Source organism: Gluconobacter sp. P5H9_a (genome assembly GCF_018812085.1).
In the GTDB taxonomy this organism is placed as follows: Bacteria; Pseudomonadota; Alphaproteobacteria; order Acetobacterales; family Acetobacteraceae; genus Gluconobacter.
The window spans coordinates 1-57,671 of record NZ_JACRVW010000002.1; the positions used below are offsets into that span (position 1 = coordinate 1).

The window sequence follows — 57,671 nt, forward strand, 5'->3', positions numbered from 1 at the left end:
CTGCGCCAGCGCCCATGGTCATGGCACCGATGACCTGGTTTCGGGCGGTTTTGGGGTTTAGAATGCGGCCTGCGGAGCAGACGGCCAGCATCCGGCGGATACGGACTTCGCCGGTAAATCCATTGACACCGACTTCGACGAAATGGCTCGCAAAGGTGGACTGCTGGTATCGTTTGTCTACGTCCGCATATTCAATGGTGTCCTCGGCAACCAGTTCACTCTCATGTGCAGCCTGTCCAAGAGGGAAAACACTGTTACCGACATGGACATTTCCGCCTGAGAACTGCGCTTCGGCTGGTGGTAATCCCAGTTTCTSCGCAACATTTTCCCGCAGTTTGACGCATGCGGCATATACGCCCGCAGCYGAATTGTTGGCCCCCCACTGGCCTCCGGATCCTGCCGATACAGGGAAATCCGAATTACCAAGAATGACCCGGACCTGATCGATGGAAACTCCCATCATTTCCGCTGCTGTCTGGGCAAGAATGGTGTAGGTGCCTGTGCCAATATCGGTCATGTCGGTCTCGACCGTCACGATTCCCTGTGAATCAAGGCGCACGCGTGCCCCGGATTTTGCCAGGAGATTGTTGCGGAAGCCTGCCGCGACGCCCATGCCGATGAGCCATTCTCCCTCCCGCACGGATGCGGGGCGGGGGTTCCGACGGCTCCAGCCAAATTTCTCGGCTCCATGTTCCAGGCACTCGACGAGATGCCGCTGAGAAAACGGCCGTCCTGGTTTTTCAGGATCGACCTGCGTGTCATTCAGAATTCGGAAACGCACGGGATCCATGCGCAGTCGCTCAGCCATCTCGTCCATGGCAATTTCAAGTGCCATCAGGCCTGACGCTTCGCCAGGCGCGCGCATTGCATTTCCTTCAGGCAGATCCAGAACAGCCAGTCGCATCGCCGTCAGTCGATTGGCGCCCGCATACAGCAGCTTGGTTTGATCTATCGCGGCTTCCGGACGCCCGTGTAGAAGGTTGCCCGACGTGCTTTCATGGGCAATAGCCGTGATCCTGCCGTCACGATCCGTACCGATCCGAATGCGCTGGATCGTCGCAGACCGATGCGTTGTATTGTTCATGATAAAGGGGCGGGTGAGCGCGACCTTGACGGGGCGTCCTGCGGCTTTGGCGCCGAGAGCCGCCAGTACGGCGTCAGAGCGCAAAAACAGCTTCCCGCCGAAACCGCCCCCGATATAAGGGGAATCAACCCGGACATTTTCCTTCGACAGGCCAAGGGCGGTCGCAATATCGCGCCGGTTCCAGGCAATCATCTGGTTTGACGTCCAGAGCGTCAGTTTTTCGCCTTCCCATGCGGCAAGTGTTGCATGGGGCTCCATCATGGCATGCGTCTGATCGGGGGTGGTGTACGTCTCATCCAAGCGCGTTGCAGAAGCCGAAAACGCCCTTTCAAAGTCTCCAGCACGGTCCGCACGAGATCCATTGGCACCCTCCACCGGGCGAGCGGCATGTTGCGCCTGTTTCAAATCGAACTGACCCTCATCGCGGTCATATTCTGTTTCGATCAGAGCTGCTGCCGCGCGGGCCTGTTCAAAGGTTTCGGCCACCACGATCGCAGTGGCCTGATGGTAATGTGTTATGTCGGGTCCACCAAAGAGCTTTGCCGTATTCATGGGGCCATTTTTCAAGGCCGGCATGTCAAGCGTTGTGACAATCGCCAGAACGCCCGGTGCAGCTTTCGCACGGGCGACATCCATGCGGGTGATCCGCCCTTTGGCGACAGCGCTCCCGATAATATAGCCGTAGGCCTGATGAGGGACGACGTCATGCCGTTCATAGGCATAAGGCGCGGTGCCTGTTGTCTTGAAACGTCCGTCGATGCGATCCAGAGGATGGCCAACGACATGTAACTGATCAATGGGGTTTTGACCTGCGGCTCTATCGAACTTCATGATGCCTTGGCCTCCTGAATGACGGCTGCCAGAGTGCGCTCCACCAGCGAAACCTTGAACGCATTCTCCGCAGTGGGGGAGGCACCTGCCAGAAGCTTTGCTGCAACAGCCTCCGACCCCTTTGGTATTTCTGAATCCGCAGCCTCGATACGCCACGGTTTCGGCGCGATGCCGCCGACAGCGACCCTGCCTGTACCATCTTCTTGAATGATGGCTGCAACCGAGACGAGGGCAAAAGCATATGAAGCCCGGTCACGGACTTTGCGGTAGAACTGACGTCCTCCCACTGGGGGCGGGAGGGTTACGGAGGTGATCAGTTCATCCCGGTTCAGAGATGTTTCGATATGCGGACTTTTTCCCGGCAGGCGGTGAAAATCGACAATGGGAATACGACGGGATTGCCCACGGACATTTATGGTCTCAACAGTGGCATCAAGAAGACGCATGGCAACGGCCATGTCACTGGGATGTGTCGCAATACAGGCCTCGCTTGTCCCGATAATACCCAGCTGTCGGCTGACGCCCCCAATGGCCGCGCATCCTGCTCCAGGCTGGCGTTTGTTACAGGGCTGGTTCGGATCATAAAAATAGGAGCACCGTGTGCGCTGTAGCAGGTTGCCGGATGTCGTTGCCTTGTTCCGTAGCTGTCCTGAAGCACCTGCAACAAGGGCACGGCTCAAGACGCCGTAATGGCGGCGAACCCGCAGGTCTGCGGCAAGATCCGTATTACGGACCAGCGCGCCAATACGGAGCCCTCCGTCTGAGGTGTCATCAATAGTGTCCAGACCAATCCGGCCGATATCGATCAGGTGTTCCGGCGTTTCGATCTGCAGTTTCATCAGATCAAGGAGGTTGGTTCCTCCGGCAATGAAACGCGCTCCTGGTCTCCGGGCGAGGGCAGTGACCGCTTCGTGGGGTGTCCGGGCACGCTCATAAGTAAATGCTTTCATGGTTGCGCTCCCGCGACTTCAGCCATGGCTTCAGCGATGTTCGAATACGCACCACAACGACAGAGATTGCCACTCATCCGCTCCCGCATTTCCAGACCGCTATGCTCCATCGGCGCGAGCAGATCCTTCGTCACATGGCTGGGAATGCCGCTTCGGATTTCATCAAGAACCGCAACGGCGGAGCATATCTGGCCGGGGGTGCAGTATCCGCACTGATAACCGTCATGCTGAATGAAAGCGGCCTGCATCGGATTAAGATGCTCCGGGCCCCCGAGACCCTCGATCGTTGTAATGCTGTCTCCCTCGTGCATGACGGCAAGGCTCAGGCAGGAATTGATGCGCCGACCGTCCACAATAACCGTGCAGGCCCCGCATTGCCCATGATCGCATCCCTTTTTGGTGCCGGTCAGAAGCAGGTGTTCACGCAGGGCATCCAGAAGTGTGGTTCTCGGATCCAGGCGAAGGCTGTGAGCGCGTCCGTTGACTTCGAATGTAACGTCCATGCCTTCGCTCACCTGTGTTTGAGCCTCAGCAAATGGTACGCCAGAGGCCATGATGGTTGCAGTGCTGCCTGCCAGAACCGTGCGACGAGGAAAGCGCGCTCCCTTAATCGTCTGAGAGGTCATGATCGGGTTCCTCGCTCGCCATTCAAAGCAGGTGGCACCAGCGTCATTCAGTGCTGACTTGGTGATTGGGTCATTCTATCGCCTGCTAAGCTAACGTATCCAGACCGCAGAGGTTCTGTTCAGATTGTTCGTTCATTCCGCATAAGCTTATAGACTTTATTCATTAATCATTCTTGATTGTGGGCATTGCCTGTGAGGCGTTTCCAATAATCGTCGGCACGTTTTTCAAACGTTGCGGCATCGCGCGCCTCACTTTGATAAAATGTCCCTTTAGGTATTGGAGAATAAACCTGCTCTACCCAGCCTCTGGGGTCGTCATGTGGTAGGCGATACCCGATATGGCCGAGTGCTGCGGCTCCCTTGTAATGGGCGTCGCGTAAATGCAGGGGGACTGCCGCCGGAGGCTGGGTTGAGACATACTGTAGAGCACTTGAAATGCCTCGGCATGCCGACATTGATTTCGGGGCCCGTGCGATATGTAACGCCGCATGGGCCAGAACAATCTGCGCTTCTGGATAACCGATTTTCTCAACGGCTTGCGCTGCGGCAATCGCGGTTTGCAGAGCGGTGTTATCGGCAAGTCCAACATCTTCAGAGGCATGGATCATGATCCGTCGTGCAATATAGCGTGGATCCTCGCCTCCGTGGATCAGGCGTGCCAGCCAGTAAAGCGTCGCGTCCGGGTCTGAACCTCGCATGGATTTAATGAAGGCCGAGACAATGTCATAATGCGCGTCTCCCGAACGGTCATGGTTGATGGGAGCCGCGGCATAGACTTCCTCAAGCATGGCATCAGTAACAGTCACTACCGTTTGGGTATGTCCTACTGCAAGGCTTTCAAGTGTTGTCAGAGCACGTCGCGCATCGCCGCCGGAACGTCCGGCGATCAGTCGGATCTGATGAGGGGTTAGCGCAATCTTTACACTGTTGTTTTGCAGATGGGTTATTCCGCGTTGGATAACCAGTTCCATCTCCTCAATGTTCAGAGGCTCCAGTTTCAGAATTGTTGAACGAGAGACGAGAGCAGGGGTAAGGACGTGGTAGGGGTTGCCAGTTGTTGCGCCGATAAAATCCGCCGTGCCTTCTTCACAGATGGCGAGAAGGTCATCGGTTTGGGTTGCTGAAAATCTCTGGACTTCGTCAACGAAGATCAGAAGGGGAACCATACGGGCTTCATCAGCCAGCTTGCGGATATCCGAGACCCCGGCACGTGTAGCGTTAAGGGCCCGGAAATTCTTGCCAAGCATGTTTCCGACAGTGCGTGCGATTGAGGTTTTCCCAATCCCCGGTGGCCCATAAAGAATGACACTTCCCAAAGCCCCTGCGGCAATGCGTCGCCGCAGGATCGAATTCGGCGCTACCACGCTGGACTGTCCGATCACATCATCCAGTGTCTTGGGACGGAGTTGTGCAGCAAGTGGCAATTGGCCTAGCGGTGTTCCAGCATCAAAAAGATCGGTCATGTTTTCTGTAAGGCCAAAACAAATTTCAGGTTTGTGGAATCAATATATCTATCATTTTCTCGATTCCAGCATACTTGAAGCCGCAATTTTTTCACTGAGTGGTCGAACCGTAGGATAATATCCTAACCAATGACAGAGATGTCGCAACTCATGGCTGCATCGATATTTTCATCAGAGGGCTGATTTCTGAATAAGTGAGGATCTGACCGGAATGGCAGTATCCGCATTCTAGCCCTTTATCTGTATCCGTCTTGAACAAATCTTTCGATTGATGTTTCGGCTACCGCCTCGATGGCTATAACCGGGGCACCGACAGTCACGACCGGCAGGGCGCAGGCATGGTGGCTGCTCTGCGGAGAGCTATACTAAACCGAATTTTGTACCCGTAAGACCGATTTCGTCACGTAAGTATCAGAGCAGGGACGTGTCAGAATTACCGTTCAGGTTCGGGTACCAGCTAAGGGTACCCGGGCAGGATTACCACTGTCTTTTGTGAAAAAGTGGCCTTTTTACAGGCCGGTCATTTTTAGGACGGCTTCAGGCAGCCGGTCGCCCTGCACGATGATCCGTGCGGTTGCCGCGTCGATTTCCTGAAGATCAGATGGAGTAAGCACAAGATCGACGGCGCCAAGGTTCTCTTCCAAGCGTGACAGCTTTGTCGTTCCGGGAATAGGGGCAATCCATGGTTTCTGAACCAGAAGCCAGGCCAGTGCGACCTGAGCTGGCGTTGCTCCTTTACGCTTGGCCACATCTTTTACAATACTCACAAGGGCCAAGTTGGCCTTACGTGCTTCTGGAGAGAAGCGCGGCACCAGATTGCGAAAGTCACCCGGCGGGAATTTGGTGTCCATGGTGATCTGGCCCGTCAGAAAGCCTGCACCGAGTGGACTGAAGGGCACGAAACCGATCCCAAGTTCCTCAAGGGCGGGGAGGAGTTCTTTTTCTGGTGCACGCCAAAACAGGGAGTATTCGCTCTGTACAGCCGTGACGGGTTGTACAGCATGAGCCTTGCGAATTGTTTTTACACTGGCTTCAGAGAGGCCGAAATGCTTGACCTTGCCCTCCCAGATTAGTTCTTTAACAGTATCAGCGACCTCTTCGATCGGCACGTCGGGATCGACACGGTGCTGATAGAACAGATCAATCCGGTCGGTCTTCAGGCGCATTAGAGCTGCTTCCGCTACAGCTCGGATATGCTCGGGGCGACTATTAACGCCACCAGAGCGCTGACCGGTTTTCAGGTTAATATCGAAGCCAAATTTGGTGGCGATAACCACCTTGTCCCGAAGAGGGACAAGGGCTTCGCCTACCAACTCCTCGTTGACAAACGGTCCATAGGCTTCGGCGGTATCAAAGAACGTGACGCCATGTTCGAACGCATTGTGGATCAGTTTGATCATAGAGGCACGGTCAGTGGCTTCGCCATAAACCCCCGTCATCCCCATGCAGCCGAGGCCAAGTGCGGAGACTTTGAGATCCTTGCCCAATGTACGATATTTCATAGTAATCTGTCTCAATTGCTACTTAGGGAATACAAAGCCTAATTACGCAAAATCCGTGCTTGTGCTGACGGCTTTCCAATCATCGATTTCCTGAAGCTCGGTTTTGATGGCTTCCATGGCCCAGGTCACGGCATCGCTTCCAAGAAGAAGGCTGTCAGGTAGCTTTTCTTTCATGACGACATCCATGAGAACATGAACGGCCTTGGCCGGGTCTCCCAATTCCTTACCGCTGGTTGTATCAGCGGCTTTGCGCCGGGGACCAACAGTTTCATCATAATCGGCAATGGTGTTTGCTGAGCCCTGCAGGGAACGACCCGCAAAATTCGTACGAAAGGCTCCGGGTTGCACAACCATAACCTTGAGGCCCAGAGGTGCTATTTCCTTGCGCAGAGTTGCAGAAATCCCTTCGAGCGCCAGTTTCGTGGCGGAGTAATAACCCGATCCAGGACTAGCGATGCGAGGTGCTACCGATGAGACGTTTACAATTATTCCGGACCGGCGTTTACGCATACCCGGGAGGGCAGCTTTTATGACGGAAACCGGCCCGAAGACATTAGTGGCAAATAGAGCCGTTACGTCCGCTTCCTCACCTTCTTCGATCGCTGCGCGATAACCGTATCCCGCATTGTTGACCAGCACATCTATGCTGCCGAACCGCCTCTCGGCAGCCTGTACGGCTTGTGCAATCTGGTCTCGGTTTCTCACGTCAAGCGCCTGAGCCAGAGCATTGTCAGGATAGGCCTCAACGAGCTCTTTCAGGCTATCGGGGTGTCGGGCGGTGATGACGGCGTTATGACCGCGTTCCAGCACAGCCTGTGCCAGATCGCGCCCTAATCCGCTGGAACATCCTGTAATGAGCCATGTGGCCATTATATTTCTCCATCAAGCTCGAGCGTATCAGGGCGCTTGTGCTCTGTTTATTTGCTGTTAGGGCTGGACTACGAGAGCGAGAGATGCCTGTTCTTTCGTAGTGTGAGTTCATGCCCTACGGGGTATGGCAGATAAATTATCCCGCATTATGTTTTGTGATTAGGTGCCATAAAGCGGATAATATTATTAGTGTGTCTAATTAATAGCGTATAAAAATTTTAATGATCTGACTCTGCGGATAAAATCTGTGCCTATAAAAATCTCTTGTTCTTTCTGGGCGGAGAGAGGCGATAATTCGGGTTTTGGTTCTTCCTGTGTCGGGAACAATCAGTGAAAGATACTTGGGCACGCATTTTAGAAGTCAATTGCCGCGTCGGATAACAGGCGCTGTAGGTGTCGGTTTCGATGAGTTTACGACCGCCCTTGAGATTACAATTCAGGTCAAGGTTCTTGCGAAGAGGGGAGGCATAGCGGGCATCTATGCAACCCATAACTGGGCTGCTGTGGTTCAGATCGCTAACCGCGCGTTGCTTTCAAAGATACAGCTTTCTGGGAAGGTCTCGAAGATCCAGCTCCAGACAGCCAGTAAGGTCGCAGGATCGAAACGAGACGCCCTGCTGGACGTGCGTAATCTGGTGATAGGGTAGAGTCGGTCTACAAGGGTGGGTCGGCGGGGGAAGTGATTATCAGTCATGCCAGCTTTAGCGTTTTCAAAGGAGGCGTGCTGGGTATGAATGGAAAGTTAAGGCGTAGGGAAAGTACGCTTGTTTGTGCATCGTGAAGCTTCAGCCTTGGGTCGCAAGGGAGATTCTTAATGGAGCGTTGTTGTCCGGGAATCTTGGAGCGCGCATGCCAGAACGGCAGTGTTACTGACAGCTTGTCGTTCACGATGCGCACAGCGTCTGAGTTCTTCGAAGTTGACTGAGAAAACCCTTGAATGGGTTGTCCGTTTTTATGGCGGTTAGCAGGGCGAGGCTGTGATGTGGCGTTTGACTGAATTTTTGAGTCTGCCGCGGCTTTGGCTCATTTGCGGATCCCGATTGCCCTCGGAGTTTCTTCTTGGTCAGAAAAAGGAGATTAGCTTGGCTTTCGCGCGAAGTACAGATCCAGGGCTCTGCTGCTTTCTTGAGCGGTGTCCTGATCGTGTGAGCGGCCTCTGCGACAGGGTTCCTCCTCCTGTTCGCTCTGTTCCAGCAGGTCCCAGAGTTCTTTGTCATTTGCCTGCGTCAATCTGTTCGGAGTTTTCGACATGACATTTTCCCTGAATGATCCAGATATTTTCCGTCAGACCGCCTTTCTCGGAGGGGACTGGAGAGCATCCGCGAGCGGCAAGACCCTGACCGTCGATAACCCTTCAACAGGTGAGATCATCGGGAGTATTCCAGCCTGCACGGCTGAAGAAACCCGCGCTGCCATTGAAAGCGCGCGGATTGCGCAGGGCAAATGGCGTCGGAGCTCAGCCGCAGAGCGCGCGGGTCTGCTGATGGCATGGTACCAGCTGATGCTGGACCACGCTGATGATCTGGCCAAGATCATGACACTCGAGCAAGGCAAGCCTCTGGCAGAGGCCAAGGGAGAGGTTGCTTATGCTGCATCGTTCCTTAAATGGTTCGCAGCTGAAGCCGAGCACGTACAGGGCAGTGCACTAGTGCCGACAGCCGACCGCCGGGTCATTATCCTGAAAGAGCCAGTGGGAGTGACAGCGGCCATTACGCCCTGGAATTTCCCTCTTGCCATGATTACCCGCAAATGTGCACCGGCTCTTGCCGCAGGGTGCAGCATGGTGATCAAACCCTCAGAACTCACACCATATTCTGCTTTGGCTTTAGCCGTTTTGGCAGAGCGTGCAGGCCTTCCAAAAGGACTCCTGTCTGTTGTGACGGGCTATGCGCAGGAGATTGGCCCGGAACTGACCTCAAGTCCCATTGTACGCAAACTGTCTTTCACGGGCTCTACGAAAGTCGGGTCGCTGCTGATGCGTCAGTCCGCGGACACGATCAAAAAACTCAGTCTTGAACTAGGCGGAAACGCTCCTCTCATTGTCTTTGATGACGCCGATCTTTCTGTTGCGGTGTCCGGAACAATTCTGAGTAAATTCCGGAACGCCGGGCAGACCTGTGTCTGTGCAAACCGCGTTTACGTTCAATCCGGAATTCATGATGCGTTTCTGGAAAAACTCGCAGCAGAGGTGATGACTTTGAAGACCGGCGATGGATTTGATCCACAAACGCAGATTGGACCGCTGATTAACGAAGCTGCCGTCGCCAAGGTGAAGGAACATGTAGAAGACGCTTTGGCTAAGGGCGCTCGCATTGTGGGTAAACCACTGGACATTAAAGGGCAGTTTGCATCTCCCGTGCTGCTGGCGGATGTGACGTCCGAGATGCGGATTGCACAGGAAGAAACGTTTGGTCCGATCCTGCCCGTGTTCCGCTTCGATAACGAGCAGGATGCCGTGCAGCAGGCCAACGCTACTCCCTTCGGTCTGGCAAGCTATTTCTTCACGAATGACATCGCGAGAGGTTGGCGGGTTGGCGAGGCTCTCGATTTTGGCATGGTAGGACTGAACACCGGCTCTATCTCCCTTGTGTCAGCACCTTTCGGGGGCGTGAAGCAGTCCGGGCTCGGGCGGGAAGGGGGCGCACTGGGCCTCGAAGAATTCCTGGAAGTGAAAAGCTTTCACATTGGACTGCCGACTGCACAATGACCGTCGTTGAAGAGCGAGTGGCCTGACTTATGGCAATCGCGCCCAAGCTTGATCGTATTGATCTTAAAATCCTTGCTCAGCTACAGAAGAATGGCCGACTTACTAATGTGGAACTGGTAAACCGCGTTGGTCTGTCTGCCAGTCCATGTCTCATTCGCGTCAAGCGGCTGGAAGCAGCCGGTTACATTGTGGGATATGGGGCGCTGATTGCCCTGCAAAAAATCTCAAGCGTCATGACTGTTTTTACAGAGGTCACACGATCAGATCACAGACGGGATGACTTTTTTCGCTTTGAGACTGCAATGCAGAAAGTGGAATCTCTGGTGGAGGCGCATCTTATCAGTGGTGGGTACGATTACCTTCTGAAATTCATGGTCAGAAACATTGATCATTATCAGGAAACAATCGAAGCTCTTCTGGATCAGAATATCGGTATCGAGAAGTACTTTAGTTATATTGTTATCAAATCCCCATTCTGAAGCCTGCATTTCTGATCGAAAGTCTTACCAAAAACACGGAGCGTTCGTTATGAGCCTGAAAAATGCGAATGTACGTAAACAGACAGCCATTAACCTCCGGAGTATGACCGAGGAAGATCTGGGGGCGGCATCGGGTCTTTCAAAGGTATTGGGGTGGCCACACCGTCTCGAAGACTGGGATTTTATGCTGCGTCTTGGTCGTGGGTTAGTCGCCACGTTGGAGAGTGGAGAAATTATTGGCACCATTATGTGGTGGTCCTTTGGGGAGCGTCACGCCACAGTCGGGCTCATTATTGTCAACGGGGCGTGGCAAGGGCATGGTATCGGCACAAACATGCTGACAACGGTGCGCAGGCTTCTGCCGGGCCGCTCAATATCCCTTAATGCGACGCCAGCTGGCCAGCCGCTCTATGAAAAACTGGGTTTTGTTCCGACGGGAATTGTGGAGCAGCATCAGGGTAATGGTGTGTCTTCTCCCATCATCGCTCTGGATGAGGGCCAGCGGCTGCGGCCAGTTGTTCAGTATGATCTTCAGGATCTCATAGCGTTCGACAGGGCTGCTACTGGGATGGATCGATCGGCGCTTGTTGAAGATCTGGTGCAGAACGCCAAAGGTGTGGTGATCGATACGGAAGAGGGGATCAGGGGATACTCGTTCTGCCGTCGGTTCGGGTGGGGATGGCTGATTGGTCCTGTCGCAGCGGAAACGACAGAGCAGGCAAAGGCGCTCATTTCGCATTGGATTGGTACGTATGGTGGAGAATTTATCAGAATTGATACGCCGACTTCATCTGGTCTCTCAGGCTGGCTGGATGAAATGGGGCTGATCCGCGTGGACGTCGTCAACACAATGTCGACCGAGCCTGTGGTGATCTCTGAAAATGCTCCGCAATATTTTGCTCTGACCAGTCAGGCTCTCGGTTAAGGATTATTGAAATGTCTTTTGTGCTGAAATCCACTGAAGAGCGTGCACGTCTGTGGAAGCCAATGTTCGCTAGCGAACTGCCTGAGCTTGCGTTTCATGTTTGGCCTGAGACCGGCGATCTGCAGAAAGTTCGCTATCTGGCTGCGTGGCAGCCACCGGAAAATCTGGCAGAAAATTTTCCCAATCTGGAAGTGCTCTTTTCTGTTGGTGCAGGTGTGGATCAACTGGATGATTTTCGGGCGGACACAGATGTTTTTGCGTGCCTATTCCGGCAGAGAGGGGCGGTGTCTCATATAGAATCTGAACGCTGGATGTAGGGCAACTGAGCCAGGCTCTTTTTGGATGTGACAGCCTTTGCTCTCGACTTGGGGTACATTCTTCTATCGTATCGGACAATTTTTTTGAGATCAGCGTTGTGTTATGAGATCCGAATTAAAAAATAGCGAAAATGATCTATAAATTCCTCCGGTAGTTTCCAATTGCCATGGCGAGCGTCATGATCATCACAACTGAAGCAGCATTGGAGCGGAATCCATGGAAATCGGCTTCAGTTACTTGAATCCATACTCCTGATTTCGGTATAATCGGGCTATTTTTATTGTCAGTCATAGAAACGATAGGCACTTTTCGCTCTTCGAATTTGGTGAACAGCTCTACTGTTTTTTGGGCATACGCTGCGTAGCTGATAATAAGTGCTGCATCTGACGGTGTTGCGGAAAGAAGTGCCTCGTCTTCCATGCCACTCTCCGTGCCAATAACCTGATGGGAAATGCCCATTTTTGTCAGTAGATAAGCGAAGTAGCGCGCGACTGGCATAGAGCGTCTGAGGCCAAGAATATGAATGCATCGGGCATTCGCCAGAATATCGACTGCCTTATCAAGAAGGGCTGGGTTTGTCTTTTCCTGGAGGCTATTTAGGGAGGTAACTGCTGCGCGGTGGAAGCCGGTTAACAAATTAATTGTGGAATGTGCAGTATTGTCAGGGCTCTGCAGTGCCTGCAGGCGCTCAGGGTAGGATGAAGCTAATCCGCGAAGCCTTTCCCTAAAAATTGCCTGGAAATCTGAATACCCTTGAAAACCGAAAGCTCTCGAGAAGCGGACGACCGTAGAAGGCTGAACATTGGCGTGATGCGCAAGAATGCTGACGGTCCAGTGTGCAATGTCGTCAGGATTGCTGGAAACCACATCAGCAAGCTGTTTTAGGCGCGGGGGGAGCGAAGTATAGCGTTTTCCCAGTTCATCGGAGAAAGTTTGATACCGGTCAGTCATGGTCATTCAGTCAAGCCTTCCCTGCCATCTTATGTGCATTGTTAAGGCGATGGTTTTCGCTGGGATATCTTAGACGAAAGCTACGAAAACGTCTGCTCTTCCAAAGGGAACATATATTCCAGACTTACTGAAGAGTGGGCTCTCAACCTCACAAAAAGACGGAACAATGAGATATATAACACAATACGTATGATATATATCATCATAAAGTGATATATTTAACTGAGAATCAGATTGCAGGCTCATCACAGGGTGTGAGAATAGAATAAATATTCCGCATATCGGGGAATGTTCAGACACGATGAAGGTGGATCCTGCGATGTCTACAGATCTTGATGTTATCACCATTGGTCGCGCGTCCGTGGACCTTTACGGACAGCAGATAGGTAGTCGGCTTGAAGACATGGCCAGTTTTAGCAAGGCGGTCGGGGGGTGTCCGGCCAATATTGCAATCGGAACGGCGCGTCTTGGATTAAAATCCGGCATCATTACCCGCGTCGGGAACGAGCATTTTGGACGATTTATTCAGGAGCAGATGAAGCGTGAAGGTGTGGCGATTGAAGGAATTCGCACAGATCCGGACCGGTTTACTGCTTTAGCAATTCTGGGCGTCAAAAATAGGGAAAGTTTTCCGCTACTATTCTATCGGACAGATTGCGCAGATGCTGCATTGAATGAAGACGATATTGATCCGGCCTTTATCCAGCGCGCGCGGGCAATTGTCGTAACCGGAACACATTTTGCCCAATCTGGGTCTGCCGCAGCACAACATAAGGCGATGCGTCTGATCCGAAAGGCCGGTGGTCGTATTGCTTTCGATGTGGATTATCGGCCGAACCTCTGGGGACTGGCTGGGATCGGGGACGGCGAGGCCCGCTATGTTCGTTCTGAGAATGTGACATCTCATTTGCAGGACATTCTTCCGGATTGCGATCTGATTGTTGGCACGGAAGAAGAGCTTCATATTGCGGGTGGTAGCGAAGAGACGTTGGAGGCCATCCGGAATATCCGCTCGGTGTCAGATGCCACGATTGTTTGCAAGCGTGGGCCCATGGGATGTGTCGTCTTTGACGGCGAAATACCTGACAGTCTTGAGGAAGGTATCAGCGGCCCTGGTTTTCCTGTGGAAGTCTATAATACGCTTGGCGCAGGGGACGCCTTCATGTCCGGCTTCCTACGTGGCTGGCTGAAGGATGAGCCCCTATCGGAATGCTGCCGATATGCAAATGCCTGCGGTGCTTTTGCTGTTTCGCGTCTGCTCTGCTCGTCTGAAATCCCAAGCTGGAAAGAGCTCGAGTATTTCCTTTCACACGGATCGACTTACAGGGCCCTGAGATATGATGAAGCTCTGAACCATCTTCATTGGGTTACAACCCGCACAGAGCAAGCCTTTCCGGTTATGGCGTTGGCCTGTGACCATAGGGTTCAGCTTGAAGAGATGGCCACCGCAGCCGGAGCACCATCCAGTAGGATTGCCCGTTTCAAGATCCTGGCTGTCGAAGCTGCGGCGAAGGTCGCGAAAGGGCGGGAAGGTTTCGGGGTCTTCATGGACGGTCGGTATGGTCAGGATGCTTTGTTTCAAGCGGCGGAAAATGGCCTCTGGACAGCACGTCCTATTGAAAAAACCGGCTCAAGGCCGCTGGATTTTGAAGGGCAGGGCAGCTTGGGTACGTCGCTCATCGAATGGCCGAAGGATCAGATCATCAAATGTCTCTGTTTTTACCATCCGGACGACAGCGACGATCTGAAACTCCGGCAGGAACGTGAACTCCGTCGCGCTTATGAGGCATGTCGTTTGCAAGGGCGGGAGTTGTTGCTGGAAATTATTGCTGGAAGGCACGGTGAACTCAAGACGGATACTGTCTCTCGCGTGCTTGAACGGCTCTATGACATCGGCATTCAGCCAGACTGGTGGAAACTGGAGTCACAGCCCTCCGAAGCTGCGTGGAAAAAAATCGGTGAGATTATTGAACAGCGTGATCCGTTCTGCCGGGGTATTTTGCTTCTCGGGCTGGACGCCCCGGTCTCGGAACTTGAAGAGGCATTCCACAAGACGACAGCAACACCCTGGGTCAAGGGTTTTGCAATCGGGCGGACCATTTTCAGTGACACGGCCCGGGCGTGGTTGGCTGGCCAAATGTCGGACAATGAGGCCCGTGACGAGTTGGCGCGTCGTTTCGAGCATTTTGTAGTGGCTTGGCAAAGCAGGGGGCGTCCTCTGCCTCATCAGAGTGCAGCCTGAGCGAATGCCCGGAAGGATATCCCCATGAAAACGATACGCCTGACTATGGCTCAGGCATTAGTGCGCGCCATGGCCGCGCAGAAGACCGAAATAGATGGCCGAATAGAGCCCTTTTTTGCCGGAGTATGGGCAATTTTCGGACATGGCAATGTAGCGGGTCTCGGAGAGGCACTATATGAAGCCAAGAATGATCTGGTTACCTGGCGTGCCCATAATGAGCAGGGTATGACGCATATTGCGACGGCCTTTGCCAAAGCATCCCGTCGGCGCCGTGCGATGGTCTGCACGAGTTCTATCGGGCCTGGTGCGTTGAATATGGTGACGGGGGCGGCTGTGGCCCATGTCAATCGCTTGCCGCTGCTGCTTTTACCAGGCGACGTGTTTGCCAATCGTATTCCGGATCCTGTGCTTCAGCAGATCGAGGATTTTGGCGATGGTACAGTCAGTGCAAATGATGCGTTCCGGTCAGTGTCGCGCTATTTTGACCGTATAGCACGGCCAGAGCAGATCATCCCGGCGTTCAATCGTGCCATGACGGTTCTGACGGATCCTGCCGAGTGCGGTCCAGTCACACTATCTCTTTGTCAGGATGTTCAGGCAGAAGCATTCGATTATCCGGAAAGCTTCTTCGTCGAGCGTATTCATCGTATTCGTCGGGCTCAACCTGATGAACGTGAGTTGATGGAAGCGGCGGAGCTCATCCGTGCATCCAGCAAACCGCTTGTGATTGCAGGTGGGGGAACCCTTTATTCTGGTGCGGAGCAGGCGTTAGCGGAGTTCTGTACCCGACATGGGGTTCCGTCTGGCGAAACGCAGGCGGGGAAGTCCTCTCTGTCTCCTGATCATCCGTTGAATATGGGAGGTCTTGGTGTGGCTGGTACATCTGCAGCCAACGACCTTGCGGAAGAAGCGGATCTTATTATTGCCGTCGGGACCCGTCTTCAGGATTTTACTACGGGGTCCTGGGGGATGTTCCGTAATCCATCCGTAAAGATCGTAACTCTGAACGTGCAGGTAGCCGATGCGACCAAGCATCTCGCAACCCCACTTGTGGCGGATGCCCGCGTAGGATTGCGGGCGCTGGAAAGTTATCTTGCAGAATGGAAAGCTGACCCTGACTGGACGCAGAAGGCCAGAAACGCTCTTGCAACATGGTCTGAGAGCTCTCTGGGCTATCAGGCCGAGCCCTCTGTCAGGCAGGAAACCCTACCCAGTGATGCACAAGTGGTGGGGGCGGTGCAGCGTATGGCCCAGCCGAGCGATATTGTTGTGTGTGCCGCCGGAGGATTGCCAGCGGAGCTCCAGAAGCATTGGCGTCCCGGGATGCCTGGCGGATATCACATGGAATACGGCTTTTCCTGCATGGGGTATGAGCTGGCAGGTGCGATTGGCGTGAAGATGGCAGAGCCTGACAGACATGTGACTGTTATGCTCGGTGACGGTTCCTACCTCATGCTGAATTCCGAAATCGCAACTTCTGTGATGCTGGGCCAGAAGCTGACGGTCGTTCTCCTTAATAATCAGGGTTATGGCTGTATCAATCGGCTACAGCAGGCAGTCGGCGGTGCGCCGTTCAATAACCTTCTGGAAAATTGTACACAGGTCGTGACGCCGGAAATTGATTTTATCCAACTGGCGCAGGGGCTTGGTGCCCGCGCAGAAAAAGTCTCGGGGACTGCGGAGCTTTCGGAAGCCGTGCAGCGGGCAAGAACGGCAGATCGTACAACAGTGATCGTTATTGATACTGACCCCAAAGCAATCACTGATGACGGTGGAACATGGTGGGACGTTGCGGTCCCGGAAGTGTCATCGCGTGAATCGGTTCGGGATGCGCGCGCAACCTATGAACGCTTGCGCATGGGACAGCGCATCGGAAACTAAAACTGCACAGGATGTGTGGCCTTCAGGGAAGGCCGGGAGTCTTCAATGTCTGTTAGAATTGGTGCCAATCCGATCATCTGGAGTAACGACGACATGCCGTTTCTGGGTGGAAAAATTTCTCTGGAAACCTGTCTTTCCGAAGCGCGCGAGGCAGGTATTGAAGGAATGGAACTAGGGAACAAGTTTCCCAGAACGGCGTCTGAACTGGAGACAGTGCTCACGTCCTATGGCTTGAAGCTGGTTTCCGGATGGTATTCGACGGAGCTTCTGATCCGGAGTGCCGAAGAAGAAATTGAGCGCATGCAGCCGCATCTTCAGCTTCTCAAAGCGTTGGGTGCTCCCGTTTTTATCGCCGCGGAAACCTCTAATGCCATTCACTCGGATGTCAGCATCCCGCTTTCCCATCGGCCTGTTCTGGAAAAAGAGGCGTGGCTGGAATTCGGACACCGCATGACGCTCATGGCGGATGCTGTCGCTGCTGAAGGCCTGGATTTCGTTTATCATCATCACATGGGCACTGTTGTGCAGTCCCGGCAGGATATCGATGACTTGATGCGTTTGACAGGGCCGTCCGTAAAATTGCTTCTTGATACCGGGCACGCTCTGTGGGGAGGTTCAGATCCTGCAGAACTGGCGAAAGTTTATCGTAATCGTATCCGGCACGTGCATGTGAAGGATCTGCGACCAGAAAAGCGAGCCAGGGCGAATAGGGAAGACTGGAGTTTTCTGCAGGCTGTCATGGGAGACGTTTTTACCGTTCCCGGAGATGGTTGTATCGACTACGCCAAGGTATTTTCGGAAATCCCTGAATATTACGGCTGGGTCGTTCTTGAGGCCGAACAGTATTCGGAAGAAATCAGCCCTCTGACTTACGCTCGGATGGGCCGGAATCATCTGGTGAATATCCTCTCACAGACGGGGCACATGTCATGTCTTCGCGCCTCCTGATTCACGCTCACCCTCGCGATGAAAACTGCCGGATCATCAATCTGACGCCGGAGAAAGCGGGGTGGGACTACATTGGGTTTGAAGTGATGTCACTCAAGGCCGGTGAAACGGTTTCTGAAGCTACGGATCGTACTGAGGTCTGTCTTGTTATCGTGAGTGGTCGTGCACGTATCGAAGGTGTGGAGCAGGATTTCGGTTTGATTGGAGAACGGATGAGTCCATTTGATGGGCTTCCATGGTCCGTATATCTTCCTCCGGGGACAATCTGGCGGGCGGAAGCCGAGACGGATGTTGAATTGGCAGTTTGCCGCTCACCCGCGTCCGGCAAATACCCTGCACGGCTTATTCCTCCCGATGAGGCTGGCGAAGTTGCTCGCGGAACCGGGACAAACGAGCGGTTTATCCGGAATATCCTGCCGGATACTGCACCAGCGGAAACGCTTCTGGTCGTAGAGGTAATTACCCCTGGTGGCCACTGGTCCAGCTATCCACCACACAAGCATGATACAGACGATTTCCCCAATGAGACCTATCTTGAGGAAACGTATTATCATCGCTTGAAACGGGGAAGTGGCTTCGCTTTACAGCGTGTTTATACCAAAGATGGATCGCTGGATGAGGCCATGGCCATATCCAATCGCGATACGGTTATGGTTCCGAAAGGGTATCATCCTGTCGGGGCGCCGCATGGTTTTGACCTTTACTATCTCAATGTGATGGCCGGCCCGCGTCGGGCATGGAAATTCTCCATGGATCCAGACCAGGCACACCTTCCATATTGAGCGATAAAGAAAGCCTGCAAGGCAGGTTTTTCAACCAGGAACGATAAAGCCAACCAGTCACCAAGAGAGAAATGCTTCTTAGTGATGGAGTAGAAATCATGGCAAGTATCAAGGATGTCGTGTTCGTTCAGTCTGAGCGGCATGACGTGAAATATGTGCTTCGTATCTGTGCCGTTGCAGCGCTTGGGGGTATCCTCTTCGGATATGATACTTCCGTCATATCCGGCGCCATCGACTCACTTCGCGACTATTTCCATCTGTCTCCGGCAGAGACAGGGTGGGCGGTCTCGAATGTGGTTGTTGGATGCATCATCGGTGCAGCCCTGTCCGGCTGGATGGCGCACAGGCTGGGTCGGCGCGTAACGCTTTTTGTGTGCGCCATTCTGTTTACGATTTCGGCTCTGGGTGCCGCGCTCGTTGATAGCTTCATGTGGTTTGTTATTTACCGCATGATTGGTGGCATTGCAGTGGGTGTGGCTTCGGCAGTTTCTCCGATGTACATGTCGGAAGTCTCACCGAAAGACATGCGCGGTCGTGCTCTGACAATGGAGCAGTTCGCTATTGTTTTCGGGCAGGTTGTAGTCTTCATCGTGAACTATCTGATTGCGAGAAGTGCGTCGACCGAGTGGTTGAGAGACGTTGGCTGGCGCTGGATGATCGCCTCGGAAATCGTGCCCTGTGTTATTTTCTGCGCCACGATTTTTCTGATCCCGGAATCTCCCCGCTGGCATGTTCTGCGTGGCCGTGACGAAGAGGCACTTAAGACCCTGAAGCGGATTTCCAATGAGCAGCATGCTCAGTCTCTGCTGGGTGAAATTCGTGAATCCGTTGCCAATATCGAAATGGATGCCCGAAATAGCGTCTCTGTATTGAAACGCGACGGAGCTAAGTGGATCATTTTCGTAGGCGCCATGATTGCTCTGCTGCAGCAGCTCACAGGTGTTAATGTCATCATGTATTATGCTCCTATGGTTTTGAAGACAACCAGCGGTGGCATTCAGGCAGCACTTTTCCAGACGATCTGGATTGGTGTGGTCTCAGTCTGCGGTGCGATACTTGGCGCGTGGATTATCGACCGAAAAGGGCGTCTACCCTTGATCCGTGTAGGATCAGTTGTCATGTGCCTCGGCCTGCTGACAGTTTCCTGGGCTCTCTATACCCAGACGACAGGGTTGCTGGCGCTTGTTGGTATGCTGGTTTTCATGTTTGCTTTCGGCATGTCCTGGGGGCCGGTAACATGGGTTTTGGTCGCCGAAATTTTCCCAAATGCTATTCGCTCCATCGGTATGAGTATTGCCGTTTCATGCCAATGGACCATGAATTTTGTTGTCAGCCAGACGTTTCCGATGCTGAGTGAAAACAAGTTCCTGAACGAGCATTTTCATGGAGCATTCTCCATGTGGCTCTTCGCCGGATTGTGTCTCGTATGCATGTGGTTCGTGCTTAAATTTGTTCCGGAAACTAAAGGCGTTTCTCTGGAAAAAATTGAAGCTGTCATGCTTAGTCGTCGTCCGGGTGGTGCGCCAGTAGCTGTGCCGGTAAGTACGCCGATTGCTCCTGCCGTATCTGGTCAGGAGTAAAGGTTATGAATACATTGAGGATTGGCCTGATTGGTACGGGTTTCATGGGAAAAGCCCATGCCCTTGCTTATCAGGCGGCTGGAAACGTTTTTGACGACATTTCTCGGCCCGTTCTTCATAAGATCGCCGATATTGATGGAGAACGCGCACGCCTTTTCCAGCGTCAGTTCGGTTTTGCGTCCTATACCCAGGATTGGCAGGAGCTCATTGATGATCCATTGATTGACATCATCTCCATTACGACTCCGACACTTTTGCATCGTCAGATGGCACTGTCTGCTATTGCTGCGGGCAAACACGTTCACTGCGAAAAGCCATTGTCTCCTACTGCGTCAGAGGCATCGGAGATTGTTCAGGCGGCTGAAAAAGCAGGTGTGAGGACACAGAGTGGTTTTAATTATCTTAAAAATCCGCTGCTGAGATACGCACGTGATTTCATCAAGTCAGGAGAGTTGGGAGAAATTTACGCTTTTAATGGCATCCACGCAGAAGATTTCATGTCGGATCCCTTGTCCCCCTATAGCTGGCGATGCGATCCTGCGGGAGGGACGGGGGCGCTGGCAGACGTGGGAAGTCACATTATTTCCGTTGCACGGTTTCTGTTAGGGCCCATAACGTCCGTCTTTGCCCAGTTGGACACGGTAGTGAAGAAACGGCCTGCCTTTGCCGAGGCGTCAGAGCTCAGAGACATTAATATTGATGACGTGGCTAGAATGATTGTCACGTTTGAGCGTGGATGTTCCGGAACTCTTCAGGCCAACTGGCTTGCGACAGGACGGAAAATGCAGCTGGAATTTGAAATTTCCGGCAGTAAGGGAGCATTGTCATTCACTCAGGAACGCATGAATGAACTGCTCTATTATAAGGCTGGTGACGATAGCCGGACAAACGGTTTCCGGCTGATCGAAACTGGCCCGCAACATCCGCCTTATGGCTCATTCTGCGTCGCGCAAGGCCACCACCTTGGTTTCAACGATATCAAGACGATCGAAATGGCAGAATTTATTCGCGCCATTGATCGTGGCGAACCCAGCACTCCTGATTTCCGGGAGGCATGGGAAATTCAGAAGATCATAGATGCTGCTGTTTGCTCACATCAGCAAAGGCAGTGGCAGACGATTTCCTGATCCGTTTCAATTAAAACTGGAGAAATACCATGCCATTACTTCACTTTCATATGCTTGAAGGCCGCACGGATGCGGAGATCAAGACGCTTCTGGATGCTGCCCATGAAGCGATGCTGGAAGCCTTTGAAGTCCCGCGTGGAGACCGCTATCAATTGGTTTCTGAGTACAAGCCTTCACGCATGATCGTGGAAGATACGGATCTTGGAATTCCGCGGACTGAAAAAGTTGTGGTTGTTCAGATGTTCAGCCGGCCACGCGGCGAAGAAAAGACGGCATTATTCTACAAACTGCTAACAGAACATCTTGAGCGGACGTGCGGAATTGCTTCGTCGGACGTTATGGTGTCCGTGGTTGAAAATCAGGATGCGCACTGGTCCTTTGGGCTGGGAAGAGCACAGTTTCTGACGGGGGAACTTGGAGGAAAATAGTCTTCTCCTCCCATAGCTGTAACCAAACCTAGATCAGAGGACAGGCTGCATCAGTGTTGAGACATATTCTGTGCAGTCTGTCTCTTCTGAACGTGGTTCATAGATGTCGAAAAAAGTACAGTATAAGTGACAGAGCTTATATGCTTTCAGGCGTGTCGAACCTTGAGAAATTTTCCAGCTCCTGGCATGGCGGCGAGCTTTCCCTCTTCCATGGCAAGAGTTCCACGTAGAAAAACCTTTGTCGGCCAGCCACGGACAGTCAAACCCTCATAAGGCGTGTAGTCGATGTTGCTCTGAAAGAGGTCATTGGTGATCGTGACTACGCGGTTCGGGTCCCATAGAACCAGATCGGCGTCAGAACCGGGGGCGATCGTGCCTTTTTCGGGATAGAGACCATAGCGTTTTGCTGGGGTCGTAGCGGTGAGGCGCACGAAGTCGGTCAGGTCCAGCTTCCCGCTGTTGATGGCGGCATCATAAAAGACTAGCAGGCGTGTGCCGAGACCGGGCATGCCATTGGGAATAAGGGAGAAATCGGCATACCGACCATGACGACCTTTCCCGACGGCGCCATCAAATGTGTAACCACAATGATCGGACGAAATGATACTGATGACACCGCTTCGAAGGTAAGACCACATACCGTCCTGCTGTGCTTGGGTGCGCAGCGGTGGGCTACAGATGTATTTCGTACCTTCGAAATTTTCGCGTTTGAGGGCGTCTTCGGTCAGAGTCAGGTAATGGGGGCAGGTTTCAGCCACAACCTTGACGCCCCGTGACTGGGCCCGGCTGATTTCCTCAGCGACTTCGGGGCAGGAAACATGGAAAATCTGAATTTCCTGGTCCACGAGTTCACTCAGTGTCATCGCGCGGTAAGTGGCCTCACGTTCTACACTGGGGGGACGCGAAGTTGCATGACCATGAGGTTCGGTCCGACCCTCCTCCAGGTGACGCAGGATCAGGTGACGGATGGCATCGTAGTTCTCACAATGGACGGAAACAATGATCCTGCTTTTACGGGCGGCTTCCAGAACCTGAAGAAACTGCCCGTCGGCAAGATGAAAGTCGTCATAGGTCATGAAGACCTTTAGGCCGGCCGCTCCCCGTTCGGCTACAATGGGAATCTCGTCATGGATTGTCTGGTCATCGGTACGGGTGATGATCTGGTGAATAGCAAAATCGATCCGGGAATTTGCGCCTTTCTCACGATAAGCCTCAAATTGCTCCACGAGACCTCGTCCGGGAACATGCGAGGCAAAGCAAACCGCTGTCGTGGTGCCTCCAAGCAGGGCCGACCCGGTAGCTGAGACGAAATCGTCTTCATGGATTGTGCCGTCAGCCTCTTCCTGCTCGATATGGCAATGGCCGTCGATCCCGCCTGGCATGACCAGAAGACCGGTCGCATCGACCGTTTCATGTCCTTGGAGATTGGTACCGATCTCAACGATTTTTGAGCCGTTGATCCCGAGGTCGGCGATATATTTGTCTGTCGCGGTAACGATCATACCGTTCCGGATCACGAGGTCAAAAGTCGTCATGATGGTGTCTCCTGTAAGATGGGGCGTTTTAGCCGCCCCTGAGAATGTCCATGCAGTCGGCCGCGACATTGCGCAGATGTGTAACCATGGCTGCGCGTGCGGCCTCGCGATCGCCTGCAAGCAGGGCATCTACGATGGCCAGATGTTCAGATGTGGAAGAGGGGACGCGACCGAGGGGGTAGGTGACTTCGCACAGCCGGGTAAGGGTACGGAGTTCGTCGATCGTACGGAGAAGAACGCTGTTTCCTGAAACTGTCGGGAACATGCGGTGAAGCCGGTCATCAAGCTGCCATTGGGCGGCTGTCTGGTCGGGAGTTTTTCCCAGTTCCACAATGTCGCGGCGCATTTCCTCGAGCGTGGCGCGGTCGAGTTTGTCGAACGAGAGGGCGATGGCTTCGCTCTCTAAAATTTCACGGATATGAATGGCCTGAAAAAACTCAATGGCCGAGACATTACGGACGGCAAAAGAGCGCGATCCCTGTTTGATCAGGAGGTCTTCAGCAGCAAGGCGCATCAGGGCTTCGCGCACAGGTGTGCGGGAAATTTCGAGATGGTCCGCAAGACGGCCTTCCACGACTGACATGCCGCTGGGTAGCTTTTTCTCAAGGATCATACGTTTAATCTGCGTGTAAGCCAGTTCTGCGAGATTCTGCTCGCGATCGGCCACCATGTAATCGCTCATTACGGTCCTTCCACTGTCATGGCAGTTTTCAATGCAGTTGACAGTTCCTGCCATTCTTCTGGAGCGATGATATCAGAAGCCTTGCGCGTGCGGCAGGAGGGCCATTTATCCTGCATGACCAGGCAGGCTTTCAAGCGTAGGGTGGCTCGTCCCCCTGGAGCACGGCCGTAGATCAGGTTGGCGAGGGGCTGGACAGCTTCATGGATCTTTTGCGCGGCAGGCAGGTCGTTTGCACGTATGGCGCGGAACAGACCGGCCATGGCCTTCGGCAGAATGGCGGCCAGGCTGACGAGACTACCGGTGGTGCCGATAGCAAAGCAGGCAAGGAGATGTTCGTCTCCCGATGCCATAACGTCTACGTGTGGCGCGATGCGTGCGGCTAGTCTGCGGTGTCGGTCATAGGCATTGGCTTCCCAACTGCCTTCCTTGACGGCAACGACCCCCGGAAGCCTTAACAAAGCTTCGAGAATTGGTAGGGAATAGGCCATACCCCCGCTGCTGATCGAGGACTGATAGAGCATGGTCGGGACGTCAACCGCTTCACAGATCGCGGTGTGATGGGCGATAATGGCATCGGCGTCCTGTGAGACGGCCCAGGAAAAGGGTGGAAACACAAGGAGTGCGTCAGCGCCGGCAGCTACGGCGTCCCGTGCGTGCTCGCAGGCTTCATCAAGGTCTTCGGAAAGAACACCGGAGACAATGATCCGTGTTTTTCCGATGGTTTCCGCAGCCAGCTCCACCACCCGGCGCTTTTCGGCTCGGGTCAGAAGATGGTTTTCGCCAGCATGGCCGTTGCAGAGAATACCGACAATACCTTGGGGAGCAGTGCACTCTGCAAGATGCTGACTGAAAAGGGCTTCATCCAGCGTGTCATCAGCCAGAAAAGGCACAAGCGTGGCGGCGTAAACGCCCCGGAACGGCGTAGGAGACGCGGGAATCATAGCTGGGCTCTGGTGGCTGAAGAGGGGGAGAAACGAGAGGGATTAAAGGCGCTTAAGTCGGGATCGGCGCCGAGAATGCGCTCGGCAAGGAGACGACCCATGTAGGGGCCGCTGGTAAAGCCCGAGTGGACGCAGCCGACAACAAAGGCATCATCATCAGGTGTAAGAGCGCCTATCAGCGGCATGGCATCTGGAGTTTCAGATTCCAGTCCAAGCCATACCCGGAGGATCTGTGCCTCGTTCAGACGAGGGACGACATGCTGGGCGAGGCGGACGTTACCCTGAAGATTTTCAGGAGTGACGCGGGTGCCACCGTCACAAATGTTGCCTTCACCCTGCCAGCCTCCGCCAATCAGGACACTGCCATTGGCGAACTGTTTGAGTGACAGCAGACCGTTGGCGATGCTGAGTACGCTTCCCATGACAGGTGGCAGAGTTTCTGTAACGACGAGCTGGTTGATAAGGCAGCGGATTGAAATGTCATGTCCAAACCAGCCAAGCATCTTTTCCAGCCAGGCACCGGTACTTAGAACCACACGGCGTCCGTGTATGGCGCGCGCGTGACCAGTAAGGCGGATTTCATGACCTTGTCCCCTTACGGAGGAGATACTCTCGACGGGAGCATTCTCGATGAGAGTGATACCAGCTTCTTTTAATGCGCGGGCATAGGCTCCTCCGACGCGATAGGTCGGGATATGACCATCCAGCGCACAATAGGCGGCGGCACGCAGACGGGGATTTACGCCTGGTTCAATGCTGACGGCTTTTTCTGCTGAAATAATCTCAATAGGTGCACCCATATTTTGACGGACGCTCGCGCGCTGTCGAAGAAGATCTTCTTCTGCTTCGGTAAAAGCCATGGACAGCCCTGGCGTGGCTAGGGCACCGACATCCTCGCCCAGCCATTCTACGCTGTTGAGCCACATTTCCCGCCCGCGAATGGCGTGAGGAATGAGTTGCGCACGTGTCATGTGCAAAGTCAGTGTTCCAGCGTTAACACCTGAAGCAGCACGAAACATGTCTTGCCGGTCAACTAAAGCGACTTTCAGGCCTGCGCGAGCCAGAAATAGGGCAGTAGTAGCCCCCATGACACCCGCGCCGACGATGATGGCATCATAGATCACGGGTGATTCATGAAATGCGACGGTCATAGCGGAGCCGCCTTTGGTAAAGGGATATCGGAATAAGCGAACTCTCCGGTTACGGAGGTCAGGGGCAGTGGAAAGAAAGGTATGCGGGCCGTGAAACTGCCTGCCTCTTCGGGAGTGCTGTTGCAGGCAGTCGTAAGAAGAGCACGCGCACTGTCTTCACACATACGTCCTTGACAGGGCCCCATGCCGCAGCGGGTCCATGCCTTGAGCTGGTTCAAATCTTTTGCGCCAGACTGGATGGCGGTTCGTAATGTTCCAGCTTTTACACGCTCGCAGCGACAGACGATGGTATCATCAGGCAAACGGGCACCTATCGTACGCCCCGCGTTCATAAGCGGCAGCATTCGGCGGGAGACAGCATCCAGACGGCGAAGATGCCGGAGCGGCGTTCTGGTCAGGCGGGCATATGCCTTGGCTGAAATCAGCCCGCGATCGTGTGCGACTGCATGGGCCGTGACAAGGCCGCGTAGGCGGGCGACGGCCATGCCACGAATGCCCGCAGCGTCTCCCGTGACGTATAAATCGGGACAGCTTGTGCGACCTGCGACATCTGTGACGGGCTCGAGATAACCACCGAGTGAATCATAGCGGTGCTGAACACCGGCGGTTCGCGTAATGAGTGTCGAAGGCTTGAGACCATAGCCACATGCGGCGGCTTCGGCAGTGTAAAAGTGGTGACGCTCCGGATGGTCCATATCGCTAACCGTCAGAAGCAGGCCTGTTTCAGTTTCCTCCGCGGCCGACAGGAACGAGCGGTGATGGACTGGAATTCCAGCTTTGCGTAAGCGAAGCATCCACGCGGCAGCCTGCGTGAGGCGAGAGGAATCGAGCGTGAGCATGGCACCCAGCCGGGCCCAGTCGGCACGGTTGCCTGAATCTATAATCGCAGTGACTTTGCCGCCCATTTCAAGAACCTGATGGGCAACCGAAAAGAGAAGCGGACCGGAGCCTGCAACTACGACACTTTGGCCTGGTAATGTTCCACCATTACGCATGAGAATACTGGCGCCAGCAAGGCCGGTAATGCGGGGTGTCGTCCAGCCTTGAAAAGGAAAGAATCGCTCAGTCGCACCATTGGCCACTACCACCGTAGACGGCGGAATTTGGTCCATTCCATCAGGGCCAAGTAGGTCGAGTGTCAGACTGGGAGATAGGCCCCAGACGCGGGTGGAAAGGCGCACCCGGACGTTCGAGGTGGCCAGCTTCTGACGAAGGGCGTCGCCTCCGCTGAATTCATGGTTGGGTGGAACTGTCTGACGTGCATAGGAAGAGGGTGCACGAAAGATCTGTCCACCGGCTGAGGGCTGTTCATCGATAAGCGTGACAGGAAGGCCGTGGCGGGAAAGCGCAATGGCGGCGGTGCTACCCGCAACTCCGCCACCTATCACGGTGACTGGGGATCGATCAGGCTTGGGCATAAGGCGTAACGGTCATGTTCGGGAGGACGGAGGCTTTGCAGGCGTAATCGATCGCGCCATTGATAAGAACGCGACATTCCTGACAACTCCCCATGAAACAGAAAGCGCCCCGCGGGGTGCCGTCGATACCGGATTGTCCAAGTTCGAGAATGCCTGAGCGACGAAGAGCCGCTGCAACAGGTTCCCCCTCAATGCCATTTACCGTGCGGGTGCCCGATCGGCTTTGAAAAACAAAAGTGATCGGGGAGTTTTCGTTGCTCATCTGGATCGGTCCGGAGAAGAAAATTCTTCTAAAGGGTTTTCTATCGTATACATAACGTATATTCGAATTAGATCAGTGATCTGACAACCGCAACCCTAAAGTCGCACAGCATCAGGGAAACCTTTCTTGAGAGTGATCCGGATCAACCAGTTTCTGGGATTCTGCGCTGTCTGCAGTGTTCTTGCTTTCGGTAAAGCCGAAGCGAGGGAGAGCGCTGCCATCCGGGCGAGCGGTCATATCAACATCGGCGTGGAAGCCGGATTGCCGCCTTTGGGGCAATATGATGTCCGTAACGAGCTGGCAGGTTATGATGTCGATGTTGGGCGAGCCATTGCATTGGGGCTGGGTGTAGAACCGCGGTTTGTCACGCTGTCATCCAGTGGTCGCATTCCCTATCTGCTGGCAGGGAAGGTCGATATCGTTCTAGGCGGGCTGACGCGCACCCCGGAGAGAGCGCAGGTCATCGCGTTTTCCCATCCTCTTTATTCCGAGCAGTTCGCAATCATTGCGCCAAAAGAGCGAGGTATTTCGTCGTTTACTGATCTGCTTTCAGGAATGCATCAGCTCGTGGAGGTCCGAGGATCAACGGCTGTGGCGTATCTGCGGGAGCATGCTCCAGAAGCGCCGATGCTGCTTCTGGATAGCTACGCGGATGCAATTCGGGCTCTTGCGCAGGGACGGGGAGATGCGATGGTCGATGTCATTGAATATGTTGGTCATTACTTACCGGTGCAATCACAGGTTCGGTGGACTGTCATTCGCGGGTTTGCACCGCCTGTCGGGGAGGACTGCATTGGCCTTGCCCGTGGAGACGTGAGGCTGCGAGCAGATGTGAATCATGTGCTTGAAGCAATGGAGCAGGACGGGCGGCTTGAGGCGATTTATCGCAAATGGTTCGACCCCGGTTCTGCGCAGGCAGTTCCATGAGTCAGCTAAATTTTCATCCGGTTCTGTTGCGGCTGCCTTTTTTGCTGGGTGGTGTGGGTGTCACAGTCTTGATTGCGACACTCGCTTTTGGGTTGGGGCTGTTTCTGGCTATTCTTCTAGTCATTTTGCGGTTTGAAAATAAAGGCTTCTGGTGCAAGGCAAGCCGCAGTTTCAGCACAGCTTTGACCAATACACCGCAGCTCTCTCAGATTTTTGCGGTTTTCTACTGTCTACCCCTGATGGGACTGATGGTGTCACCGTTTCTGTCTGTTGTCATTGGCATGACGCTGAATGCGGCTGCGTATCTGGCGGATATTCTTGGGGCTGGGATGGCACGGGTGCCGCCAGTTTATCATGAAGTGGCTCTGACGCTGGGCCTCAACCGTCGTCAGACCTATCTGCGGGTCATACTGCCGCATGTCGGGCGCACGATGTTCCCGGCTTTGGCCAATCACTTTCAGATTATGATTCTGGGAAGTGCAATGGCGTCTATCTTTGGTGTCGAGGACCTCACGGGCCGTGCCTATGATATCGGATCGACAACGTTTCGCATTCTGGAAGTCATGCTCGTGACCGGCGGTTTGTACGCCGTACTGTCCTTTGCATTGACAGGTTTTTTTGTGCTGTGTCGTCGCACAATGGAGCGCATGGTATGATTGCGTTCTCGCATTATGACATGGCGCTATTGCTGCAGGCGATGCTGCGGACGATCGTTCTGTCTCTTGGTGGAGGATGTCTGGGGATCGTCGGAGCAGTTCTCCTGACGGCGCTGCGGTTTTCAGCAGGGCGTGCGTTGCTGCCGCTTCGGGCACTGGCGGTCGCATATGTGCAGACCATCCGGCGAGTTCCGTTCATTGTGACGCTTTATATTCTGTTCTTCTGTACAGGGATGGCAGGTGTAGACGTCTCGGCAACTGTAGTGGCGATCTGCTCAATCGGGTTGATCGCAGCGGGATATCTCTGCGAAATTTTGCATGGCGGGATCAATACGGTCCCGGTTGAACAGGTTGAGGCTGCACTGGCCTTAAACCTGCCAACCTGGGCGCGTTGGCGGTACGTGATCGGGCCACAGGCAATGTCGGCCGTCATTCCACCTGCTGTGGGATATCTGGTGCTCTTTATCAAGGACACAGCGTTGGCCTCGCAGATCGGCGTGGTGGAACTCAGCCAGGCCGGTGTGATCCTTTCCAGCCGCGGGCTGCCGTCAGCGCAGGTCTTCTGCGCGGTACTGCTGGTTTATTTCGTTATTTCCTATCCGCTGACCTGTCTGAGCCGTCTTCTGGAGAAACGCATTGCCGTACATTGATGTTCGGGACGTCTGTGTCCGTCATGGAAAGAACGAGACGCTCGGGGAGGCCGGGTTTGTGGCTGAACGCGGGGAGATCGTCAGCTTCATCGGGCCTTCGGGTTCAGGAAAAACCACGCTGCTGCGAACCTTGATAGGGCTGCAGCCTGTCGTGCGGGGAAGCATGACGGTGGATGGGCGCGTCGTCGATATGTCGGCGACAGGCGCTGCAAAAACCCTGCGAGACCAATCGGCGATTGTTTTCCAGCAGTTCGGCCTCTTTGGTCATATGTCAGTGTTGCGCAATCTGACCCTTGCACCGACCGTCGTGGCGAAACGAACGCGCACGGAGGCTGAGAATGAGGCGCGCGGGCTGCTCGAACGGCTGGGGCTGGGTAACAAGGCTGATGCGCTGCCTGCAGACCTTTCGGGCGGTCAGAAGCAACGTGTTGCCATCGCACGTGCCTTGATGCTTCGGCCCGCGCTGTTGCTTCTGGACGAGCCGACATCAGCGTTGGACCCGCGGAAGGTTCATGAAGTCAGCGTGCTGCTGCGCGACCTCGCGCGTGACGGCATGACCGTCGTTCAGGTTTCGCATGCGATGAGTGTCGTCTCGTCACTGTCAGATCGGATCGTCCTGCTGGAGGATGGTCGCGTTCGGGCTGTGGGCAACGGCCTGAGAGAGGCCGCGCAAGAGCCCGATATCGCAGCGTTCATGAATACCCATGGCAGTGACCCCGGGGCTGGTCTGCCCGTGGGCCAGCTTGGCCCACAACAATGATGTCTCGAGTAATAAAGGAAAAATCCATGAAATTTCGCGGCACTTACACCGTCATGATCACGCCGTATGACAGCGAGGGACATATTGATGTTCCGGGGCTTCGACGCTTCACGGATTGGCAGATTGCTCAGGGGATCGCTGGTCTTATTCCGCTCGGTTCCACAGGAGAGTTCCTGTCACTGACGGATGATGAGCGCACGCTTGTTGCACAGACAGTGATCGAACAAGCCGCAGGACGTGTTCCGGTGTTTATCGGCACGGGCGCAGAAAACACCTATGACGTGATCCGCTACAGTCAGGAGGCCGAGCGCCTGGGTGCGGATGGCGTGATGATCATTCCGCCATTCTACTCCACGCCAACAGACGATGAACTTTTTGTTCACTATCGCCGTATCTCGGATGCGATTGGCCTGCCGATCATGCTTTACAACAACCCGGCAACAGCAAATGTGGACCTTAAGCCCGAACTGGTGGCACGTCTGTCGCATATTGATAACTGCTGCCTGATCAAGGAATCCACAATGGATGTCACCCGCGTACGGGACATCATCCGTCTGTGTGGTGATCGGCTATCAGTTTTTGGCGGGATCATGGGCTTCGAGAGTTTCCTTGAAGGAGCGATCGGCTGGGTCGCTGTCGCGTCCAACGTGGCGCCACATGTCATGAGTGAGATTTTTAATCTCTCTGATGGGTACAAGGACATTGGCAAAGCGCGGGAAATGTATTTCCGCCATGTGCCGCTGATCCAGTTCGTAGGCGGGCAGGGCTATGTTTCGGGGACGAAAGCTCTCCTGAAACATATGGGATTCGATGTTGGCGGCCCGCGTGCCCCGCGCCTGCCGCTGCCGGCTACGGACGATGCCCGTGCGCTTCAGATTGTTAAGGATCTGGGCCTCCGGTTCGAAGAAGGTGCCTGAAATGGCTAAGGGGGCTCTGTCACGTGTGTTGCGAGGCAAAGGGCTGTTTTGTGCGGTTCTGTGTTTCGGGTGGCAGGCAGCGCCGGCCACACCATGCCCGACTGTAGTCCCTGGCTTGATTTCGCCAGGTCAGCTTGTCATGGCGACCAATCCAACGCTGCCGCCGTTGCAATATGTGACGGTAGATGGGCGGATTGCCGGTATGCGGATGGAACTGGGAGACGAACTGGCTCGCAGGCTCTGTCTGAAGCCGATCTTTCTCTCGACCTCTTTTGCGCAACTCACGCTTGGCCTCCTCGAAAAGCGCTGGGACGTTATCAACACTGGAATGTTCTATACGTCTCAGCGCGCAAAGCTGATGGAGATGATCCCCTACGAGATTCAGGCGATCAGTGTATCCCTGAATAACGATACGACCCTTCGTCCAGCCCGACTTGAGGACCTTTCCGGCACATCAGTTGGGGTGGAAATGGGGGGGATCGAGGAACGTCATGCACGCGAAGCAGATCAGGCGCTCCGAGCGAGCAACCGGCCAGGGCTTGAAATTAAAACGTTCCAGAATGTTGGGATTGCCTTTGCTGCTTTGCGGGCAAAGCAGATCACAGCCGTGCTTTCCATTGATGCTGTAGCGCAGCGCAATGCTCATCAGGGAGGCGTCCGGCCTGTTCTGGCGGGGCTGTATCCCACACCGGTAGCGTTAGCGCTCCGCGATTCGGCGCTGGCACAGCAACTGGCCTCGGTTCTGGAAGGTATGCGGCAGGATGGCACGCTGGCCCGTCTCATGGCGCCTTATGGCGTTGCTCCGTTCCCGGGGCACATCACAGTTTCCAAGCCTCATTTTTCCGACAACACACGCTAATTTTTCATACGCTGAAGCGGGGCATCGACATGCAGATCTGGAGTTGGCAGGGCTTCTTCACCTATCTCGGCAGCCCGTATATTTTTCGGGGTGCACTTCTCACCGTCTACATGACGGCGGTCGCGATGGTGCTAGGATTTCTTCTGGGGCTTATTATTTCCCTTATGAAACGGTCTTGCCACCCTTTGCTGTCCTGGCCTGCGCGGTTTTATGTCTGGTTTTTCAGGGGCACGCCTTTACTGGTACAGCTTGTGGTAATCTACGCCGGATTGCCCAAGCTGGATATCCGTTTGAGCGTAATGGCGTGCTCGATTATCGGCTTAACGCTGAATGAAGCGGCCTATCTGGCAGAAATCATACGTTCGGGACTTAATGCCGTGCCTGAAGGGCAGATTGCGGCAGCGCGCGCGCTGGGTTTGAGCGAACGACAGATCGCTTGGCGTATCGCATTTCCGCAGGCGTTTCGTCTTGTTATTCCGCCTTTGGGCAATTCAGTGAATGGCCTGCTGAAAACGACAAGCGTGACGTCCGTTATTTCCATGGAAGAACTCATGCAACGCAGCCAGATCCTTGTGCAGGATCAGTTCATGGTGCTGGAGCTGTTTTCGGTGGCTGCGTTGTATTACTTACTAATGACCACAGCATGGGATTTTCTGCAGCGCCGGATTGAGCGTTATGCTGAGCGTCCGTATCTCCGACAGCAGCGTCTGATCCCGGAAGATATCATCAGTTTGCCTGTCAGCACACAGGATGCGCGCTAATGGCTGACACTCTGAGTTTTACGTTTGATGGCAATACGCTTTCAGCGAAGCCAGGCCAGACTTTGACGGCTGCTTTGATGGCGGCGGGAAAGATTGTGCATCGCGTAGCACCTGATGGTTCGGCACGCGGACCGCTGTGCGGCATTGGGGCATGTCAGGAGTGTCTGCTAAACGTGGACGGGCGGATGTCCCTCCGTGGATGCATGACGCCAGTGCGAGAAGGAATGGTGGTCCATCGCAATGCACGCTTGCCGGATGTCACAATCGCGCAGGCACTGGCTACGGATGTTATCGATGGCGAACAGAACCAGTTGGTCGAGCATACATGTGACGTTCTGGTAATTGGTGCGGGGCCAGCAGGTTTAGTCGCAGCGACAAAACTGGCTCAGGGGGGGCTGGACGTTCTGCTGCTTGACGAGAGGCATATTCCGGGTGGTCAGTATTTCAAGCAGAATGCCGTAAATCCGCAGCATCAGGATAGTCAGGCTCGCCGAGGGCGGGCGCTGATTGAAGCCATGCAGCAGAGCGGTGCGCAGTTGTGGCACGATACGCTCGTCTGGTGTGCCTATCGCGAACAAGGTGCGCTCGTCATCGGTGGTCTCAGGGATGGTGAAGCGTTTTATATTCGGCCAAAGCGGATCGTCATAGCGACTGGTGGGCAGGAAACACCCCAACCCAGGCCCGGTTGGACGCTTCCGGGCGTGATGACAACCGGTGCTGCTCAGACATTACTGCGGGCCTATGAGACTGTTTCGCCTGGCCGGATTCTTGTCGCTGGAAACGGTCCGCTCAATCTGCAGCTTGCGGCCGAACTGGTCAGGCGGGGTGCTGAGGTGGCTGCCGTCGTGGAAGTCGCGCCTGATCCTATGACGCGGTCTGTTCTGGCTGGCCAACTTTCAGTGGCTTCCCCACGGCTGGCTCTTGCTGGTGTGCAGCATCTGTTGACGCTTCGCCGGGCTGGAGTTCCCGTGCTGTGGAGCAGTGTCGTGACACGCATTGAAGGAAACGAGCGTGTCGAACGAGCCTGCGTACGGAACGTGGACGGTCAGAACCGTTGGTTGGATATACAGACGGTCTGTCTTGGTGACGGCTTTGTCCCGGCGGGAGAATTGCCCCGGCTGCTGGGGTGTCAACAGCAGGTGCGGACGTGGCCAGTCATTCACCCTGAAACCGGGCGTACTCCCGACGGGCGCACGGATCAGGACGATGTCTTCATTATCGGTGAAGCGGGACGCTTTGGCGGGGCTTTTCTTGCACAGGCTCAGGGCGAACTGTGTGCGGGACGACTTTTGGAACTGGAGCGACGGGAGGCTTCGAAGGGCTTGGAACGGGCCCTGCGGATCTATCGGCGAAGCGAGCGTTTCCAGTCTCTTCTATGGAAACTCTACAGTCCTGTCATCACGTTGCCCTCACCGGAAGGCCAAACGGTTCTATGTCGATGTGAATGCGTTTCAGCGGGAACCGTCCTGGGACGGATGGCAGAAAATGGCATTAATGATCTGGCCACTCTCAAGCGCACGACGCGGGCGGGAATGGGGCGTTGTCAGGGACGTTTCTGTCAGGCGGCACTGATGGCAGTTCTGCCTTCTGCGACCAGCGAGCGCGATTTTACAGCGCCGCAAGTTCCATTGCGTCCGGTGCCAGTGTCCGCGCTAGCTCGTCAGAAGCCTGAGTGGCGCGGGCACCGTCGTGTGGCCATTCCTTCGGGTCTCGGAACGCCGCTGCGGACACCCGAAATTTCTGATGAAATTGTGGATGTCGTCGTTGTTGGGGCTGGGATCGTCGGACTTTTTGCAGCCCTTTTCCTGGCTGAAGCAGGAAAATCCGTCGTGGTGCTGGAAAAGGGGCGTGCAGGAGCCATGGCCTCGGGAGGGAATGCGGGAAGCCTGCATGCTCAGCTCATGGCCTTCGACGCAAGCGCAGACAGTGATGGGCCGTCTATGCCTGCCCGGACACTAGCACTGCAGCGTGAGTCGATCAGAATGTGGGAGGCGCTTCGGGGCCGGTTTGACCGGGATCTGGAAATCAAGATCTGCGGAGGACTGGTCGTTGCGGAAACAGACGCTGACATGACGCGCCTGCGGAGCAAGGTTGCGGTCGAGCAGTCTTTGGGCGTGGATGCACGGATCTTGGATCCGGATGAATTGCGGCGGATCGAACCCAATCTGCGTGAGGGGTTTCTTGGGGGAGCGTACTGTTCCGAGGAAGGTAAGATCAATCCGATGGCTGCGACGCAGGCCGTTTTGGCGCACGCCCGCAAGGCAGGCGTGTGCATCGAGGAATTGACGCCGCTGTCCGCGATTGATCGTGAAGGCAAACGGTTTGCCGTCCGGGCAGGCGCGCGGAGATGGTCGGCTGGTGCCGTGGTGAATGCGGCGGGTGCCTATGCGGGTGAGGTCGCAGGGCTTGTGGGACGGACACTGCCTGTTTTTGGAGCTCCGTTGCAGATGATTGTCACTGAACCTGTTGCTCCGCTGGTACATTCTCTTCTTGCCCACGCGAGCCGTCACCTGACGCTTAAGCAGGCGGCGAATGGCTCGCTATTGATCGGCGGTGGCTGGAGTGCGGGCCTCGATCTTGTGCATGGTCATCCCCGTCCGCTGCGGGAAAATCTTGAAGGCAATCTGTGGGTTGCTCAGCGTCTGGTTCCGGCTCTGGCTGCTGTTAATATTGTTCGAAGTTGGGCTGCCATGAACATTGATGTCGATGGAGCGCCCATTCTTGGGGAAAGCCCGGATGTTCCGGGATTCTTTACAGCGGTGACAGCCAACGGCGTGACGCTGGCGCCTGCCATGGGCCGTCACGTGGCCGACATGCTGTTGGGGCGCTGCGAGCGGCCTGATCTGGGGATCTTTTCTCCAATCCGTTTTTATGGAAATCCGTCATGATCACACTTGAGAAGGTGATAAAATCCTACGGTGCTTTTCAGGTGCTCAAAGGATGTTCGGCAGAGATCTCCAAAGGAGAGGTCGTAGTTGTCTGCGGGCCGTCCGGTTCTGGGAAATCCACGCTTATCAAATGCATCAATGCGCTCGAAACGTTCGAAAGCGGCCAGATCTACGTGGATGGAATGGCAGTTCGTTCAGCGCAGACCAATCACTCGGCGCTAAGGGCGAAGGCGGGGATGGTCTTCCAGAGCTTTGAACTGTTTTCGCACCTGACCATTCTGGAAAACATAATGTTGGCGCCGCGCATTGTGCAGAAGCGTAACAGCGCCGAAATCCGCCCTTTGGCGGAAGCGTTGTTGCGTCGTGTTGGTCTTGAGCGTCATGCGAACAAGTATCCAATTGCGTTGTCAGGTGGCCAGCAGCAGCGTGCAGCGATCGCACGGGCGCTTGCGATGAAGCCGGATGTCATGCTGTTCGATGAGCCAACTTCCGCACTGGATCCAGAGATGGTTCAGGAAGTCCTTCAGGTCATGACAGAATTGGCGCGCGATGGAATGACCATGATGTGCGTGACGCACGAAATGGGATTTGCACGCCAGGTAGCGACACGGATCCTGTTCGTGGACGCAGGTGAGATTGTTGATGACTGTCCGGCGGAGGATTTCTTTGCGGGAAAATGCTCGCCACGTGCCCAGTCTTTTCTACGCTTCGAAGAGGTTTCGTAAGAAAGAAAAAAAATTTTCGCATGGACGTAACATTCCGCTTCGTGATCGAATTCATTCGGTATACAAAGAGAATATGAATCGAGGACGGAACGAAGATCCGATGGGAGGCGCTATGCTGGGAAACGATTCCTGTTGTGAAAAGACGGTGGCCAATCGCCTCGGCGGCGTCATTGATCGTGACTTCGATGCGCGGCAGGTTCCTTTCCTGCAGGCGCTCGTCGGTGTTCCTTCGGACAATCCACCCGGCGACTGCGCGCCACATGCTTATTTTTCGGCTGAGCGCCTGAAAGACCTTGGCTTTGAGGTCGAATGTCATCCTGTTCCACAGAGCGTTGTGGGGCAGTATGGCATGAAGAGTGCCACGAATCTGATCATTCGGGAGCGCTTTGGCGATGGATCTGGGCCGGTCGTTGCCCTCAATGCACATGGTGATGTAGTCCCGCCGGGAGACGGATGGACTCATGATCCCTATGGGGGTGTTATTGAGGATGGACGGTTGTATGGGCGCGGCGCGGCGGTTTCAAAGTCTGATTTCGCGACCTATGCTTTCGCGCTTCAGGCTTTGCGGGAAGTCTGTACCGATCTGTCAGGAACTGTTGAACTCCATCTGACCTATGACGAAGAAATAGGTGGTCACGTCGGTCCCGGATGGCTTCTTTCTGAGGGGCTGAGCAAGCCGGATTACGTTATCAGCGCTGGTTTTACCTATGATGTGATGATCGCCCACAATGGTAGCCTTCAGTTGGATATCATATTCACGGGCAAGTCTGCGCATTCTGCCTGGCCTGAAACAGGTGCGGATGCGATCGAAGCGGCATGTCGGGTGATGACAGCGCTCTATACTTATCGTGACGGTCTGTCTGAACACCGAAGTGCCATTGAGGGGATCGACTCTCCTACGCTTGTGATCGGGACAATTGAGGGAGGCATTGCCGCCAATGTTGTGCCTGCCCAGGCGCAGTTCCGTTTGGAACGACGGATATTGCCTGACGAACAGGCCGCTGAGGTTGAAGCAGAGTTGCGGCGCGTGATTGCTCAGGCGGCAGATATGCCCGGTGTGGAGTGTGTTGTGTCACAACATCTTCTGGCTTTGCCACTGGTACCTACAGAAGGTCAGGCACCGCTGATCAAAGCATTACAGGATGCTGCGGAAGCCGCCTTTGGCGAACGGATTGCCCAGAGAGGCATGCCACTCTTCACCGATGCACGGATCTACAGCAATTGGGGCTGTCCGACTGTTCTGTATGGGGCAGGGCCGCGCCGTCTACAGGATGCCAATGGCCATCGCGCCAACGAACACGTGGTTCTCGAAGACATGCGACGCGCGACAAAAGTGGTTGCAGGGGCGCTCTCGCAACTCCTGCGTTCCGAAGCTGCGTGATCCTTAACGTCTTTTGAATGTTCGACGCGGAAAGAGTCTCGTTTGAGAAGACTTCCGCATCGCCTTGAAAAAACCGACTGATATCCCTGCGCGGGCAGGGCAATGGAGCCGATTATGAACATCAGGAAATTTGCGCTTTATTCCACCTTCCTTTCAGTCAGTTTCGGCACCAGCCCGCTTCTGGCTGAAACGATGAGCGTGCCAGCAGGGCAGGTGAAAGCGCCCACGCACAAGGCACCCCAAAAGACTGCAACCGTGCGTCCCGCTGCCCAGAAGGCTCTGGCCCGTGCTCATCAAGTAAAGTCCATTTCTGGTGGTGAAGAAGGTCTGATCGTCACGGGTACTCACGCCACCAACCGCCATGCTCGTCAGAGCACAAGTCCCATCACAGTTCTTTCTGGAGCTGCGTTGCGTCGGTCTGGCATGATGAATCTGGCTGAGGCCCTGACGAAAACCTATCCTTCCATCAACATGAGTACGATGGGCAATGACGCAGGTGCGTTGACGTCATTCATCCGAATGCGGGGCCTTAATCCGAATCAGGTTCTGGTTCTGGTAGATGGCAAAAGGCGTCATACTACTGCAAACATCAATGCTGATGCCGGGCCGAACTTTGGTGCCACTCCCGTTGATTTAAACATGATTCCTTCGAATATGATCGATCATATCGAAGTGCTGGAGGACGGTGCTGCGGCAATGTATGGCTCCGACGCCATTGCTGGCGTTGTGAACATCATCACCAGGAAGCAGGATCATGGGCTGAACATGAGCGCCCAGACTGGCGCGAATGCTTATAATGGGGACGGTTGGCAGTATCAGCTTAATGCTGACGGAGGTCTGAAGCTTGGGCGCGACGGTTATCTTCATATTTCCGGGCAAGTGTACCATACGGATCATTTCGTAACCAACACGGTAGATAACCGCTTGGCCGGTTATGTTCCGGCAGGGGCTGCCAACGAGCTCTACACGGGGTCGGTCAAGGTTCCCAAGAACTCCAACAAGATCATGAGCACGCCCGAGGAGACGCGGGAGAACCTCGGGATTGATTTCGGCAAGAAGCTGACGGACAACGTCGATTTTTACGGTCAGGTCACTTACGCGCACCGTCATGCCGAAGCATACGAGAATTATCGTATTCCTTCTGGGAGCAGCGCGAGTAATCCGGAACTTTTCCCATATGGCTATTCGCCATTGGAGACGATCGACGAGAATGACTATGCAGCAACCCTCGGTCTGAAGGGGCGTCATCTCTTCGGGTTCGACTGGGATCTAAGCAGCACCTGGGGCGAGGATCTGGATAAGATTTCCAATCAGAATACGACCAACCCGAACATGTATGCGACAACGGGCTACTCACCGACCACTGTGCGGACATCGAACTTCCGACTAGCCCAATGGACTAATAATCTCGATTTTCGCCGGAATTTTAATATCGCTAATGTCGTGCCGATGACGCTCGCATTTGGTGGTGAGCACCGGCTTGAGCAGTATACTATCCTTGCTGGTGAACCCGCATCTTATGAATATGGGGGAACTTCGGCCCTCGCTGGCCTGACGCCGCAGGATGCGGGGAAGTGGGACCGTGATGTCTGGGCGGCATATCTGGATGGTGATTTCCACCCACTGAAGAACTGGGATCTGGATTTCGCCGGTCGTTTTGAGCACTATACCGATGTCGGTAATACCGAGAACGGCAAGGTTTCGACCCGTTATGATATCACGCGCCGTATTGGCCTGCGTGCGACCATCAGCAACGGCTTCCGTGCGCCAACGATGGCCGAGCAGCATTACAGTGCCATTAACGTTGGCCCGACATCAGTTCTGGGGCTGCTACCAGTTTCGTCGTCCGAAGCGCGTGCGACGGGCGCCACACCCCTGAAGCCTGAACGTTCCACCAGTGCGACGGGTGGTATCGTACTTGAACCAATTGATGGATTTCATATCGAAACGGATGTTTACCAGATCAACATTCGTGACCGTGTTGTTCAGGGCGGCAACGTGACGGGAGCACCAGCCATTGCAGCTCTTGAAGGAATGGGTGTTTCGTTACCAGCCTTAACGCAGATTTCTGAAAATTCCGTGCAGACCTATTACTTCACAAACGGGGCCAGCACACGGACGCAAGGGCTTGATATCAAGGCGGATTACATGTTCCGCTTGCATCGTTATGGTAATCTGACGCTGTCCATGGCACTGGATCTGAACCGCACGCGTTTGACGCATAACGGTATGTCTTCAACGGGGTCTCCGTTACTGAACGCTCAGAACATTGCGTATCTCACTACAGCGTATCCGCGTAGCAAGATCATTCTGAACGCTCTCTGGACTGTTGGAAACTGGGATATCAATCTTCGTCAGACGCGTTACGGCGAGACGACTGGAATGATGACGTATCAGGACTGGACGCCAACAGCATCAATCTGCCCGATCGACGGAAAGCAGCTTGCCCAGTCCAGTTCCTGCTTTGCCCAGTTCAAGAATTCACCTCGGTGGTTGACGGATCTTGAGATTGGATATCGTTTTAATTCACGCTGGCATGTCGCTGTAGGAGCGAATAACGTGTTCAATATCCGACCGCGTAAGCTGCCAGGCGAACTAAACCAGCTTGGCGCCAATCCGTATGATACTTTCTCATCGCAGGTCCCGATGACGGGTGGCTATTACTATGGACGTATCAACTTCACGCTCTGAAGAAAGAGTTATGGGGGAGTGGGTCATTACTGACCCACTTCGTTTTTTTTCTTTTTTCGAAGTGTACGACAGATGTGTCATTGGTGGGCCATGGCGATTTTCGCTCAGATGATGGACGTCCTAGTTGCGGGGAAAGTAGAGCATCATGATTGATGCGACTTACTCTAAAGCATACCGCATCGATCAAGGCAGATGATCGCTCAGCTTCTTCATGGAATCGGGAGAGATGAGTAATTATACTGGTGTCACTACCCGTCTGGACAGCCTTGCCGCAACACAATTGATGCCGAGAGATCGGGTTATAATGTTGATTGGTTTAGGGATGTCTTGGAAAAAAGGATCACGCCCTGCGTTCCAGGACGGAGAGCCCGCAGGAAACCTGTCAAATACAACAGGCGGAAATGCAAACGCCGCAAGCGTATTGAAATCATGTTCGACCGCCTTAAGGGACTGGCGGATTCTCGCAACTTGCTATGACAAATGAACCACCATCCTTATCTCAGCAATTGTGATATTTTTGATATGCAGTCTAAGTATAGAATGTAAATGTTTGAAGTGTATTAGAAAATTAATAAAATAAATTTTTCCTAATAATTGGATTGCCCCATCTTTTTTAAGGATGGGGCAAGGGTGCTTGTGAATTTAGAATTAAGCCGTAATTGCACGGTTCATTTTTGTTGTATCATTTAACAAATAAGGGCCGCTGGCCAAGACTTGGACAGACAGTATTGCAATACTGTCAGGAGACCTCTTACCCAAATCAAGAAACCCATTTCCAGTCGTCCAGCGCAAACTTTCCTGCTCCAGATTGCTCCAGCCATCTAAGATTTCGGACGTATAGTGATCCGTAATATTTTTGGAATGGCTGTTTTCGAAAAGGGTAATTTGGCCTACGAGGACTCCAAGTTGACGACGGTCATCAACGAAAGGGCCGATAGTGTCGCACGGGCGCGATGCGCGAGACACGAGGCGTACAGTTTTGGCGCTGGCCGGTATCATAAAGACCATGCGTCCGTTGGCTTCACGAGCTTTGCGAATAACAGTACCGTTATTAGTAACAAGATGAAGATCTGGATTTCTTGTTAAATTGGATTGCTCTGCAGATTTCGACAGTTGTGCAGTTTTGTTGGCTCGCTGTTGAAGCTTATGGAACAGGGGCTCAACAAAGGAGCGGTTAACATCCAAAGGTGCCGCTGCGTCGCCTTCCCAGCTTTTTACAGGACCTCCAAAATTCACTACATTTCCTTCCTGCCGGAAGGTATGGCGATTGCCTGTGTCCAGATAGCTTTCCGTGAGAACGCCATCCGATATGATAACAGAATGTTTTTCTGTTTCTATATGGTAATATTCATATGACGTAATGCTTTTATCATAAAAAATAGTTTCCCCATTTACCAGCATGCGTGCAGGTACGAACTTGTCATTAAAAAAGAGGCAATGCTCTGGCGTAATCAGCATGTCTTTATAGGGAACGCCATCGCTAATCGCATTCTGTAGAATGCGTACAGGGTAACCGGCTTCATCGTCGGGCAGCCCATAGCGAATACTCGCCTGTGTTTTTCCAGCCCACACAACTGGACGAACGACGTTTTTGCCTTCTTTCCAATCGAATGCAATGACTTTGTCACCAGCCAAAATTTCTTCAACGGCGACATCGCCATCTGGCATTTTGATCATGCTTCCTGCCAGAAAACAGGCACCAATATATGTGTTCCCATTAGAATAAGTGATTCTTAAAGGGTTGGTTGCCAAATTCTGTGAGTTTGCAGCGTTATCGAAGGTACCTGTAGGAACATTGGCGCCGTCTGCAAGAGTTACGGAATAACTGGCAATATCCTGGCCGTCGCTTCCTTGAAGCGTAATGGTACGGGACGTTCCAGATCCAGAAATCACATAGCCCGAAACTGGAGCGACTGTGTTTTCAATTTCTATCGTATTGTATTTGGGGTCATACCCGGTGATTGATGTTCCTGATAAGTTTAGGAAAACACCGCCACCATTTAAAACCAAGGTCCCGCCGCCGCTGGTAAAGTTAACTGTTGTACCCTGAAGAAGGCTGATGAGTTGCGTATTACCATTATAAGTTCCGCCATAGCCAATATTAATGGTAGAACCACTTAGGGCGCCGGCAACTAAGCCGCCCGAGAAAGAAGCCGTTCCACCATATATATCTATGGTGATAGCGGTTGCTGCATTGACTACGAAATTGATATCTGTCGTGCCGCCAATTGTAAAAGTAGGGGCAGACAAGGCCGAAAGAACAATATTAATCGTCCCGCTGGATCCAGGAACGGATACCCATTGGCCACCCAGGACACTCAGAAGGCTACCATTTGTAGCGTTGGCTCCAGTCTGGATATGTGCAGCCAAGAGACCATCTGGGACGCCAGTAAGCGTTTCAATGGTCTGTCCCGAAGAATCTTGAACTGTTACTGTCGAGTTTCCTGTATTGGCACCAAATAGGCCAGTCTCTTCAGTAATGGTCCAGGTTGTTTCAATCTGTTTATTGCCGTTGGTATCCAGGACAGGATTACCTTCAGCATCAGTTACATACGTATAATAAGTTCCTGCACTACTCATGAATTTATTCCTTAAAATCTTCATTCTCGCAAACACGAACAATGGCCATGCTTGGGACGTTTGCAGAAACCAAACGCTAACGTCTAAAATTTCTTAAAGCAATAAACATCAAGCAAAAAACGATCACGATTCCTTGAACTTTTGGTTTTCTCGTTTTATATTTGGTTTAGTTTATAAAAACACAATGTTTATATTTTTAGTTATTTCGATAAAAATTTCATATTCTAATTATGTTTATCTTATTTATTTGTATTTTAATGTTGTTGTCCATGTAATTATTTAGAACTACATATTAAAAAGGTATAAAATTATTTTTTATAGATGTATATTAGTTTGGTAATTCTCTTGTTGTCGAATTGTAAAGATTGTCCTTTTCTTTTGTGAAGCCTTTTTTATGATATCCCGCTTTAAGTCTGCTTGCTTGGACGGAGAGATCTTCTCCTGAGACGCATGTGTGTGTTTTTTGTAAGGATAATGCGTACGTTTGCTCGTTAGGCCAATGTTTGACTGCCATGTGAACCTATTGCGTGCCTGCGAGGGGGCGGAAGCAAAAATGCTACGATATTTTTTTGTTCAGTAGTGCTGACAGCCGTATGTCTTGTAGATTGCTGTTAGCCCCTTCTTGTCGTGACCCTGAACTGACTCTGGTCATTTCCGCGTCCTTGGGGCAGAAAATGTTTGCATGCATTCTGGTTACCGCTGCACGTTACCATTAAATATCCTGGGGTAATCTCTGCACCCGACTGCGGATCACTTGTTCTTCATAGTCCAGTTCGCGCTGAATATCCCATTCAGTCTGATCATTGATGTCTCGTGCATCTACCAACGCATGAAGCGTCTGACGTTGAAGGCGAAGAACAATGAGGCGCAAAGCCAATTCGATGCGTTCCCGCCGAAGCGCCGTTGTCCGGGTTAAAACCGGGGATTGTGTCGGGCCATCAATCTGGCTGAGGCGGTTCTCGTATGTCTGGAGGAGGCGTCCCAGAACTTCCAGTCTCATATCCTCGTTACCGTGATCGTTATTCGCGTTGTCAATCGCTTCACTCCGGTCCTTCTCAGCGCGACTTTGCTCATTATGCAGAAGTTGCAGAGTGGCCTGAAGCAAACGCTGGCGTGCGAGACTCTCTTCCTGCGCGTGTTTGTCAGACATATCGCGTGGGAGAAATCGGATACACAGAGGGATAGCGATTGCTGCCATGACGAGGGAGAGAACAATCACTCCTGTCGCTACAGTAATAACGAAGCTGCGCTCGGGAAAGGCCTGAGGATCAATCCCAAGTGCTGGCAAAGAGAGCACGGCAGCAAGAGTAACGGCACCGCGGACGCCGGAAAATGCCAGCAAAACGATTTCGAGAAAATGCGGAAATGCAAATGCCCGATGGGACATACGGGCAACCGCCCATCTTCGGATGACAGAAATCCAGATACCGCAAAATCGGATTACGAACATGATCGCATAGACGCTTGCTACAAGCAGCGAGAGTTGCCAGAAGTGCGCGCTGTGCTCTTGAGCTAATTCGACGCCGGCATTCAAAAGCCATGGAAGCTGTAAGCCAAGCAGTAAGAAGATTAGGGCATTAAAGACATAGCTGACCGTATCGAGCACCGTGCTTGCCTGAAGCCTGGTAGAAGTGGCAGCCTCGTCTGACACGCCTGTCAGTTTAATCACCATGCACCCTGAGACAGCCGCTAGTATGCCTGATGCATGTACTGTTTCAGCGGCCGCATAAATGCCAAAGGGCAACAAAACAATCATCAGAACCTGCATGAGAGGATCATCAAATCCGCGTCGTAGGAGGATGCGCTCCGCGCGTACGGCAATCCATGCCAGTCCTGCACCGATGGCCAGCCCTCCGAATGAAACCAGCAAGAATGAGCTGAAAGCATGGCGGTATGAAAATTCTCCGGTCATTGCGGCAATCATCGCAAAATGAAAGCAGACAAGGCCGGAAGCATCATTAAATAGAGCTTCACCATTCAGGATATGGATAAGGCGTTCAGACACGCGGCGGCCTGCGATGAGGCTGGAGACTGCGACGGTATCCGTAGGTGAAAGTGCCGCCGCAAGTGTAAAACATACTGCTAGGCTGACGGCAGGTATCATCCAGTGAATGGCGTATCCACAGAGAACCGTTGAGATGACCACCAGGCCGAATGCCAGAAACAGAATTACACTTCGTAGTTCGGAGAATTCTCGCAGAGGCATACGGAAAGCGTCTGTGAAAAGGAGCGGGGGCAGGAAGACCAGCATGAATAAGCTTGGTTTCAACCCGACATGCAGGCCGCAGAGAGCCGCAACGATTCCTAAGAAGATTTGGACTAAGGGAGCAGGTACACGGTTGGAGAGCGCTCGTACCGCCAGACTGCTTATAACAATCATGGCCAGGAGAATGAGTATGGTTTCTGCTTCCGACATACTCATTCTTTTTGCCTATTTTTTGAAGGAGGCAAGTAGCTTATTTATTGGGAAATGAAAAAAGTGTAATTCTTTGTTAAATCGGTGCACTCTGCCTTATGGATTTCACAGTGCGATTTTGCCTATTGAGGAGGTCCATTTAAAATCTATGTGGCATTTTATTAAAAGATAGATACTTTACGAAGTGGTCTGATAAGAATTTTTATCTGGGATATTGAGTAGAAAAAGACGGCAGGAGAGGCGGTCTTTGTGTTTTTATCTGTAGGCTGGGAAAATATCGGCCAAATCTATAGTATTGCGGGCAGTCAAGGGCGCTCCCGCCAGTCGCTCAGCCATCAATGAAACCGAACAGAAAAGCAGCGCCGAGGCTCTGGGCATTTGTGCATGTCTGGCTGGCGGTCATGGTTCAGAGCACGCGATATGCCTTGAGCAAGAGATAATTATTTTGGACCGCCTACACCGGGAACATCCTCGCTTGGGACAGAGAAGTGGACCAATGATAGTCCACTTCTGATGCGCCAGACCGCCGCATGAGATGTCTTTGACTGAGTTCTGTCTGGCTGAGGTATTCAGGGAAACAGAACTCAGTCCAATCAGATACTCCGATGGCATACCTTAGAAAGCCGTTGAAACTGTTCCCGTAACTGTAAAGCGAGGCTCAAGAATAAATTGAGCGCCCGAACCTGGATTTGAAAGGTTGCCGTTCATGAGGCGCACCTGACTTGCATTTGTTCCAACGCCAACTACTCCAGTTCTTAAAATGGCCCCCGTAAGATTGGTGAAGTTTAGCCGGATGGTCGGTGATTTTGCATGCCACAGAGGCTTGAAATGATAACCTAACGAGAGCGTATTTGTGAAATAGCCAGGCATACGCTGATCGCCTGCAAGAGTTGTTGATTGTGGGCCGGTGTAATGCAGGGCCCCATTGGCAAAAATGCCTTTGTAAGTGTACGTCAGCCCAAAGTTCGCCATAAAATGTGGAGCCAGGGGAGCCTGTTTGCCCTTGCTCGCGAAGGCTGTGAGATTTCCATAAATATCCGAGGCTGCGATATTTGTATCTGTCGTTGCGCTGAGATACTCGAGCGAAAAATAGGGGCTTAAGCCATAAATTGGTTGTGTTGATACCATCAGGTCCACGCCGCGTGCGGTTTGGTTGCCAGCATTGACGACACCGGTCTGGTTATTTCCGACATAAGTAGACAAAAGTCGGTTCGTAATATTGTAGTTGAACAGATCAAGATCAACGATAAAATATTTATCGTTATACCGATACCCTAATTCTTCTTTAATTGAGTACTGATTTTTCGGCAGTGTTCCATCAATATTCGTATTGGCTACTGCCGAGGATGAGGGTTGGCGGAAATCACCTTCTGCATTCAGGTAGATCTGGTGATGGTCATTAAAGTGATAGCTGATGGATACGTGAGGAAGTGGCGCAGTCAGGTTTTGTCCGAGCTGTCTCCTGCTTGGATAAACGATGTACCAGACATTGGACATGACATATTTGAAGCCGGCGTTCACCAGAAGGCGGTCGTGAAAGTATTTCGCTGTGTCCTGAAAAAATATCGAATGAACTTCGAAACCCGCTGTATTGCCAGGATAGACACGGTTGCCATTCCGATAGATCTGGTAAGTAGCATCATTGGGGCTGGGATTGGCACCCTCAGCTGTTGTTACGCTGCTTGGAAAGTGCTGGGTATAATCCTGATTTTGGTACCAGTAGCCCAGTTCGAAGTGATTATGCTTATCAATATCGTAACCCAGGATTGCGGTTGCACCTACACTGAATGCTCCATCTTGCAAAAAGAAACTGGTTACTGGAGTTCCCGTGGGAACAGGCACGCCTGATTTATAGGTGTTCCCGCTCGTCGCGCTTGAAAAGGCTCCCGCGCTTCCACTCCATCCGCGCCCCCAGTTGTAGTAGGGGCGAAGGTCAAGGTGTAGACGTCGCGTTATGACAACGTGCATTGGGGCAGTCAGAAAAAGCTGCATCCAATGGTTGATGTTGTTCTTCCAGTAATCGTTATTAACCGGGTCGAACTCAGCTTTGCGCCCATAGCTGTTTCCGGTCCGCTTGAAATTATAAAACTGTGTGGCTGTGCCATATGTATCGACAACAAAGTCCTCAAGGTTCCAGCCCATGAAGGCGCGGGCATATGAGCCATTGGCCCAGTCTTTTCGGACGCCAACGTCTACATGGATCTTCTCGTTACGGCCGCCCCCAAACCATGATCGAGCATGGGTGTGGGCAAAGGAAACAAATCCCCTGCTGCCTGTGTTGCCTATGTCTCCCGACTCAAGGCGGATGAACTGGCGTGCCAGATTGTTTGTGCCATAGGAAAAGTCCATCGTTCCCCCAAATTTGTGTTGGGGATCATGAGTGGCCTGATTCAAAACACCTGCCGCTGCGGATGTCACGGGAAGGTCAATCGGAGATGATCCTGGCAGCATGCTGACACTGTCAACGTCTTCGGATTCAACATTTTCTGCCATATAGGCCGCGCTGGCTGCAGGGCCGCCATCAATCATCAGTGCCATATCGGCGTCAGTAAGGCTTCGGCTCTGAATGCGACCACCTTGCAGGCCGGAAGTATCAGTAACGGCGATATTAACGCTTGGTAGGTTGCGAACGAGCTCCAGCGCAGTGCTTGTTGGGCTGCGCATATCAATAAATGATTTTGTAATGGTTTGTACTGCATAAGGTGCTGTTTCAACGCGCATCATTCCGCCGCCGCGGCTACGGTGTACGCTGGATACATGAACGGTTTCATCTGTGGTGGAATTGATTTCCGTACGTTTATGCTGCGGTTTGGGGTGCTCAGAAAATGTGGGAATAGCATGTGAACGTGAGCGCGCTTCACGATGGGGCGCTGATTTTTTCGTCTCCTGCTCCGTGGTTGCAGCCTGAGCTTCCGAAAGAGAGAGAGCGTCAATGATTCCGGCTGGAACACTGGTTCCGAGACAGGTCATGACGAGGAGGCGCTGATTCAACGCTCGGATTTTACAGGCACGAGAGCGCATCACATGGATTTCCTTTTATGTGGCACCAGGTCGTTTCCTGGGATGATCTTTTCATGGACCTCGATTGAGTGGCATTGCCGATCAAACGCCATAACGAAATCGTAACCTGTTTTATTTTTAAAAATAAAACAGTATTTTGTGTTTCGAGATTTCAAATTATGTTCTTTGATGACGCATTAAGAAACGAAATAAAAATAATTAGTAACTTGGTTCTCTGTGTTTTTTTAAGTTTAAATAATTTTTTATTCTAGAATGTGGCGAGTTTCAAAAACTCTGTTTCGTTGAGCTGCCAAGCGCAAGTGCCGTCACTGTTCGGACTTCCGAGAGGGTGCATGCAGGGTAAATGGTTTTTGGTAGGGGAAGCGCTATTCTCGGAGAGAGGAGCGATGCGCTTCTTATGCATCACGGTTTTATTGCTGATAAGAAGCATGTGAAAACCTTGGGATAGTGCTAATAAAGCGGGACGAGACCCAAGTGTGAACGAAAGAGAACATCCCTGACTATACTGGCATCTTATGGCTGGAATGCTGAAACGGCGGTGGCCTTCCAGCCTTATTCTGGAAGTGACCTGATCCTCGGTCGTGTCGTGGCGCAGCAGCGTGGCCTTCTTGGGGTTATTACCGATAGTGGACTGATCCAGGCTGACACAGCAGGGAGGCTCCTGCATACTTCGGATCCATTGGATCGGCCTGCGATTGGAGATTGGGTGGTTTGCCAGCCGAGATTTTATGAGAGACGCGGCACCATTCAAGCTGTTTTGCCGCGCACATCCTGCTTTGTCCGCAAAGAAGTCGGCAAACGCACCCAGTCGCAAGTGATTGCTGCCAATATTGACGTGGCCTTTCTTGTGATGACGACAGGAGCGGACTTCAATCTTTCCCGTCTTGAACGCTATCTGGCGCTGACAAGAGAAAGTGGCGCAAAGCCCGTCATTGTTCTCACAAAAGCTGATTTGTGTGAGGATGTGGAGCAGGTTGCGGCTGAAGTGCAGGCCTGTGCGCCTGAGGTGGATCTCAGGATTGTATCTTCTGTTCAAGGGCAGGGCCTTGAGGAAATTGCTGCGTATCTTGATGGGCAGCGCACCGGTGTCATGGTGGGGAGTTCGGGTGCAGGAAAGTCGACGCTGCTGAATGCTTTGCTGAAAACTGATTATGCCGCCACGGGAGCGGTATCTGAGTATGACGGGCAGGGCAGGCACACAACGACTCATAGGGAGATGGTCAGTCTCCCGTCAGGTGGCCTTCTGATCGACACGCCTGGAATGCGTGAACTGGGGATGGTTAATGCAACCGAAGGCCTCGCTGCTGCGTTCGGAGACTTTGCTGCCGAGATTGAAGAGTTGGCGCAACAGTGCCGTTTCCGCAATTGCCAACATGAAGGCGAGCCAGGCTGTGCAGTTCGAGAGGCGTGTGAAGACGGAAGGCTTGATGAGCGCCGCTGGAATAACTGGCTGAAGATGACACGTGAAATTGCAGTTCAGCAGCAGAAAAACCCAGCCGGACGGAGAGCGGAGCGGCGGGAGAAACTCCGTCTTAATCGAGAATCGCGGAAAGCGAAGCGTCACGACTGACCTGATTGCTGGGAGATCGTAGATGCCTTTCTGATGGCATTCGTGGCACCTCAGGGCATCGATATTCCGATCTTAAAGCCGGATTGAAATCCTTTGCGCTCTAGGAAAGTAAATCAGGACTTGAGGTGTCCAAAATTGGTATGACCACAAGACTCTGAATTGATGTAGAGCAAAAAGTAATGATTTTTGGGGGTTATTATGGAATATAGAGCTTAGATAACGAGTAGTTTACGACGGAAAACAGTAGAAATTTAGGGTTATCGTTAATTCATAGTTATTGAGTTTTTTTTATATCAACATGGGCATTGATTAAAATTAACAATATCTTCTATGTTCGATTCCGGCGCTGAGCACGGATTAACAATATATAATTCGTTAATAAATGCTTAACGCTTCTAGAGATGGAGGAATTAGGCATGGCTGGCGGAACGAGCTACACTCATAGAAGTGTCTATGTTGGTAATGGAGGAACAATATCAGGTTCCACCTCAACAGATGCTTCTGGAAATGTAACTATAAATGAATCGTACTTTCTAATAAATAATACCCTATCGGGTGCCACGGCTGCTCAATACGGCGCTATTATAGCTCAGAATGGTGATGTCGGGACGAATTTGTCTGCGACGTCTGCTGGTGCTGTTCTTGCATCTGGCGGTATTATTAGTGGAGTAACTGTTGGAAATTCAGCTGCGGCGCTGGCTTTCAACGGTGGAACAATTAACAATTACAACATAGCCTCCGGCGGCGGGTTGCTGGTCGGAGATCAGTCCCTCAACGCCTCTGCTTCTGCGATCCTGACATCCAAGGGGCTGACAGATCTGAGTGGAGCTGGCTTCGTCTCGGGTGGCGTCGTTCATACGGGTGCTACCGAAACTCTCACGAGCGGCGGTACGGACAAGGGATCCCTGATCCAGGGGACGCAGTACGTTTCTGCGGGTGGCCTGACGATTAGCGATACCGTTAACAGCGGTGGTGTTCAGAATCTTTATACCGGTGCTGTGACGACCGGGACGGTTGTAGGTTCCGGTGGAACGACGGTAGCTAGCAGTGGCGCGGTCGTCAACGCAACAACCGTTTCGGGTGGTAATGTCCTTCTGAATGCTGCAGCCGTTCTCCGAGGCGCTGTTGTCGCTGCTGGAGGAAAACTGACTGTTTCCAGCGGGGCAGCAGCTTCTAACGTCACTGTATCTTCCGGCGGTACCGAGAGTGTGCTGTCTGGTGGGACGGTTTCCGGCGGAACTGTTCTGCAGGGTGGCAATGAGATTGTTGCCTCTGGCGCAACATCCCTCAATGTTACTGTTTCTTCTGGTGGTTCGCTTACGGTTGCGGCTGGTGCTGTTCTTTCCGGAACGCAGGTGGTTCAGGGCGCTGTCATCGATGTTGATACGCTGTCCTATGTGTCGGGCGGCACAGTCAAACTGGATGGCAATACTCTCACGATTTCCGAAGGTGGCAGCACCTGGCAGACGACGTTTGGTGGAGCATTCAAGAGCACCGATTACTTCGTGCTGGGTCGTGACCCTGTTGATGGCAGCACCATTGCAACTTTCGTCTGCTTCTGTGCAGGTACGCTGATCCGCACAGAGAGTGGGGAGAAGGTTGTCGAAGAGCTCAAAATCGGTGATCGCGTGCTGACGTATGTTGCCGGCCGCGAAGTCGTTCAGCCTGTGACGTGGGTTGGTCATCGAACGGCGCAGGTTCGGGCGGATCTGCCGGTTGATCAGGCTGGCTATCCTGTCCGTATTCTCAAGGATGCGATTTCCCTTGGGGTTCCTCATCAGGACCTTGTGGTTACACCCGAGCACTGCCTGTATTTCGAAGGGCGTTTCGTTCCAGCCCGTATGCTCGTTAATGGCCGTAGCGTCTTCTACGATCTGACAATGACGAACTACGAATACTTCCACGTTGAAACGGAAAGCCACTCCATTCTGTGGTCCAATGGTGCGCTCAGCGAAAGCTATCTGGATACAGGAAATCGTCGTGAGTTTGGCCAGCAGGGTGGTATTGTCCGTCTTGTCAGTGGTCCGACCCGCGAATGGAGTGTCGATGCAGCAGCACCGCTGGCGGTAACGCGTGATCTGGTTGAGCCGATTTATCGCACTCTCGAAGAGCGTGCTGTTGAAATGTCTCTTCCAGACCAGCGCAAGCCTGTCGTTCTGACCGAAGACGCCAATCTTCATCTTGTAACCTCTGCAGGGCATCGGATTAATCCGGCACGTCGCGCAGAAAACGGAGATTTCGTTTTCATGCTTCCTGCCGGTATTAACGAAGTTTACATCGTTTCCCGTGCATCGCGCCCGGCTGACGTCTTCGGTCCAATGGTTGATGATCGTCGTTATCTTGGCGTTTTGGTTGGCAACATCAGTCTCTGGGCAGGCAATGGTCAGAAGAGCCTTACGGCACACGTCACGGAAGACAACCTGTCTGGTTGGAATAACCGCGAAGAAGGCGGGGTCCGCTGGACAAATGGCAATGCCCTTCTGAACCTTCCAGCCCGTCAGGATCTTTCGATCTCTGTGCTGACTATCGAAGTGAAGAATGCAGGCCCATATGTGCTTGATGATGAAAATGACGCTGTAGCCGTCGTTGCATCTTGAAAAACCACTTGGATATTTGAACGAAAAGGAAGTGACGTGCGTTTTCAAGGCGCACGTCACTTCCTTCTTTTTAGTTGCAGGGTTTTCATAGAGTTCCGAGGAATAGGTTGACGCACTATGTTTGAACGTCTGGCCCTGAAATATGCTGCCGGACAGCCGGCCTCACTTGCGATGAGCTGGTTTGAGGGGGAAGCGAGTTTCGGTCAGCTTTCCCAGGATGTTAGCCGAGTGGCCTTCGCACTGTTTCAGCTTAGGGATCTTGTCCCGTCTGTTGTGGCTATTCGTTGCGAACATCCGTACAGACACTGGGTTTTCATTCTCGCTCTGTCCCGTCTCGGAATACCCTCGGCATCACTGCCGGGATATGTGGATGCAAATTTCCACCGCTCTGTGAAAATCCTGTCACCGGATATCGTGTTGCTTGATGAGCCCGTGGAGGGGCTCGACCAGCAATCTCTGGTGCTGAATGATGCATGGTTCGAACATGTCTGTCAGACGGGTTCGGACTGTGTAGAAACCATTGCGGTACAGCCTGAAGATGTTGTCCGTTACTCTGTAGCTGGCGGAACGAGCCAGGATGCACGCCGCATCGCCCTGACATCGCGATACGTCGAAACGGCCGTCTACCATCTCCTGTTTCAGGATATCCTGTCTCATAGTCACCGCCCTGAGGGATTGCGTGTCCTACCAACGCTTGGAGCAGAGACTTCAAGTGGATTCCTCATCATTCTGTCGGCTCTTGTGGCTGGAACACGTCTTCAGATGGTAACCGGTTCTGAACTGGGTCTTGTCTTCAGTCAGGATGTCCCGACTGTAGCCGTTGTGTCTCCACGACATGCCGAAGGAATACTCTCTCGGCTTCCGCCCGGTATGAAACCGCTGGACAATCTGTTTCTAACGGTTGCTGGAGGAAAACTGCCTAAAGCCCTCTGTGCATCCATTCGTCAGACGCTCACACCGCATGTGCAGGTCGTGTACGGTGCGGATGAGTGCGGCGTTGTGACCATTGCCTCTACGGATACTCAGTCCACCGATGATGAGGTGGGTCAGCCTCTGCCGTGGGTTGGTCTTGAGATCGTGGATGAGCAGCATCAGTGCGTTCCGACTGGTGTGGTGGGTCGCATTCGTGTCAGCGGAACAGGAGTTGTAGACGGCTACGATCTTGATCCAGCTGCTACTGCCGAACAATTCAGGGAAGGCTGGTTTTATCCGGGCGATAGCGGGTTTCTGGATGCAGACGGAACGTTGCATCTGAGAGGGCGTGCAGATGATCTGATAAGCTTTGGCGGTGACAAGTTTGATCTGGATAGACTGGATACGCGTCTTCTTGAGTGCCCTGGCGTGAAAGACGGTGCGATGTTTGTCGTACCTGATGCTCAAGGGCTGCCTGCTCCCTGGGTCGCTCTTGTGACCGCAGAAGATTTTAATCTCGAAGTTCTTTCAAAGTGGATGAGAAGTGTTTTCCCCAATCTGCCGGATGTGACTGCCGTCTGGATCGATGCTCTTCCACGAACGGAGAGCGGGCAACCGGATAGGCTGGCGTTACAGAACGCGGTCAAACCTTCCTGAATAACAAGATTTTACACGTTACGTTCTACACAGAATAGAAGACGAAAAGCGGGTTTTAAATGGTCGATTACGGAAATGAAGTGGCAGTCGTTGGGATCGGATGTCGCCTTCCGGGAGGAATTGAAACAACCCAGGCTCTCTGGCGCTTTCTGTGTGAACAAGGTGATGCCACATCCGACGTTCCCGCCGATCGGTGGGGTATCAAGCGCTTTTACGATCCTGAATACGAAACCCCAAACAAGACTTACATGCGGCGCGGTTCCTTCATTGACCAGAAGATTGATGAAATGGATCCGCTGTTCTTCGGTATTTCGCCGCGTGAAGCCGCCCTCATGGACCCTCAACAAAGGCTTCTTCTGGAAGTCGTGTGGGAGGCAATGGAAAATGCTGGCATTCTTCCTTCCACCTTGGCTGGCACTCGGGCTGGTGTCTTTATTGGCACGTTCTCTCTGGACTGGCTGGTGGCCTGCGGTTCCCCCCTCAATCGGAACCTGATTACGGATCATTTCGCCGCAACTGCGGCGTCAGCCACCATGCTGGCTGCGCGGATTTCTCATAATCTTGGTCTTCAGGGGCCATGCATGTCTATTGATACGGCATGTTCATCATCATTGGTGGCCATTCATCAGGCCCGTACCAGTTTGTTGAATGGTGAGAGTGATGTTGTCGTAGCGGGTGGCATCAACATGATGCTTGCTCCACCGGCCTCAATCACAATGTCCAAAGGGCACTTTCTGGCTGCGGACGGGCGCTGCAAAAGCTTCTCGGCAGATGCAGACGGCTACGGGCGCGGTGAGGGGGCCGGCATTGTCCTGCTTAAACGGCTCGCCGATGCAAAACGGGATGGAGACGTTATCCATGGTGTCATCGTGGGGACGGGTGTTAATCAGGATGGTCGTACGCTGTCATTGACGATGCCCAGTGAAGATGCTCAGCGCGCGCTCATTGAGGAAGTCGCCCAGAAGGCGCATGTCGATCTTGCCGCGATTGGATATGTAGAAGCCCATGGTACCGGAACGCCTGTTGGCGATCCTATCGAAGCCCGTGCTTTGGGAACGGCGATCGGCCATAAGCGAGCCCCGGAAAGCCCCCTGATTATTGGGTCTATTAAAGCCAATCTGGGGCATCTGGAAGCTGCAGCGGGTGTTACCGGCCTTATCAAGGCACTCCTTTGCCTGAGGCATGGCTCTATTCCACCGCAGACGAACCTAACACAGGTTAATCCCACGATTCCGTTTGCGGACCTTCATCTGCAAGTCGCTCAGGATACCATGACCCCGCTGACGGCTGAGGCAGGAACAGTGTATGCGGGCGTCAACTCGTTTGGATATGGCGGAACAAACGCGGTTGCCCTGCTCAGGCCGCTGACAGTAGAGGATCAGCCGATCCACCATATGGCAGAAGTGGTCAGGCTGCCGTCCGGGCGCTTTCTGCTGCCCGTGAATGCGCTTGTAGACGCCTCGTTGAAAAATCTGGCGCGCTCCTATGCAGATCTTCTGGCGTCTTCTTCTGCTCAATCTGTCGCCGATGTCTGTTTCTCTGCTGCAACCTACAGGACGCGTTTGCCGATGCAGGCCGTCGTGTCTGGCCAAGATCGTGAAGAGCTGATTGCAGGCTTGAAAGCTTTGTCGGAAGGGCAGTCTTCCTCTGCTGTCATACTGGGCCGACGTCGAAACGGTGAGATGCAGCAACCTGTTTTCGTCTTTTCTGGAATGGGCTCTCAGTGGAAGGGGATGGGGCAGTATATCCTCAGGCAGACGCCCGAACCCATTTCCGGCACTATCCAGCAGATTGATAGCCTGTTTTCCGAACTGGCCGGCTGGTCCATTCTGGATGAAATCCTGAAGCCTGCGGAACATTCCCGCATTGATGAAACGGTTGTCGCCCAGCCTGCCATTTTCATGGTTCAGGTTGTTCTTGCGGAGCTATTCCATTTTCATGGCGTGACACCGGCGGCTATCGTTGGGCATAGCGTGGGCGAGGTGGCTGCGAGTTACATCGCGGGTGCTTTGTCGATGGAAGACGCTGTAACCGTGATCTTCCATCGAAGCCAGCAACAGGCTCGACTGGCGGGACGTGGCACGATGTTGGCTGTCGGTATTTCCGGCAAAGAGGCAGCCGAAAAATTACTTCCTGGTTATGAAGACCGGGTGTCAGTCGCGGCTCTCAATAGTGCGAAGTCTTCCACACTTGCGGGTGAAGAGAATGCGCTCAGGGAACTCGCTACGCGCTGTGATCAGGATGGAACCTTTAATCGTCTTCTTAGGGTTGAGGTGCCGTATCACAGCGTCCTGATGGAAGAGATCCGGCAGGATCTTCTCAGTCCGCTTGGCATGCTCTCTCCTCAAAACCCAAGCATCCCGCTCTATTCAACCGTAACAGGCACGCGCTGGGCTGAAGATGCTCTGCATGATGCGGAATACTGGTATGGCAATGCGCGCAAGCCCGTCCTGTTCCATGATGCCATTCAGAGCTTGATGGCTGATGGACATCGGGTGTTTCTCGAGATTGGGGCACACCCTGTTCTGGGCGGTTTGATAAGGGAAACAGCGCAGCAGATTGACGGAGAAGTCTCTGTTATTGCCAGCCTGAGTCGGAAAGATCCGGAAGACACAGCCATAGCGCGCAGTATCGCCAAACTCTATATGGCGGCCGTGCCGTTGGATTGGTCTCTTCTGACGGGAGGCTATCGCACAGACCTTCCTCATTATGCCTGGTCTCGAAGCCGGTTCTGGTCTGAGACTGAAATGTCGCGCAGGGATCGGCTGGACGGAACCGTTCACCCGGTTCTCGGTATTCCAGTCAGTGCGTCGCGTCCGGGTTGGCTTGCCGATATTAATCGCAACTACATGCCGTGGCTTCCGGATCATAAAGTTGACGGGATCTGCCTGTTTCCCGCTGCTGGCTACATTGAAGGCGGATTGGCTTTGCACCGGCAGATCGAGCGCTCTGATGCTGCAATTCTTGAAGACTTGGAGATCGGACAGGCGCTCCTTCTGGATAGCCTGACGCCACCTGTT

43 protein-coding genes (1 of these 43 running past the window's edge) are annotated in these 57,671 nt (G+C 53.2%); 27 read left to right on the forward strand and 16 right to left on the reverse strand.

What is annotated here, in order from left to right; genetic code table 11:
- The 6 genes from KP708_RS02090 to KP708_RS02115 form a co-directional block, all read right to left on the reverse strand.
- A partial coding sequence (locus KP708_RS02090) for a xanthine dehydrogenase family protein molybdopterin-binding subunit (RefSeq protein ID WP_215757136.1) occupies positions 1-1,915 on the reverse strand: 1,915 nt, incomplete at its 3' end.
- Positions 1,912-2,865: a xanthine dehydrogenase family protein subunit M gene (locus KP708_RS02095; RefSeq protein ID WP_215750140.1), complete on the reverse strand. Its 954-nt coding sequence runs from the start codon at positions 2,863-2,865 to the stop codon at positions 1,912-1,914. The genes KP708_RS02095 and KP708_RS02090, both read right to left, overlap by 4 nt.
- Complete coding sequence (paoA, locus tag KP708_RS02100; RefSeq protein ID WP_215750142.1) at positions 2,862-3,491, reverse strand: aldehyde dehydrogenase iron-sulfur subunit PaoA; 630 nt, start codon at positions 3,489-3,491, stop codon at positions 2,862-2,864. Before paoA ends, KP708_RS02095 begins: the two co-directional genes overlap by 4 nt.
- A 167-nt stretch (positions 3,492-3,658) precedes the next feature.
- The gene (locus tag KP708_RS02105; RefSeq protein ID WP_215750144.1) at positions 3,659-4,954 is read right to left on the reverse strand and encodes a replication-associated recombination protein A; all 1,296 of its coding nucleotides are present in this window, start codon (positions 4,952-4,954) and stop codon (positions 3,659-3,661) included.
- A gap of 509 nt (positions 4,955-5,463) precedes the next feature.
- Positions 5,464-6,456 carry an aldo/keto reductase gene (locus tag KP708_RS02110; protein WP_215750145.1) on the reverse strand — a complete coding sequence of 331 codons (993 nt, stop codon included), beginning with the start codon at positions 6,454-6,456 and terminating at the stop codon, positions 5,464-5,466.
- Between the two features lie 42 nt (positions 6,457-6,498).
- A complete protein-coding gene (locus KP708_RS02115) occupies positions 6,499-7,326 on the reverse strand; it encodes an oxidoreductase (protein ID WP_215750147.1) in 828 nt (275 codons plus the stop codon).
- Between the two features lie 365 nt (positions 7,327-7,691).
- Here KP708_RS02115 and KP708_RS02120 point away from each other — a divergent pair, with 365 nt between their 5' ends.
- The 5 genes from KP708_RS02120 to KP708_RS02140 all read left to right on the forward strand — a co-directional run bounded on the left by KP708_RS02120 (position 7,692) and on the right by KP708_RS02140 (position 11,754).
- Positions 7,692-7,973, forward strand: a complete 282-nt coding sequence (locus tag KP708_RS02120) for a hypothetical protein (protein WP_215750148.1) — start codon at positions 7,692-7,694, stop codon at positions 7,971-7,973.
- Between the two features lie 602 nt (positions 7,974-8,575).
- Positions 8,576-10,033: an NAD-dependent succinate-semialdehyde dehydrogenase gene (locus KP708_RS02125; protein WP_215750149.1), complete on the forward strand. Its 1,458-nt coding sequence runs from the start codon at positions 8,576-8,578 to the stop codon at positions 10,031-10,033.
- 29 nt (positions 10,034-10,062) lie between these two features.
- Entirely contained in the window at positions 10,063-10,512 is a 450-nt protein-coding gene (locus KP708_RS02130) for an Lrp/AsnC family transcriptional regulator (protein WP_252347375.1), read from the forward strand.
- A 49-nt stretch (positions 10,513-10,561) separates the two neighbouring features.
- Positions 10,562-11,437 carry a GNAT family N-acetyltransferase gene (locus KP708_RS02135; protein WP_215750150.1) on the forward strand — a complete coding sequence of 292 codons (876 nt, stop codon included), beginning with the start codon at positions 10,562-10,564 and terminating at the stop codon, positions 11,435-11,437.
- A gap of 11 nt (positions 11,438-11,448) precedes the next feature.
- On the forward strand, positions 11,449-11,754 hold the full coding sequence (locus KP708_RS02140; RefSeq protein ID WP_252347376.1) for a hypothetical protein: 306 nt from the start codon (positions 11,449-11,451) through the stop codon (positions 11,752-11,754).
- A gap of 136 nt (positions 11,755-11,890) precedes the next feature.
- Here KP708_RS02140 and KP708_RS02145 read toward each other — a convergent pair whose 3' ends face one another.
- Complete coding sequence (locus tag KP708_RS02145) at positions 11,891-12,712, reverse strand: MurR/RpiR family transcriptional regulator (RefSeq protein ID WP_215750151.1); 822 nt, start codon at positions 12,710-12,712, stop codon at positions 11,891-11,893.
- Between the two features lie 313 nt (positions 12,713-13,025).
- Here KP708_RS02145 and iolC point away from each other — a divergent pair, with 313 nt between their 5' ends.
- The 7 genes from iolC (at position 13,026) to KP708_RS02180 (ending at position 21,694) form a co-directional block, all read left to right on the forward strand.
- Positions 13,026-14,948, forward strand: coding sequence for a bifunctional 5-dehydro-2-deoxygluconokinase/5-dehydro-2-deoxyphosphogluconate aldolase (iolC, locus tag KP708_RS02150; RefSeq protein WP_252347377.1), 1,923 nt, complete (start codon positions 13,026-13,028; stop codon positions 14,946-14,948).
- Positions 14,949-14,972: 24 nt separating this feature from the next.
- Positions 14,973-16,829 (forward strand): 3D-(3,5/4)-trihydroxycyclohexane-1,2-dione acylhydrolase (decyclizing), encoded by a 1,857-nt coding sequence (gene iolD, locus KP708_RS02155; RefSeq protein WP_215750153.1) that lies wholly within the window; start codon positions 14,973-14,975, stop codon positions 16,827-16,829.
- A 45-nt stretch (positions 16,830-16,874) separates the two neighbouring features.
- Entirely contained in the window at positions 16,875-17,777 is a 903-nt protein-coding gene (gene iolE / locus KP708_RS02160; RefSeq protein ID WP_215750154.1) for a myo-inosose-2 dehydratase, read from the forward strand.
- A complete protein-coding gene (gene iolB / locus KP708_RS02165) occupies positions 17,759-18,559 on the forward strand; it encodes a 5-deoxy-glucuronate isomerase (RefSeq protein ID WP_215750155.1) in 801 nt (266 codons plus the stop codon). Before iolE ends, iolB begins: the two co-directional genes overlap by 19 nt.
- Before the next feature lie 98 nt (positions 18,560-18,657).
- Entirely contained in the window at positions 18,658-20,139 is a 1,482-nt protein-coding gene (locus KP708_RS02170; RefSeq protein WP_215750157.1) for a sugar porter family MFS transporter, read from the forward strand.
- Between the two features lie 5 nt (positions 20,140-20,144).
- Entirely contained in the window at positions 20,145-21,266 is a 1,122-nt protein-coding gene (locus tag KP708_RS02175) for a Gfo/Idh/MocA family protein (protein ID WP_215750159.1), read from the forward strand.
- A 29-nt stretch (positions 21,267-21,295) separates the two neighbouring features.
- Positions 21,296-21,694 carry a tautomerase family protein gene (locus KP708_RS02180; RefSeq protein WP_215750161.1) on the forward strand — a complete coding sequence of 133 codons (399 nt, stop codon included), beginning with the start codon at positions 21,296-21,298 and terminating at the stop codon, positions 21,692-21,694.
- Between the two features lie 146 nt (positions 21,695-21,840).
- Here the strand turns inward: KP708_RS02180 and hydA are convergent, their stop codons facing one another.
- From hydA to KP708_RS02210, 6 genes are read right to left on the reverse strand one after another with little or no spacing between them, the layout of a single operon-like run.
- On the reverse strand, positions 21,841-23,229 hold the full coding sequence (gene hydA, locus KP708_RS02185) for a dihydropyrimidinase (RefSeq protein ID WP_215750163.1): 1,389 nt from the start codon (positions 23,227-23,229) through the stop codon (positions 21,841-21,843).
- 28 nt (positions 23,230-23,257) lie between these two features.
- A complete protein-coding gene (locus tag KP708_RS02190) occupies positions 23,258-23,911 on the reverse strand; it encodes a GntR family transcriptional regulator (RefSeq protein ID WP_252347378.1) in 654 nt (217 codons plus the stop codon).
- Entirely contained in the window at positions 23,911-24,852 is a 942-nt protein-coding gene (locus KP708_RS02195; protein WP_215750165.1) for a dihydrodipicolinate synthase family protein, read from the reverse strand. Before KP708_RS02195 ends, KP708_RS02190 begins: the two co-directional genes overlap by 1 nt.
- Complete coding sequence (locus KP708_RS02200; protein WP_215750167.1) at positions 24,849-26,003, reverse strand: FAD-binding oxidoreductase; 1,155 nt, start codon at positions 26,001-26,003, stop codon at positions 24,849-24,851. Before KP708_RS02200 ends, KP708_RS02195 begins: the two co-directional genes overlap by 4 nt.
- On the reverse strand, positions 26,000-27,421 hold the full coding sequence (locus tag KP708_RS02205; protein WP_215750169.1) for an NAD(P)/FAD-dependent oxidoreductase: 1,422 nt from the start codon (positions 27,419-27,421) through the stop codon (positions 26,000-26,002). The genes KP708_RS02200 and KP708_RS02205 overlap by 4 nt, the downstream gene beginning before the upstream one ends.
- Entirely contained in the window at positions 27,408-27,683 is a 276-nt protein-coding gene (locus KP708_RS02210; RefSeq protein ID WP_215750171.1) for a 2Fe-2S iron-sulfur cluster-binding protein, read from the reverse strand. The genes KP708_RS02205 and KP708_RS02210 overlap by 14 nt, the downstream gene beginning before the upstream one ends.
- A 132-nt stretch (positions 27,684-27,815) precedes the next feature.
- On the opposite strand from KP708_RS02210, the gene KP708_RS02215 reads away from it, so the two are divergent.
- The 11 genes from KP708_RS02215 to KP708_RS02265 all read left to right on the forward strand — a co-directional run bounded on the left by KP708_RS02215 (position 27,816) and on the right by KP708_RS02265 (position 40,898).
- Positions 27,816-28,610 carry a transporter substrate-binding domain-containing protein gene (locus KP708_RS02215; RefSeq protein ID WP_371822744.1) on the forward strand — a complete coding sequence of 265 codons (795 nt, stop codon included), beginning with the start codon at positions 27,816-27,818 and terminating at the stop codon, positions 28,608-28,610.
- Positions 28,607-29,266: an amino acid ABC transporter permease gene (locus KP708_RS02220; protein WP_215750174.1), complete on the forward strand. Its 660-nt coding sequence runs from the start codon at positions 28,607-28,609 to the stop codon at positions 29,264-29,266. Before KP708_RS02215 ends, KP708_RS02220 begins: the two co-directional genes overlap by 4 nt.
- Positions 29,263-29,916 (forward strand): amino acid ABC transporter permease, encoded by a 654-nt coding sequence (locus tag KP708_RS02225; protein WP_215750176.1) that lies wholly within the window; start codon positions 29,263-29,265, stop codon positions 29,914-29,916. Before KP708_RS02220 ends, KP708_RS02225 begins: the two co-directional genes overlap by 4 nt.
- Positions 29,903-30,676: an amino acid ABC transporter ATP-binding protein gene (locus KP708_RS02230; RefSeq protein ID WP_215750178.1), complete on the forward strand. Its 774-nt coding sequence runs from the start codon at positions 29,903-29,905 to the stop codon at positions 30,674-30,676. The genes KP708_RS02225 and KP708_RS02230 overlap by 14 nt, the downstream gene beginning before the upstream one ends.
- 26 nt (positions 30,677-30,702) lie before the next feature.
- A complete protein-coding gene (locus KP708_RS02235; protein ID WP_215750180.1) occupies positions 30,703-31,593 on the forward strand; it encodes a dihydrodipicolinate synthase family protein in 891 nt (296 codons plus the stop codon).
- Position 31,594: 1 nt separating this feature from the next.
- Positions 31,595-32,452, forward strand: coding sequence for a transporter substrate-binding domain-containing protein (locus tag KP708_RS02240; RefSeq protein ID WP_252347379.1), 858 nt, complete (start codon positions 31,595-31,597; stop codon positions 32,450-32,452).
- Between the two features lie 29 nt (positions 32,453-32,481).
- Positions 32,482-33,213, forward strand: coding sequence for an amino acid ABC transporter permease (locus KP708_RS02245; RefSeq protein WP_215750182.1), 732 nt, complete (start codon positions 32,482-32,484; stop codon positions 33,211-33,213).
- Positions 33,213-36,101 (forward strand): FAD-dependent oxidoreductase, encoded by a 2,889-nt coding sequence (locus KP708_RS02250; protein WP_215750184.1) that lies wholly within the window; start codon positions 33,213-33,215, stop codon positions 36,099-36,101. The genes KP708_RS02245 and KP708_RS02250 overlap by 1 nt, the downstream gene beginning before the upstream one ends.
- A complete protein-coding gene (locus KP708_RS02255; protein WP_215750186.1) occupies positions 36,098-36,826 on the forward strand; it encodes an amino acid ABC transporter ATP-binding protein in 729 nt (242 codons plus the stop codon). Before KP708_RS02250 ends, KP708_RS02255 begins: the two co-directional genes overlap by 4 nt.
- A gap of 112 nt (positions 36,827-36,938) precedes the next feature.
- Positions 36,939-38,207 carry an ArgE/DapE family deacylase gene (locus KP708_RS02260; RefSeq protein ID WP_252347380.1) on the forward strand — a complete coding sequence of 423 codons (1,269 nt, stop codon included), beginning with the start codon at positions 36,939-36,941 and terminating at the stop codon, positions 38,205-38,207.
- 114 nt (positions 38,208-38,321) lie between these two features.
- Complete coding sequence (locus tag KP708_RS02265; protein ID WP_215750188.1) at positions 38,322-40,898, forward strand: TonB-dependent siderophore receptor; 2,577 nt, start codon at positions 38,322-38,324, stop codon at positions 40,896-40,898.
- Between the two features lie 648 nt (positions 40,899-41,546).
- Here the strand turns inward: KP708_RS02265 and KP708_RS02270 are convergent.
- The 3 genes from KP708_RS02270 to KP708_RS02280 form a co-directional block, all read right to left on the reverse strand.
- On the reverse strand, positions 41,547-43,478 hold the full coding sequence (locus tag KP708_RS02270; RefSeq protein ID WP_215750190.1) for a Hint domain-containing protein: 1,932 nt from the start codon (positions 43,476-43,478) through the stop codon (positions 41,547-41,549).
- 712 nt (positions 43,479-44,190) lie between these two features.
- Positions 44,191-45,900 (reverse strand): Na+/H+ antiporter, encoded by a 1,710-nt coding sequence (locus KP708_RS02275; protein WP_371822714.1) that lies wholly within the window; start codon positions 45,898-45,900, stop codon positions 44,191-44,193.
- A gap of 609 nt (positions 45,901-46,509) precedes the next feature.
- Positions 46,510-48,618, reverse strand: coding sequence for a TonB-dependent receptor (locus KP708_RS02280; protein WP_215750517.1), 2,109 nt, complete (start codon positions 48,616-48,618; stop codon positions 46,510-46,512).
- Positions 48,619-49,453: 835 nt separating this feature from the next.
- On the opposite strand from KP708_RS02280, the gene rsgA reads away from it, so the two are divergent.
- The 4 genes from rsgA to KP708_RS02300 all read left to right on the forward strand — a co-directional run.
- Positions 49,454-50,485, forward strand: a complete 1,032-nt coding sequence (gene rsgA, locus KP708_RS02285) for a ribosome small subunit-dependent GTPase A (protein WP_215750192.1) — start codon at positions 49,454-49,456, stop codon at positions 50,483-50,485.
- A gap of 614 nt (positions 50,486-51,099) precedes the next feature.
- Positions 51,100-53,082 (forward strand): Hint domain-containing protein, encoded by a 1,983-nt coding sequence (locus KP708_RS02290; protein WP_252347381.1) that lies wholly within the window; start codon positions 51,100-51,102, stop codon positions 53,080-53,082.
- A gap of 117 nt (positions 53,083-53,199) precedes the next feature.
- Positions 53,200-54,651, forward strand: coding sequence for an AMP-binding protein (locus tag KP708_RS02295; protein ID WP_215750196.1), 1,452 nt, complete (start codon positions 53,200-53,202; stop codon positions 54,649-54,651).
- Positions 54,652-54,731: 80 nt separating this feature from the next.
- Positions 54,732-57,671, forward strand: partial view of an SDR family NAD(P)-dependent oxidoreductase gene (locus KP708_RS02300; protein ID WP_371822715.1) — the start only. The gene runs 3,393 nt beyond the window's last position; 2,940 of the gene's 6,333 nt are visible here — the first part of the coding sequence; the start codon lies at positions 54,732-54,734; its stop codon lies beyond the right edge, outside the window.

Excerpts from the sequence above, each read along its gene's own strand:
- KP708_RS02225 (WP_215750176.1), top strand. The coding sequence starts at position 29,263 with ATGATTGCGTTCTCGCATTATGACATGGCGCTATTGCTGCAGGCGATG.
- KP708_RS02205 (WP_215750169.1), bottom strand. The coding sequence starts at position 27,421 with ATGCCCAAGCCTGATCGATCCCCAGTCACCGTGATAGGTGGCGGAGTT.
- KP708_RS02275 (WP_371822714.1), bottom strand. The coding sequence starts at position 45,900 with ATGAGTATGTCGGAAGCAGAAACCATACTCATTCTCCTGGCCATGATT.
- KP708_RS02210 (WP_215750171.1), bottom strand. The coding sequence starts at position 27,683 with ATGAGCAACGAAAACTCCCCGATCACTTTTGTTTTTCAAAGCCGATCG.
- KP708_RS02110 (WP_215750145.1), bottom strand. The coding sequence starts at position 6,456 with ATGAAATATCGTACATTGGGCAAGGATCTCAAAGTCTCCGCACTTGGC.
- KP708_RS02140 (WP_252347376.1), top strand. The coding sequence starts at position 11,449 with ATGTCTTTTGTGCTGAAATCCACTGAAGAGCGTGCACGTCTGTGGAAG.
- KP708_RS02200 (WP_215750167.1), bottom strand. The coding sequence starts at position 26,003 with ATGACCGTCGCATTTCATGAATCACCCGTGATCTATGATGCCATCATC.
- iolC (WP_252347377.1), top strand. The coding sequence starts at position 13,026 with ATGTCTACAGATCTTGATGTTATCACCATTGGTCGCGCGTCCGTGGAC.
- KP708_RS02095 (WP_215750140.1), bottom strand. The coding sequence starts at position 2,865 with ATGAAAGCATTTACTTATGAGCGTGCCCGGACACCCCACGAAGCGGTC.
- iolB (WP_215750155.1), top strand. The coding sequence starts at position 17,759 with ATGTCTTCGCGCCTCCTGATTCACGCTCACCCTCGCGATGAAAACTGC.
- KP708_RS02175 (WP_215750159.1), top strand. The coding sequence starts at position 20,145 with ATGAATACATTGAGGATTGGCCTGATTGGTACGGGTTTCATGGGAAAA.
- KP708_RS02265 (WP_215750188.1), top strand. The coding sequence starts at position 38,322 with ATGAACATCAGGAAATTTGCGCTTTATTCCACCTTCCTTTCAGTCAGT.
- KP708_RS02130 (WP_252347375.1), top strand. The coding sequence starts at position 10,063 with ATGGCAATCGCGCCCAAGCTTGATCGTATTGATCTTAAAATCCTTGCT.
- KP708_RS02180 (WP_215750161.1), top strand. The coding sequence starts at position 21,296 with ATGCCATTACTTCACTTTCATATGCTTGAAGGCCGCACGGATGCGGAG.
- KP708_RS02115 (WP_215750147.1), bottom strand. The coding sequence starts at position 7,326 with ATGGCCACATGGCTCATTACAGGATGTTCCAGCGGATTAGGGCGCGAT.
- hydA (WP_215750163.1), bottom strand. The coding sequence starts at position 23,229 with ATGACGACTTTTGACCTCGTGATCCGGAACGGTATGATCGTTACCGCG.
- KP708_RS02145 (WP_215750151.1), bottom strand. The coding sequence starts at position 12,712 with ATGACCATGACTGACCGGTATCAAACTTTCTCCGATGAACTGGGAAAA.
- KP708_RS02260 (WP_252347380.1), top strand. The coding sequence starts at position 36,939 with ATGCTGGGAAACGATTCCTGTTGTGAAAAGACGGTGGCCAATCGCCTC.
- KP708_RS02235 (WP_215750180.1), top strand. The coding sequence starts at position 30,703 with ATGAAATTTCGCGGCACTTACACCGTCATGATCACGCCGTATGACAGC.
- KP708_RS02195 (WP_215750165.1), bottom strand. The coding sequence starts at position 24,852 with ATGATTCCCGCGTCTCCTACGCCGTTCCGGGGCGTTTACGCCGCCACG.
- KP708_RS02190 (WP_252347378.1), bottom strand. The coding sequence starts at position 23,911 with ATGAGCGATTACATGGTGGCCGATCGCGAGCAGAATCTCGCAGAACTG.
- KP708_RS02295 (WP_215750196.1), top strand. The coding sequence starts at position 53,200 with ATGTTTGAACGTCTGGCCCTGAAATATGCTGCCGGACAGCCGGCCTCA.
- KP708_RS02135 (WP_215750150.1), top strand. The coding sequence starts at position 10,562 with ATGAGCCTGAAAAATGCGAATGTACGTAAACAGACAGCCATTAACCTC.
- iolD (WP_215750153.1), top strand. The coding sequence starts at position 14,973 with ATGAAAACGATACGCCTGACTATGGCTCAGGCATTAGTGCGCGCCATG.
- KP708_RS02280 (WP_215750517.1), bottom strand. The coding sequence starts at position 48,618 with ATGATGCGCGTTGAAACAGCACCTTATGCAGTACAAACCATTACAAAA.
- KP708_RS02170 (WP_215750157.1), top strand. The coding sequence starts at position 18,658 with ATGGCAAGTATCAAGGATGTCGTGTTCGTTCAGTCTGAGCGGCATGAC.
- KP708_RS02245 (WP_215750182.1), top strand. The coding sequence starts at position 32,482 with ATGCAGATCTGGAGTTGGCAGGGCTTCTTCACCTATCTCGGCAGCCCG.
- iolE (WP_215750154.1), top strand. The coding sequence starts at position 16,875 with ATGTCTGTTAGAATTGGTGCCAATCCGATCATCTGGAGTAACGACGAC.
- paoA (WP_215750142.1), bottom strand. The coding sequence starts at position 3,491 with ATGACCTCTCAGACGATTAAGGGAGCGCGCTTTCCTCGTCGCACGGTT.
- KP708_RS02255 (WP_215750186.1), top strand. The coding sequence starts at position 36,098 with ATGATCACACTTGAGAAGGTGATAAAATCCTACGGTGCTTTTCAGGTG.
- KP708_RS02105 (WP_215750144.1), bottom strand. The coding sequence starts at position 4,954 with ATGACCGATCTTTTTGATGCTGGAACACCGCTAGGCCAATTGCCACTT.
- KP708_RS02270 (WP_215750190.1), bottom strand. The coding sequence starts at position 43,478 with ATGAGTAGTGCAGGAACTTATTATACGTATGTAACTGATGCTGAAGGT.
- KP708_RS02125 (WP_215750149.1), top strand. The coding sequence starts at position 8,576 with ATGACATTTTCCCTGAATGATCCAGATATTTTCCGTCAGACCGCCTTT.
- KP708_RS02240 (WP_252347379.1), top strand. The coding sequence starts at position 31,595 with ATGGCTAAGGGGGCTCTGTCACGTGTGTTGCGAGGCAAAGGGCTGTTT.
- KP708_RS02250 (WP_215750184.1), top strand. The coding sequence starts at position 33,213 with ATGGCTGACACTCTGAGTTTTACGTTTGATGGCAATACGCTTTCAGCG.
- KP708_RS02220 (WP_215750174.1), top strand. The coding sequence starts at position 28,607 with ATGAGTCAGCTAAATTTTCATCCGGTTCTGTTGCGGCTGCCTTTTTTG.